Here is a 57,671-nt window from a genome sequence, read left to right on the forward strand (position 1 = left end):
CCCGCGCAACCAGCTTGAGCGCCTGTTCGCCCATGTCGATATGGACAATGCCGGTGCCATCATTGATGAAGTCGCCCCGACCATTCATGCGCCCAGCTATTACCGGCCCAAATTCAGCGATGCCGAAATCACGACAATCCATGAATTAACCGGCATCGCAGCAGCCCGCTTTGGCTATGAAAACCTGGCGGATGACCAGCAACCTGCCGAAACATCGGGCCTTAACAGTTCGCTGTAATAAAATAACCTCTGCCCTGGTTCCAAACGGGGCACAAATCACAAATGCCTGCGCCCGGGTTCCCCGCGCAGGCATTTTTCTGCCTCATATTCACCAATGTTCCCAAGTTCAAAAGCGGACAGAACCACCACGCCCAAGCATGTCGTCTATCGGCCCGTTAAAATGTAATATCCTGTGTCTTCACAACACGAACACAGGCATTTCCGGCGCGAAAATGGTTAAGGGTTTCATTGTGATGACGCACAATATCTTCAAATTTCAGGCTCTGGCTATCGGTCGTTGTATGCCCGTCACCAATCAGGGTGACATCATATCCCAGCGATATCGCACGGCGAATGGTGGTATCAACGCAATATTGGGTCATGCAACCACCCGTCACCAAACGGGTAATTCCGCGGGCCGCTAAAACATCGCCAAGCGTGGTATTAAAAAACGAATCAGCGTTTTTCTTTTCAACAACGATATCGCCGTCTTGTGGTGCCAGTTCCGCACGAATTTCCCATCCGCGCGTGCCCCGTTCCAAAAGATCCCCCGCACCACCATCATGTTGCACGATTATCACGGCAACACCTTTGGCACGGGCCTTTTCCTGCAAGACACGCAATCGGTCAACGGTTTGATCAAACACCGCATTAATCTGTTCGCGGCGCGCGTCTGACATAACAAGCGCATCATCGATCAGTACCGCATTTTGAACATCAATAATCAAAAGTGCCGTGCTCATTGAATAAACCTTTAACAAGGAAAACAGCTACCCGCCATCGGGCGCATGATCATAGACAGATCACCTTTTTGCGCAAACACCAAAATGTATCAAATAATACATTTTATAAAATATTAAGTAAAAATGACCACCTGTTACACATGAAAAAAGGCGGCCCCAGCCGGGACCGCCTTGCATATCTGCCATTTAGCAGGTGCCATATCCCCTAAAGGCTGGTCCAGCTTGCCCCGCGTTCGGATGATGAAACAACCGCTTCAATAAAGCGCATTCCGTTTAATCCTTCGGCAATGCCCGGAACCAGTCCGGCTTCAACATTGGGGATATGCCCTTCAATACGGGCAGAAAGCTGATCGGCGAAATCGGTGTAAAGGGTGGCAAACCCTTCAAGATACCCCTCTGCATGACCAGAAGGCACACGCACGCGGCCCCCCGCCGCACTATTACCCGGCCCACCGCGCGTCATTAAACGCGGCTGAGCATTAAGCGGGCGAAAATGCATATGATTGGGATGTTCCTGCGCCCATTCGATAGACCCTTTATCGCCATAAACCCGCAATTTAAGGCCGTTTTCGTGGCCAACGGCAACCTGGCTTGCCCATAACATGCCTCGCGCACCGTTTTTATAACGCAGCAAAATTTGCACGTTATCGTCCAGCAACCGTCCTTCAACCATGCTCGACAAATCCGCGCATAATTCGGAAATTTCCAGCCCGGTGACGAAATCGGCCAGGTTATGGGCATGGGTCCCAATATCGCCCAGCGCGCCGCCCGGCCCGGCCTTTGCCGGGTCTGCCCGCCAGTTGGCCTGTTTGTTTTCAACCGGTGTTGCCAGCCAGCCCTGCGGGTATTCCACCTGCACCAACCGGATATTGCCCAACTTGCCACCCCGCACCATGTCGCGGGCTTCGCGCACCATCGGGTATGCGGTGTAATTGTGCGTCAGCGCAAATAACAGGCCGGTTTCCTTTATTTTTGCGGCCAGTTCTTCCCCCTCGGCCACACTCATACACAGGGGTTTGTCACAAATAACGTGAATACCGGCATCCAGCATCGCCATTGCAGCGGGAAAATGCAGGTTATTAGGGGTGACAATGGCGCAGGCTTCAATGCCGTCTTCGCGTTCGGCTTCGCGCATCGCCATTTCCCGAAAATCAACATAGGCGCGATCCGGCGCAATATAGCATTCCGCCGCCGATGCCCGGGCGATATCAGGTTTCGACGACAAAGCCCCGGCAACCAGATCATAACGGTTATCCATCCGCGCGGCCAACCGATGCACCGCACCGATAAAGGCCCCTTGCCCGCCGCCAACCATTCCCAGCCGGATCCGACGTGGCGGGGCAGGATAATCGCTCGTGGTTCCAGCCATGTTTCTCTCCTTGTTATTGTTTGCGGTGCTGCTGCCTGCAACATCCTGCATCAATTATTATAATCTACCACCGTTACGACAGGCCCAGCAGACGCCGGTTTGTCGCATCATCTGCACCGCTACCGGCAAAGTCATCAAACGCATGTTCAGTCACACGAATGATATGATCGCGAATAAATTCAGCCCCTTCACGTGCCCCGTCTTCGGGATGTTTTAACGCGCATTCCCATTCCAGCACGGCCCAGCCGTCAAAATCAAGGGCTGTCAGTTTGGAAAAAATGGCACCAAAATCGATCTGCCCGTCACCGAGCGAGCGAAACCGCCCGGCCCGGCCAACCCAGCCCTGATAACCCGAATAAACGCCCTGGCGCCCCGTCGGGTTAAATTCGGCATCCTTGACATGAAACATTTTAATGCGGTCGGCGTAAATGTCGATAAAATCAAGGTAATCAAGTTGCTGAAGCTGAAAATGGCTGGGATCATACAGAATGTTACAGCGTTGATGGCCGTTCAGCCGGTCTAAAAACATCTCGAACGTCGCGCCATCAAACACGTCTTCACCGGGGTGAATTTCATAACAAATATTCACCCCCGCCGCATCGGCCTTATCAAGCAATGGCCGCCAGCGTTTGGCAAGCTCGTCAAATGCAGCCTCGATCAACCCCGCCGGGCGTTGTGGAAACGGATAAAGATAGGGCCACGCCAGTGATCCGGTAAAGGATCCCATTTGGGTCAAGCCAAGATTGGCCGACGCCTGGATCGCCAGTTCAATCTGGCGGACTGCCCATTCCTGCCGTGCCTTGGGATTATTATGTACCGATGGATCGGCAAAGCCGTCAAACAGGGCATCATAAGCCGGGTGGACCGCCACCAGTTGCCCATGCAAATGGGTGGCAATTTCCGTTAAAGATACCCCCGCTTGTGCCAGAACGCCTTTAATCTCGTCGCAATAATCCTTGCTGGTGGCAGCACGTTCCAGGTCAATCAAACGACTGTCCCAGCTTGGTATCTGCACACCTTCATAGCCCAGATCCCCCGCCCATCTGGCAATATTTTCAAGGGTGTTAAAAGGGGCTTCATCGCCCGCAAACTGGGCAAGAAACAGGGCTGGTCCTTTCATTGTCCGCGACATGGGACCTCCTTTATTATTCATATGTATTTCAAGGAAAGAACGCTGTTTTAACCGACATCAAGCAACAGTGCGCGTGCCGCATCCGGCCCCAAAGCTGCCGGTCGGTTACATGTTGTTTCCAAAGTTATAAAACTGCTTGTCTCACCCGAGCGTAAAATCGATGTCATGACATCGATAACGTGCAAGGCAACATCCAGCCCGCAACGATTTTCGCGGTCTTCGACAATGCCAATTGCCATATCCGCCAAACCCGCGGTGCGATAATCGGCCACTTTGCGGCCATCTGGCAAATCGCGGTTTGCAATGCCAAAGGGATGATCCCAATCCACCGGTCCGGCAACAAAATCGCCATTTTTTTCGCTATGCGAAACATTGCCGGCAAAAAAGTTGGGATCAGGCACCAGCAAAGTTCCCTTGTCGCCGTAAAGTTCCATTGGGGCATGGCCGTTTTTCCAAACGTCCCAACTTGCCCCCAGTGTCACAACGGCCCCGCTGGCAAATTCCAATACCGCATGAATGGTGGTGGGGGTTTCTACCGTAATTTTTTCCCCGGACCGGGGTTCGCTGGTAATGATACGTTCCGCTGTCGGCGTGGATGAAATTGCAGCAACCCGCTTTACCGGCCCAATCAGTTGCACCAGATTGGTAATGTAATAAGGCCCCAGGTCCAAAATCGGGCCGCCGCCCGGCTTGAAAAAGAAATCCGGGTTGGGGTGCCAGTGTTCCATCCCGTGGCTCATGACATGGCACGTTCCGCCCACGATATTGCCGACAATTCCCTGATCTACCAGATGACGTGCAAATTGATGTGACCCGCCCAAAAAGGTATCCGGTGCCGAACCAACCCGAAGGCCCCGCGCCTTTGCCATGCGCGCAAGTTCCTGCCCTTGCGCCACATCAAGCACAAAGGGCTTTTCCGAATACACATGCTTTCCTGCGTCAAGCGACTGGCGCGATACTTCGAAATGGGCGGCGGGGATGGTTAAATTTAAAATGATATCGATGTCACTGCTGCCAAGCAGCCCATCAACTGTTTCAGCCCGCACGCCAAATTCTTCGGCGCGCTGGCGGGCTGCATCCTGGTTCAAATCGGCACAGGCGCGTATCTCTATCCCGCGAAAACGGGGCGCCTGGGTTAAATAGGACTGCGAAATATTGCCACAGCCGATTATTCCGACACCTAGGGTCCGGGTCATATTACGCACTCCTTAAAGCTTTTTGAAATTCTGAAAAGACCGGCTGGCAAAACGGTGCGCGTCCGATGGTTTGTCATGCTCCATCACAAACAACGCTGTCTGACCGCGGGATTTTAAACCTGCCAGCAGTTCGTCCCATTTCATTACACCTTCGCCCAGGTCGGCCCAGCCGTCTTCGTCCTTGCAATCACCCTCCGGGGCAATATCCTTAACGTGGGCAATCCAGATACGCGGCCCGAAACGTTCGATCCAGGCAAACGGGTCAGCCCCCCCGCGCACAACCCACGCCACATCCATTTCCCAGCCAATATTCGGGGCATTTTCCAGAATAATTTCCTGTGGCACCTGCCCGTCGGGCAGGGCCTTGAACTCGAAATCATGGTTATGCCAGGCAAAGCGAAAACCGGCGTCCTTGCATTTATCGCCAACGGCAGCAAGGCGATGGGCGAAATCCACCCAGCCGGCACTATCGCCGGGGCGGTCATCCGGCATTAAAAAGGGGCAAATAATGGTTTCAACGCCCAGGTCTTTGGCAATCGAAACGGCTGTGGAAAAATTATTTTCCAGCATATCCATGGCAAAATGGCCAGATGGCATCGCCAGCCCGTTCTGATCCATCAAGGCCCGAAAAGCCTTTGGGTCCTCATAGACCCCGCCAAAACCTTCAACGTTTTTATAACCCACACCGGAAATCATTTTCAGCACATCGGCCCACGGCTGAAAATTTCGGGCACTATAAAGCTGGAAGGATACAGTCATTACTACGTCTCCTCGGTAACGGGATGATTTTGGGAAAACTTAAAGACGGTTGCCGCTGGCATCAAAAACAGATGCCCGCGCCGGGTCGAAGCCAATACGCACCTGATCGCCAACCCGATAGGTATGTTCGGAATCAATCCGAAAGGTAAATTCCTGCCCCTCGAACCGGGACCAGACCAGGGTATCGGCCCCCATCGGTTCAATCACTTCGATTGGCACATCGGTAACAAAAGGCAGTTTTTCGGCCTGCTCGCCTGCGGCAACATGTTCGGGCCGCACCCCGAATGTAACCGGCCCGGCAACAAGCCCCAGTCCATCAAAGGAATAACCCGCAGCGGGAATGCGCGAGGCGCCAACTTTGAAAGCAGGGTCAGCACCGGCTTCGAGTTCGGCATTTAAAAAGTTCATGCCGGGCGAGCCGATAAAACCGGCCACAAACCGATTGGCCGGGCGGCTATAGATTGTTTGGGGAGTATCAAGTTGCTGTAACACCCCGCCTTTCATGATCGCGATACGGTCCGCGAGCGTCATGGCTTCGATCTGGTCATGGGTGACGTAAATCATGGTGTTGGAAAGTTTTTGATGCAGGCGTTTTATTTCCACCCGCAATTCAGCGCGCAATTTTGCATCCAGGTTTGATAAAGGTTCGTCAAACAAAAACACATCGACATCGCGGACAAGGGCACGGCCAATTGCCACGCGCTGGCGCTGCCCACCAGAAAGGGCACCAGGGCGCCGTTTTAACAGGGGTTCAATTTGCAACACCTCGGCCGCACGGGCCACACGTTTGGCAATTTCGGGTTTTGCCATGCCCGAAACCTGAAGACCGAACGACAGGTTTTTCTCCACCGTCATTTGTGGGTAAAGGGCATAGGATTGAAAAACCATGCCAATGCCCCGGTCCTTGGGTTCCTCCCAGGTTACATTACGCCCGGAAATCCACACCTCGCCGTCGGTTGCCTCCAAAAGCCCGGCAATTACGTTGAGCAAGGTTGATTTGCCACAGCCCGACGGCCCCAAAAGAACCAGAAATTCGCCCTCCTGGATGTCGATATTCAGGGTATCAATCACCGACAGGCTGCCAAAGCTCAGCGAAAGATCGCGTATCGAAACACCATTCGTCATTGCCATTATCCCTTTACTGCGCCTGCGGCGATGCCCTGAACAAAGAACCTGCCGGACAGAAAATAAATCACCAGCGGCACAGCGGCCGTCAGGATGGTTGCAGCCATATTGACGTTGTATTCACGCACCCCGTACGAGGTCGTCACGATGTTATTAAGCTGCACCGTCATTGGCTGGTTGTCGCGCCCGCCAAAAACCAGGCCCAGCAAATAATCGTTCCAGATGCCCGTCGTTTGCAAAATCACAGCAACGGCCGTGATCGGCACAGCCATGGGCATCATGATGCGCAAAAAGATCTGCCAGAAACCGGCCCCGTCAATGCGCGCGGCCTTAAACAGTTCTTCGGGAAGCGAGGAAAAATAATTACGGAAAATCAGCGTGATAATTGGCATCCCGAAAATGCAATGCACCATCACGATCCCGGCGAGCGAGCCGAAAATGCCAATTTCGCGCTGAAACACAATCAGCGGGTAAATCACCGCCTGAAACGGAACGAAAGCCCCCATGACCAAAATACCAAACAGCACATTCGCCCCGCGATAGCGCCAGAATGACAGGGCATAACCGTTAACCGCGCCCAGCAAGACCGAAATCAGAACACTGACGACGGTGATTTGCACGGAATTGACAAAACCGGGGCTGATCCCCGCACAGGTCACACCGGTGCAGGCCGTGCTCCAGGCTTTAATCCAGGCATCAAAGGTTATATCCGCTGGCAGTGAAAACAGCCGCCCCAACCGCACTTCCTCCAGCGGTTTCAAGGATGTAACGATCATGACATATAGTGGCGTGAGGAAAAAAGTCGCTGAAATCACCAGCAATCCGTAAAGGCCATAACGCGCCGGTGACATTTTTTTGGGTTTTCTGCCGCGCGCCACAGCAGGGTTTGTCTGTGTCATAATTCCCTCTCCTAGGCACGCACGCGGCGCACATATTCGTTGTAAACCCATGGGCCAACCAACAGCAAAACCGGCAACAGCATCATGGTTGCCGCCGCCATCGCGATGGCGACATTGCCGCGCTCGGTAAAGTGATCGATCACGAATTTGGCAGGAACTTCTGTTGCAATGCCCGGTCCGCCACCTGTTTGCGCAACAACCAGGTCATAAACCCGCACCACACTGATCGACAGCAACACAACCGATGTCACAATGACCGGACGGATCATGGGAATAATGATAAAAATATAGGTCCGCCACAGCGGGATACCGTCGACACGGGCGGCTTTCCAAATTTCGCGGTCAACACCGCGCAAACCCGCCAGCATCAGACACATAATCAGGCCGGTTCCCTGCCAGACAGCGGCGATGACGACCCCGTAAATGGCATATGTTGTGCTGGTAAGCGGGGCAAAGCTGAAACTTTCCCAGCCCATGTTGCGCACCACATTTTGAATGCCCAGCGCCGGGTCCATCATCCATTGCCAGATCAAACCGGTCACAACAAAGGACAGCGCATAAGGATAAAGAAAAATGGTGCGAAAAACGCCTTCCATACGAATGTTGCGGTCCAGCATCACGGCCAGCAAAAAGCCCAGCAACAAACAAAACCCGACAAACAGAAGCCCAAAAATCAAAAGATTGGAAACCGATACCGTCCAGCGATCTGTCGTCCACAGGCGGACATACTGGTCAAAGCCGATAAAATCGAATTTCGGAAAATAGCGCGAGCGCGTAAAAGACAGCGCAATCGAATACACAACGCAAAGAACAAAAACACCAATCGCTGTTACCAGCATCGGTACACTGGCGATCTTTGCAGACAAGTTCGACCACATCCGGGTTTTGCGTTTCATGGCAAATCCTGATCTCCAAAACCATAATGTCAGATGAAAAGTGTGGCCTGGCGGCTCAGTACCGTTCAAACCACACTTTGATGCGCTTAGCTGCCGTCCTGTAAGATAGCGGCAAACTGGTCCTGCACATCTGCAACCGTCATGGAAGGTGTATTCCAGAACTGACTAACCAGATCCTGGATGCGTCCATCGGTGTCCGATGACAGAATGGCATTTTTGGGAAGGGCGATGTTTTCATCGTCGTTCAACAATGCCAGCCCTTTTTGCATGCAGGGATCGGCCGATGCCATATTCACATCGCCGCGCACCGGGGAAGATCCCTTGGCTGTATTGAATTTCACCTGCACATCCGGGCTTAGTAACATCGATGCCAGACGAAGCTGGGCGGCCTCAACCTCCGGGTCATCCTGTTTGGGGAAAATAAAAATATCCCCGCCAGTCGTCAGTACCGGATGCCGGGAGGGACCAGGTACGCACCCATAATCAACCTCGGCTTTTTTGCCTGCCAGCACAAATTCGCCGCGCGCCCAATCGCCCATTGCCTGAACCGCAGCCTTGCCGTTGATCACAAGGCTTGTCGTATCATTCCAGTTCCGCCCGGCCGATCCTTCATCTGTCAGATCCCGCAATTTGCCATAGGTCTCAAAAACCTTGGCAACTTCGGGGCTTTTGGCGGCATCTTCATCGCGATCAACGTAAACCTTGTTCCAAAGTTCCTTGCCGCCAACCCCCATGAAAACATCGTCAAAGGTCAGGTCTTCCTGCCATCCCTGCCCGCCGACGGCCAGCGGGATATAACCGGCATCACGTATTTTCCCGGCCTGATCGATAACATCCTGCCAGCTTTGGGGTTCTTCCAGCCCAACTTCCTTGTAAATGGCCTTGTTGGTCCACAACCATTGGTCCGAATGAATATTGACCGGTACACAATAAATTTTCCCGTCAATTTCACAGGGATCCAAAATGCTTTTCGGGCGCACGACATCACGCCATTTTTCTTTTTTGGCAAGGTCCGATAAATCCAGCAACAAATCGGCCTCGGCCAATTCCTCGAACTGGCGGGAATTATTAAATTGTGCCGCTTGCGGAGCATCGCCCCCTAAAATGCGTTGCATGACAACCGCGCGGGCCTGTTCCCCGCCGGCAATGGCCGAATCCCGCCAGCTATCCTGGCCGTTGGCGTCAAATTCCTTTGCCAGCAACGAAACAGCCGCCTGTTCGCCACCCGATGTCCACCAGTGAATCACTTCCAGTTCGGCAGCCTGGGCCGAAAATGCCGTCGAACACATCAGCGCAGACGCAAAAAGTGCAATTCTTGACGTTTTCATTTTTTCCTCCCGATGACGGAATTGCCAGCCTGTAGGATGCGGAACAATTCCATTTATTTTTGTAATCGATTACATTATTGATATTAGCTCATCCGGCGTTTATGTAATCGATTACACAATCGTTGACGCGATTGCATTGGACTGTCAAGATTTTTTCAACTTAAAGACGATGAATTTCGGGGGGAACACAGGGCAAGATGAAAGCCAAGAAGGGAAATCTTCCCCGAATTCAAGATGTTGCCAAAATGGCAAATGTCTCGACGGCAACCGTTAGCAGAGCGCTGTCCTTTCCTGACAGGGTATCGGAAAAAACACGCGATGCCGTTCTGCAAGCCATTGAAAAATCGGGATACACCATCAACCAAAGCGCACGAAACCTGCGCCGGGGCGGCACTGGCACCATTCTTGTGTTGCTTCCGAATCTGGCAAACAGCTTTTTTTCGCGGGTGTTAAAGGGGATTGAAACCATCGCCTCGAAAGAAGGTTTCAGCATTCTGATTGCTGATTCCCAGTTTCCCCCGATTGATGAAGCAGCGTTTGGCAACCTGTTCAACATCAGCCGCATCGACGGCGCCATCGTTCTGGATGGCAATATTCCGCAATCGTTCTTTGATCGCCAAAACGGCCGAAAACCGGCCATGGTCTTTGCCTGCGAATGGATACCCGGCAGCAAAACAGCTGCTTTTCACATCGACAACATCGCCGGGGCAATGATGGCAACAGATCACCTGGTGGCACTGGGGCACCGCAAAATCGGCCATGTGGCAGGGCCGCCAAATAATGTGCTGTCCCGTGACCGCGTAACCGGCTTTTTGCAATCCTTGCAAAAGCATGGTCTGGGCTGCCCCGATGACTGGAAAATACAAGGGGATTTCACCATTGAAAGCGGCGTGCAAGCAGCACAGCACTGGCTTTCGCTTAACCAGAAGGAACGCCCGACGGCCCTGTTCTGCGCCAGTGATGAAATGGCCTTTGGACTGATTTCTGAATTAAACCAAAACGGTATAAAGGTGCCACAAGACCTGTCGATTGTCGGGTTTGATGACGTGGAGTTTGCCGCCCACAGTATCCCTGCACTTAGCACAATTCACCAGCCACGCCGCCGCATTGGCGAGGCCGCGGCCCGTGCCCTGATCCACAAAATTCGCGATGCCGATGCCCCGCCCTTGCCCGAAATGGCGTTTGAACTGGAACTTATATCTCGTGGCAGTACCGCCCCCTTCAGCAACCGCTAGGGGATGACACCCCCGTCAAACACGGATACTGCGCCATTCATCATAAACGGCACGGGCATCAATTTCGCTATCACTGCGGGGATGCCGGGTTTCAGCGGCAAAAATTTCAAAACGAATCCCGTTGGGATCGCGAAAATACAACCGGCGCGACGTACCGTCGTCTTCGTTATGGTAAACCACTTTTTGCGCGAATAAATGGTTCTGCCAGGCAATAACATCGCGCGGCACATCACACCGCAACCCGATATGAAAAACATCATCGGGCATGTCAGGATCATCGGCATAGGGGCCCAAATCAGCGGGCCAGTCAAAAAATGAAATTTGCGTGCCATCTGGCAAGGCAAAGGTTATTCGCAAATAGTCGCTTTTCCATGCCGGACTATAGCCACTTTCGGCATGAACCAGCTTCGCTTTTAATACCCGCGAATAAAAGTCATCCGTCGCGGCAAGATCGCGGGTGGGAAAAGCCATGTGATCGACGCTAAACACTGCGGGTGGCATATGTGCCTCCTTGCCTTGGTTACACCATCAGATCAAAACCGGGATTATCCCGTTTATGTACTTATGCCCTGCTATTAGGGCATAATTTTGAACCTGTTATTTCATATCGGTTTAAATTTATGGCCTCACAAGCCCCCGAATAAAACGAATAAGGCCACCGGCGCAAAAGGGGGATACGCCCATGCTGGCAGTATCCCCCTTTTTTCTAAACATCGTGCATTATACCCGGGGCATTATGGCTTGCCCGCCCCGCCAAGCGGGATGATGTTGAAATAGATGTGGCTTAAATTATCCTCGCCAAAGCTGGCATCGGGTGCCGGTTTGCTGCCGCCATTGTGGCACAGAAAACAACTGCCATTACCAGCCCCCTGAAAATAGGTTTCCATCGTGCTGTTGCTCAAACGGACAGACCCAACTTCTTCTGGGTTCGTAATCGTCACAGTACCATTCGGGTCAAGTTCGGACATTTGCGGAATAACCCCGCCTTTCGTCCAGACGGCCCCGGCCTGAACATAATTGGCCCGAATATCACCCGCGGCCAATGCCGAAATGACATTGTTATTGGTGGAAATGATGTTGGTATTTTCTTCGGCCGATGCGGCATCATCCCCGGCATTGCCCCACGGGTTTGTTCGCACCACTGCGGTTGGCCCGATCGGCAGGCCATTGGTCGATACGATATTTCCACTGCCATTAACGTGCGCATTTTCCTGGTTATAGGATGCGGCCGTCGCAGTTGAATTGTAAAAGGAGTATCCGGTTGAGGCTGGATCAAAGGGAACTTTCACCGCCCCGTTCCGGTCGTAATAATACGTCCCGTTGGGTGAATTGTTCTGGTGTTCAAACGTCGCCCATATCATTTCCGGGTGCCCCTGAACCGAACCGACAACATGCATCCCTACCAGGGCAAGGGTCTTTAGCTCGTTTCCGGCCAATGTCCATTGTGAAGGGCTGGTACGGTCATATTTCGGTACTGCGGCCTGTACCTGAATATAGTTTTCAGGATCAGTTAACGTTGCGGCATCAATCCAGGATGTTTTTAATTCAATCGTCAGGGCGTCGCCGTCGGCCAGTTTTTTCGTGGCGTAATCGTCAATTTCCTCAAGGTCTGCTGCCGTCGTGGGAAACTGGTCCTGGGCAATTTTCCCGGCTTTTTGACCGGTTAAAAACTCGGCATACACATTATTGGCATGGATACCGTAATAAACCAGCGATCCGGCCTGCGAAATCAGCACACCACCCCCGCCGGCCTGCCCCGTTTCACCAATTCGGGTTGGCAGGCTGTCATCGGTTTTGTTGATTCGAATGGCGAAATTATCCAGCGCCGATGTGTTGGGCAAAAATATGCGCTGGCCTGCGGCATTAGCCGGTGACACATCGTAAAAACCGGCCCCGTCAAAGACAAACGTACTGGCAAGAGTATTATTTTCGGTGGCCAGTTGTACGGGCGACGTCAGCCACAAAAACATTTGCGCCGACCAGGCATAAAAGTCGCAATTGGTGTTATTGGTGGGAAAAGCCGTGCTATCAGCCGGCGACACCACACCATTGGCCGTAATTGCGCCACTGGCAAACCAGCCCGCAATGGTGGTTTTACTAATCGGGCAGGCATTTGCTGCATCTGGCGGCAACATGTTGCTGGCATGGGCAGCCCCGGACACGCCCATCATCATTGCAGTGGCGGCCATCAATCGGCGCGCGCGCACTATTGTGATTGTTTTCATCATTTATCCCCATAAAAACTCTCTCACGTGCCGCCGGTTTTTATGGCGACTTATCAGATCAACCCCACATATTTCCCATCTGTAAAATACATCAAAAGAACAAAATTAAGAACACATAATCAATTAAAAGTAGAATAGGGGAATGTGAAAACACCGTTGTTACAGGGGCTGGCGCAGATGCCCCGTAATGCCGCACCAAAGAAACCGTCATTGCAACGGCTCGCCACAACTCAATGCAACGATGCTGTTTAGGGCAGTAATGTCAGCCGGGTTTCAATGCGGGTCATTGCCCGGTCAAAAACCTGAATATCATCAAGGGCACGGGCAAGCACCAGCGCCCCCTGAATGGATAAAATGGCGTCTTCGGCCATATCGGATGCCAATTTGGCATTCTGCCCGGAACGCGCCAGTGCCGCCGCCAGCGACTGGTGCCAAATGGCAAAATAATCGCGAATGGGGGCGGCAAACCGGTCGCGCACATGGTCAAGCGCGAACGCCCCAATCAGGCAGACCCGCCGCCCGGAATGAAAATAATCCCGCACAGAAACGCACATATCGCGCATCGCCTGTGCGGGGTCGTTATTTTCGCGCAGCGGGCGATACACCCGCTCTTCAAACCAGCCGTCAATTTCGCCCAGCACTTCGGTGGCCATCTGTTCTTTCCCACCGGGAAAAAAATGATAAAGGCTGCCTTTACCCAAACCGGTTTGTTTCCCGATCAGGGACAAGCTGGCCCCTTCAAACCCGTACTCGCGAAAAATCTCGGCGAGAACAGGCAGGACATCGGAGCGCTCTGCGACAATTTTCGGCATCGTATTACAGTATCCTATAATCCCAGTTCAGACAGGCTGGCATGATCGGCGGGGCGTGGCCCGGATCGATCCCAGAAGAATTTACGGTCTTTTTCCTTTATCGGCATATCATTAATACAGGCATAGCGCCGCTGCATCTGGCCATTTTCGGCAAATTCCCAGTTTTCATTACCATAGGCACGATACCAGTTCCCGGCATCATCGCGGTACTCATAGGCAAAGCGTACAGCAATACGGTTGGCGTCATGGGCCCACAATTCCTTGATCAGGCGATATTCCAGCTCCCGGTTCCACTTGCGGGTCAGAAACGCAATGATTTCGTCGCGCCCCCTGGCAAATTCGGCCCGGTTTCGCCATTCGCTATCAACGGTATACGCAAGCGATACCCGCTTTGGGTCGCGGCTGTTCCAGCCATCTTCGGCAAGGCGTACTTTTTGAATGGCGGTTTCGCGGGTAAAGGGCGGCAAAGGCTGGCGTAATTCGGACATGGTGTATTCCTTTTTCAATTTTAATGTACCGATCAGTAAAGTATTATCCGATCGGTACATTAAAATTTGAACACCGTCAATCGGGCCGCATTTTTCCGTGCATCACAGTCCCGTGATCCCTTTCGCGATAGGGGCGTTTGTCTTTTTACCGGGAACAAACCTGTCTTTTCCCGCGGGGCACCGAAGTTTCATCAAACCGAAACCTGTTATTTTTCACCCCTGATACCTACATGGAATCAATCGATTAACGGGATGTCGCGCAGGCTGTCACGATCCGGGCATGTTTAACCGGCATTGTCATATGCGTTCACAACGTGGTCATAGTGTTGACCACCACGCGCCCCGCTGCTATTGGGTCGCGGCGCCTACGCCCCTGGCAAAAAGTGCCCGCGTATTAACGGTGTTATATCCGTTGGCGCAAACCGGGACAGAACACCAAAGCTGAGTGGGAACGTTTGCCGGTCGACGGACGTTTTCCATAGTGTATTTTCGGTCCCTGAAAACAGGGCCTTCGGTCAAGGAACGAGAAGACGATGCTGCACACGCCCTATTATCTGATCGATAAATCAAAACTGCTGCGCAACATGGAAAAGATCGCCTATGTGCGCGAACATTCCGGCGCAAAGGCGTTGTTGGCGCTTAAATGTTTTGCCACCTGGTCGGTATTTGATTTCATGGCCGATTATATGGATGGCACGACGTCTTCGTCCCTGTTCGAGGTTAAACTGGGTCGGGAAAAATTCGGCAAGGAAACCCACGCCTATAGCGTTGCCTATGGCGATGATGAAATTGCCGAAGTCATCGACAATGCGGATAAGATCATTTTCAATTCCATCAGCCAGTTAAACCGCTTTGCCGATCAGGCATCGGGCATTGTGCGCGGCTTGCGCCTGAACCCGATGGTCAGTTCATCCAGCTTTGATCTGGCCGACCCGGCACGCCCGTTTTCGCGTTTGGGCGAATGGGATGTCACCAGGGTTGAAGCGGTGATGGATAAAATATCGGGCTTCATGATCCACAATAACTGCGAAAATGGCGATTTCGATTTGTTCGACCAGATGCTGGCCGACATCGAAACCAAATTTGGCAGTTTGCTGTCACGTGTTGAATGGGTCAGCCTGGGCGGCGGCATTCATTTTACCGGCGAAAACTACCCGCTGGATAAATTTTGCGCCCGTCTCAAGGAATTTTCCGAAAAATTTGGCGTGCAGGTTTATCTCGAACCGGGCGAAGCCTCGATCACGCAAAGTACAACGCTGGAAGTCAGCGTGCTGGATACGCTTTATAATGGCAAAAACCTTGCCATCGTCGACAGCTCGATCGAGGCCCACATGCTCGATTTGCTGATTTACCGCGAAAATGCGAAAGTAACCCCTAACACCGGCGATCATGAAGTTATGATTTGTGGCAAGTCCTGCCTGGCGGGCGATGTGTTTGGCGAGTTTCGCTTTGAAAACGAAATCAAGGTCGGCGACCGCATTTCCATTCAGGATGCTGCTGGCTATACGATGGTCAAGAAGAACTGGTTTAACGGGGTTGGCATGCCCTCTATCGCCATTCGCGAACTTGACGGAACCGAACGCCTTGTTCGGGAATTTGGCTTTGAAGACTATGTTTCCAGCCTGTCATAGGCTGATTATTTGGGTTTCACCTATTCAAAAAAGGGAGTTTTTGGCCTGAAATGAAGAAAAACGTTCTCATCATCGGTGCTGGTGGCGTGGCCCAGGTCGTGGCACACAAATGCGCACAACACAACGACGTGCTTGGCGATATCCATATTGCTTCGCGCACCGCTGCGAAATGCCAGGCGATCATTGATACGATCCACGCCAAGAAAAACCTGAAAAATGTGGACGGCGTTCTTGCGGGCCATGCGCTTGACGCAACCGATATTGATGCCACCGCGGCATTGATCCGGGAAACCGGTTGCGAAATCGTTCTCAATGTCGGTTCGCCCTTTATTAACATGCCGGTTATGTCGGCCTGCATCGCCACCGGTGCCGCCTATCTTGATACTGCCATCCATGAAGAGCAGGACAAGATTTGCGAAACGCCGCCCTGGTACGCCAATTATGAATGGAAACGCCGCGAAGAATGCGAAAAAGCCGGTGTCACCGCCATTCTGGGTGCCGGCTTTGACCCGGGTGTCGTTAATGCCTATGCCAAACTGGCGGTTGAAGACTATTTCGATGAAATTGAATCCATCGACATCATCGACATTAATGCTGGTAGCCACGGCAAATATTTTGCCACCAATTTTGACCCGGAAATCAATTTCCGTGAATTTACCGGCACGGTTTATTCGTGGCAGGATTCCAAATGGCAATCGAACAAGATGTTCGAGATCAAGAAAATCTGGGACATGCCGGTGGTTGGCGAAAGCCAAACCTTCATGACCGGCCATGACGAGGTTCATTCCCTGTCACAGAACCTGAATGTACCCAATGTCCGTTTCTGGATGGGTTTTGGCGACCATTACGTCAACGTCTTTACGGTTCTTAACAATATCGGCCTGCTGTCTGAACAGCCGGTGGTAACAGCCGAAGGGCAGGAAGTAATCCCGCTTAAGGTTGTAAAGGCCTGCCTGCCGGACCCCAGTTCGCTGGCACCCGATTATACCGGCAAAACCTGCATTGGGGATCTGGTGAAGGGTAAAAAGGACGGCAAGGAAACCGAAGTCCTGATTTACAACGTTGCCGACCACAAGGACGCCTATGAAGAAGTCGGCAGCCAGGGCATTTCCTATACCGCTGGCGTTCCGCCGGTTGCGGCTGCCATGCTGATTGCATCGGGCGACTGGGATGTCAAAAAAATGGCCAATATCGAAGACCTTCCGGCCAAACCGTTTTTGCATCTGCTAAACCAGATGGGTCTTCCGACCCGCATCAAGGATGCCGATGGCGACCGCGATCTGGATTTTTCCAGCTAATCGTCCAGGCGGTTCATATTTAAATTTTCCCAAAACGGCGGACATGTTCCGCCGTTTTTTATGTGCGGTTCTGCTGAACCTGACACCCACCTGAAGCATCACGACCCGATGTTTCAGCCTGCTGTCAGTTTGGAACGTCAGATTGCCCTTGTCACAACAAACCATTGTTTTCAAGGAACCTCGCAATGCTGAAAATCCTCGCCGCTGTACTTGCCCTGTCAACCTACGGCTTTTTGCCCTCCGTTGCGTCTGCTGACGAAATCAGCTGCAACACCCCCATGGACCAGTGGCAAAAACCCGATGCCTTGCAAACCAAACTGGAAAACCAGGGCTGGAAGGTCAAACAGATCAAAACCGAAGATGGCTGCTACGAAGTTTATGCGCTTGATGAAAATGGCAAGCGTGTTGAAACGTTCTTTGATCCCTCGACGCTGACCGCCATCGACAAAAAAGACGAGGGTTGATCATGGCAGCCACCGTTAAAGTCTGGGACCCGCTGGTTCGTATTTTTCACTGGAGCCTGGTCACATGTTTTGCGGTGGCCTGGCTTTCCGCCGACGTGATTAAAAACCTGCATGAATGGGCCGGTTACACAGCTGCCGCCCTGATTGGCTTTCGCCTTTTCTGGGGGCTGGTCGGGCCGCATTACGCCCGTTTCAGCCAGTTTGTGCGCGGCCCCAAAACAACGCTGGATTATTTACGCGCCATCCCCGGGGGCAAGGCTGAACGCTATCTGGGGCATAACCCGGCCGGTGCAGCCATGATTATTGCCCTGCTGGCCTGTATGGCGCTGGTCGCCACCACCGGCTGGATGCAAACCACTGATGCCTATTGGGGTGTTCGCTGGGTCCAGAATGTCCATGAATTTCTGGCAAATTGCCTGCTAACACTGGTCATTGGCCATTTGGCCGGGGTTATCATTGCCAGTTATCACCACCGCGAAAATCTGGTGCGCGCAATGGTTACAGGCCGCAAACGCATCGGTCACCAAAACGACATTCGCTAATCACCCGCAACCAAATTCCCTCAGACAAACCCGGCAGGTAATCGTTCAGCCTGCCGGGTTTGTCTGACTCTATGCCCCTGCTGATCCGTCTCGAAGTTCGCTTTGGCAAACAGCGTGTTACTTGATAGCCCCCAACACGGCGAGACTTTCATAGCGCTTGATATAGGGTTTGACCAAAACCCGATCAACAAAGGCACTATAGTCTTCCATATCGGCGACTTTCACACGCAAAACAATATCATGCGCGCCCGTCACATGGTCGCATTGCACAATTTCCGGCGCTTTTTCCAACTCGGCACGCAACAAATTATACCGATCGGGCCGGTCATTATTCAGGGTAATTAAAACCACCACGGTCATGCGTTTGCCAAACACACGCGGATTGACGACGGCGATGTCGCGCTCAATAACGCCGCTTTCACGCAAACGTTGCACCCGGCGCAAACATGCCGCCGACGATAACCCGACCTGCCGGCCCAGTTCACTCCCTGTTAACCGGGCATTTTCCTGCAACAATTCCAGCAATCGGCGATCAAATTTATCCAGCTCCGCCACGATGGCATACCCCCGGCACCAGTGTTTCCTGCTCGGGCAAACAATGGCCGAAGACAGGCGCGAAAAGAAATCGTTTTTTCCTGAAATTTGCGAATTTTCCGCGCAAAAAGCAGAGGTTTGCGCCCTCTTCGCACCGGCGAAATCCTAATATGATGCTGGTTCGGACATGGTTCCGATCCTTCATTAGCAAACTGGGAGCCAGCATCATGTCTGGATACATGCCAACCACACCCCATCACTTTGATACTCACCGTACCATGCCATCCGGTATCGATGCGCGCGGCACCGTATCCCTTCAGGGCTGGCTTCTTTTTTTGCTTGGCCAATGGGTGAAACGGCGCAAGGTCGCACGCGACATCGCATGGTTACAGCGCGCCCCGGCCCATATCCTGCACGATATTGGCCTGTCACGTGATGAAATCGAACGTGTTTGCAAAACCGGGCACAACCATATGCCATACTAGAACCAGCGCGTTATGGTGCCACAATGACACAACATCCGCGCCACCGGTGTAAGAAACCCCGTCACGGCCACGGCATCACTAACGAACACCTCAACACAAAAAAAGGAGCAAGCGTCCCCCGACACTTGCTCCCTTGCCGCGTTTGCGGGCTCCCCAAACCGGGTATTTTTTTCGGGTGATGCCCTAGATCGCCAAATACTGATCACGCAAATCAGGGTCATCCAGCACCTCTTGCGAAGTGCCATCAAACACCACCTGCCCGGCATCCATAATAATGGCCCGGTCCGCCAGTTTCAGGGCGGCAATGGCATTTTGTTCAACAATGATGGTGGTAATCCCCAGTTCCTTCACACTTTGCAGGGTTTTTTCAATTTCCTGCACAATCACCGGGGCCAGGCCTTCGTATGGTTCATCAAGCAGTAAAATCTTGATGTCCCGCGCAAGTGCGCGACCAATCGCCAGCATCTGCTGCTCGCCCCCTGAAAGCGTAATTGCTTCCTGCAAACGCCGTTCGCCCAGGCGGGGAAACAGTTCGTAAATACGTTGGATGCTCCAGCCATGTGGCGGGGCGATCTGGGCAAGTTCCAGATTTTGCTCCACCGTCAGGCCAGGAATGATGCTGCGGTCTTCGGGCACCAGTTGCAGGCCGATGCGCGCCGCCTGCCACGATTTCATTTCATGAAGCGGTTGATGGTCCAGCCAGATTTCCCCGTGTTTCAGTTCGGGGTTGGACATACGCGCAAGGGTACGCAGGGTGGATGTTTTACCCGCCCCGTTGCGCCCTAAAAGGGCAACAATTTCGCCTTCGCGGATATCAAAACTGACACCCTGCACGATATAGCTTTCGCCGTAATAGGCGTGAACATCCCATACCGAGAAAAATGCCGGAGACGACCCGCGTGCAGGAACCGGCTTGGTTTTTGGCACCTGTGCATTCATAGGGTTTCTCCTCCGAGATAGGCTTCTTTAACCTTGGGATCATTACGCACTTCTTCGGGCGTGCCTTCGGCAATAATCGCCCCCTGGGCCAGAACGCTGATGCGGTCGGCCAGGCTGAACACCACATGCATGTCGTGTTCAATAATGATCTTGGTCATGCCGCGTTCCTTGATCCGTTGCAGCAATTCGATTGTGCTGTTGGTATCATGGCGCGACATGCCCGCTGTTGGTTCATCAAGCAAAAACAGCTTCGGATCCTGGATCAGGCACATGGCAAGTTCCAGGCGGCGTTTATCCCCGCGCGACATCGAGCCGGCAATTTTATTACGATCCGCAATCAGACCAACATCTTCAAGGATATGTTCGGCCTCCTCGCGAATGCCGCGTTCGGCAAACAGGCTTTTGAAAATGCCAAAACTGAACTGGCCGTCGCGCTTGGCAAAGGCCGGGATCATGATGTTTTGCAAAAGCGTCAGATCCGGGAAAATTTCGGGTGTTTGAAACACCCGCGCCACCCCCAGCTGATTAATTTCGTGAGGTTGCTTGCCGGTCAAAACCTGATCGCCGAGCAACACCCGCCCGCGACTGGGCGCAAGCCGGCCGACAATCACGTTTAAAAAGGTCGATTTCCCGGCCCCGTTCGGGCCGATAATGGCATGAACCGTGCCTTCCTCGATCCGTAAATTAATGTTGCTAAGCGCTTGCAAACCACCAAAAGACTTGCTGACGTCGGTGACATCAAGAATGACATTACCCATTGATCAGACCTCCCCGGTGGAATGTTGTTTGTCAGATGATCCATCATCGACGTTTTTTTGACCCCGTTCGCGGATCATACGGCTGACTTTGCCATATCCTTCCATCAGTCCACCGGGCAGGAAAATCACAATCAGCATAAAGACAATACCCAGCAATAACTGCCAGCCTTCCCCGACAAACGGGCTGATAATGGCGGTAAGAATGTTGTTCAGCCAGTCGGGCAAGAACGAAAACATGTTGTGCAAAACGGTATCGTTGAAAGCCGAAAAGATGTTTTCAAGATACTTGATGATCCCGGTGCCCAGAAGCGGACCAATCAACGTACCGGCCCCGCCGAAAATGGTCATTAACACCACTTCACCCGATGCCGTCCACTGCATCCGTTCGGCCCCGGCCAACGGGTCGGTCATCGCCAGAAGCGAGCCTGCCAACCCGGCATACATGCCCGAAATGATAAAGGCCGTCAGCAAATAGGGCCGTGTGTTGTAACCGGTATAGGACATGCGGGTCTGGTTGGATTTAATTGCGCGTAACTTCATACCAAACGGCGAATGAAAGATTCGCAGGGAAACAAAAAACGCCAGGATCAGAATAACCGCGCAAATGTAAAACCCGCTATACCCCGTGCCCTGCAAGCCAAACAAATTGGTATTTGGCAGGCCCGATGTGGCTTCGATTCCGGCCATGCGGTCAATCACGCGGGGGTCGGCCTGGTTTAATTGCAGGCCGGTTTCGCCATTGGTAATGGGTGTCAGCACCGAATAGGCCAGGTTATAGGACATCTGGGCAAAGGCCAGCGTCAGGATCGAAAAATAAATGCCCGAACGACGCAGCGAGACAAAGCCGATCAGCCAGGCAAACAGCCCTGCCAGCAATGTCGCAAAGATAATCGCCGGAACCACATTCATCGATAAAAGCTTGAACGACCAGACCGCCGTATAAGACCCGACGCCCAGAAAGGCCGCGTGACCAAAGGACAAATAGCCGGTCAGACCAAACAGAATGTTATAGCCAATGGCAAAGATGCCAAAGATCATGAATTTTTGCATCAGGTCGGGGTAAGCCGCCCCGAAGGGCTGCAACCACAACGGCATGGTCAGCACCACCGCCGACAGCACAACCATATAAAGCAGTTCCTGCCGCGGGGTAGCGATTTGCGTGTTTGACATATCAGTTCTCCATCACGCCCCGGCGGCCCATCAGTCCACGCGGACGGGTCAGCAGGATAATCACGGCGACAAGGTAAATAATAATCTGGTCAATGCCCGGAATGATCGATTTGACCTCGGTCATCGAGGAAAAGGACTGCAAAATCCCCAGCAGGAACCCGGCGGCAACCGCCCCGCGCAACGACCCCATACCGCCAACGACCACAACCACAAACGACAGCACAAGGAAATCCATGCCCTGATGGTAATCGGGCGGTAAAACCGGCGTATACATGACACCGGCCAGGCCAGCGACAACCGCGGCCAAACCAAACACAATGGTAAAGCGGCGTTCAATATCGATGCCCAGCAATTCAACCGTTTCGCGGTCTGCCATGCCGGCACGCACCACCATGCCGTAAGTGGTAAAGTTAAGAAACGAGAACACCGCCGAAATAATAACCACAGAAAACAGCAAATAGATCAGCCGCCACCACGGATAAACCACCGCATCGCCAAGGCCGATCCAGCTGCCAATCGCGGCGGACCCGGCCACGATATCGGGCGCACTGACCGGAATGGGGTTTGCCCCGAAAAAGGTTTTCACCAGTTCCTGCAACACAATCGCCAGGCCAAATGTCACCAGAATCTGTTCTGCGTGGGAGCGCTTGTAAAAATAACGGATCAGGCTGCGTTCCATAAGAATACCCAGTCCCAGCATTACCGGGATGGAAACGACAATGGAAATCGGCACCACCCAGTCGATAATCGCCGACCCGGTATTGCCAAACCAAAGTTCCAGATAAGGGGTTTCCTTATAGGCATCGAAAAACGTAACTGACGGGTCCTTGACCTTGACCGAAAGGGTCAGGATTTTTTCCATCGTCACAGCACAAAATGCGCCGACCATAAAGATCGCGCCGTGGGCAAAGTTGACAACACCCAATGTGCCGAAAACCAGCGTCAGACCCAGGGCAATCAGGGCATAGGCCCCGCCCTTGTCCAATCCGTTCAGGATTTGCAGAAAAATCGCGTCCATGAGCTATCCGCCGCCGAAACTATACAGGATATTTTCGGGGCCGCAGGGAAACCGGCCCCTCAAGGAAGGCAATGGTGCCGGGAACGCCCCGGCACCAAAGGAATGCAGCGAAAATCAGACCTTGTACGGGCCAAGTTCCCCGCCGAACATATCGGCCGGATATTCCACCTGGGCACGCGGCACATGCTTGACCACTTCAAGAAGGTCAAAGTTGCTTTGCGGTTTTTCTTTACCACGCACAACCAGCACATCCTTGAAGCACTGATGGTCTTCGGCACGATACAGCGTCGGGCCATTGCCCATGCCGTCAAATTCGTAGCCTTCAAGCTGCTTGATCACTTCCCACGGCGCAAAAGTACCGGCCATTTCACAGGCATTTGCATACAGCAATGTCTGGACATAGCAGGTGTGGGCCGCCTGTGACGGCGGGAAGCCGTATTCCTGACCGAAGGATTTGACAAAGGCCTGCGACCCTTCATCGGTCAGTGACCAATGCCAGTTGGTGGTTCCCAAAATGCCTTTGGCGGCATCACCGGCACCCTGCGCCATCAAACGCGAATAAAGCGGCACGACAATTTCAAACTTCTTGCCGTTAACCATTTTGTCCTTCAGGCCAAACTGAACCGCCTGGGTCAGCGAGTTCACCATGTCCTTACCGTAATGGTTCAGGATCAGGACATCGGCACCGGAGTTAAGAACCGGGGTAATATATTGCGAGAAGTCACCCGCACCCACGGGCGTACGCACAGTATTGACGGTTTCCCAGCCAATATTTTCAGTGGCCGCCTTGATCGATTCTTCCTGCGTCCAGCCCCAGGTGTAATCGGCCGTCAGATGATAGGCCTTGCGATCGCTGCCATATTCATCCTTCAAAACCGGCGCCAGCGCCTGACCGGACATATAAGCGTTAAAGAAATGGCGGAAGCCATAACGCTTTTTGTCCTTACCAGTGGTGTCGTTGGAATGGGTCAGGCCGGCCATGAAAATAACGCCCATTTCCTGACACAGGCCCTGCACGGCAACGGCAACCCCTGAGGACGACCCACCGGTTACCATCGCGACATTATCTTTTTCGATCATGCGCTTGGCCGATGCACGGGCAGCGTCGGACTTGGTCTGGGTGTCGCCCGTTACAAACTCGACCTTTTTGCCCAAAATACCGTTACCCTTCAGGTTGTTGGGCTTCATGGTATTGAGCATACCGCCGTCGCCTTCACCATTGAGGTGTTTGACCGCCAGTTTATAGGCACGCAATTCATCAGCGCCTTCATCGGCATAGGGGCCGGTCTGGGGCACGTTAAAACCAAGAACGATGCTTTTGTTGCTGCCGGGATCGCCACGAAATGAATCAGCGGCATAGGCATTACGAATGAAGTGCATCGGTGCGGTTGCACCAATAATTGCAGCACCCGTTGTTAAAGCCGACCCTTTTAAGACGGTACGGCGCGATACATTACGGATGATCTTATTCTCGGACATAGGGTTCCTCCCCAATTGCTGGGATGCGTTTCAGTGAAATGCAAAAGGCCGGGATTGTGTTGGGTGTTTTGTTATGCGACCTGACAAGACAATGGGGACGACTAGAAAATAAATCAACAACAGCTTGATAAAGAACATTTTTTTTGTAAAAATATAGATAAGCGTTGTGAAAATTTGTAAATTTTGTCAAAAATAAGGACGTTGCATGGCCCGGCAAGCCCCGATTGGTCACCGTATTCGCGGACGCCGCAAAGACATATCCATGACGCAAACCGCCCTTGCCAGCGCCGCAGGTATTTCGGCGTCCTATTTAAATCTGATCGAACATAACCGGCGCGCGATTGGTGGCGCCTTGCTGCTACGTTTGGCAGAAGCCCTGCAAATTCATCCGTCTACCCTTTCAGGGTCGGAAGAAAATCGCGTTCTGGCCGACCTGAGCGAGCTTGCCGCCGACCCGGTTTTTGGCGATACACCGCTCGATCGCAGCGAATTTTCAAATGTCGTTTCCGCGGGGCCAGGCATGGTCAATGCACTTTTGGCCCTGTACCGCGCCTATCGCAGTGCACTGGACGATGTTGACATGATGTCGGAACGGTTAAGCCATGATCCGTATTTGACAGAAGCCAGCCATTCGATCCTGACACGCATTACCTCAATCCGTACCGTTGCCGAAATTTTCGACCATTACGACGACCTGCCACCGGCCCAGCGCACCCGGTTCAATGCGACACTGGTGCGTGAATCCGAACGGCTGGCCGAATCTGCCACCGAAATTTTCAGTTTTCTTGAACGCGGTGCCGCAGGCAGGCCCGCCGCCAACCCGTCCGAGGAAGTGGACGATCTTTTATACGACAACGCCAACCATTTCCCGGCACTTGAAGATTGCGCCGAAACATTGCGTGCGGGAATTGACCGGTCTGGCGGCTTGTTCCTGACCGACCTGATCAATCATTTGCAATCGCGCCACAAGGTCACGGTCGAACGTTTACGCCCCGAAGAATTACCCGCAAACGGCCATGTATGGGATGAAGCGCACAAACGATTACAGTTTTCGCGTGCGTTGCCCATCACGTCGGCCCGGTTTTTGGCGGCACGGGCGGTTTGCCACCTTGAAGGCAGCGACGCCGTGGAAAGCATTTTAAGCACATCGCGCCTGACGAGCGATGCGGCGCGAAACCGGGCCAAACAGGCCCTGATTTCCTATCTGGCAGCGGCAATTTTGTTTCCCTATGACAATTTCCGTACCGAAGCCCGTGAACTGCGCCATGATATCGAAATGCTGCAACAACGCTTTGCCGGCAGTTGGGAGCAAATCTGCCATCGCCTTACAACCTTGCGCCGCCCCGGCGAGGAAGGCATACCGTTTCACTTCCTGCGTACCGATATCGCTGGTAATATATCGAAACGGTTTTCCGCCTCGGGGTTACAATTACCACGGTATGGCGGTGCCTGCCCCAGATGGGCCGTTCACGAGGCCTATTTAACGCCGGAACGGGTGGTGCCGCAACTGGTGCAATTGCCCGATGCCAGCCAGTATTTGTTTGTCGCCCGGGCCGTGCGCACGGGCAATGGCGGTTACCGGGTACCGCAATCGGTGCATTCGGTCATGATCGGCTGCGATACGGCCTTTGCCCGCGATATTGTCTATGCTGACGGGGTACCAATGGACGATGCCCATGCCGCCGTGCCCGTTGGCATCAGTTGTCGGCAATGCCCGCGGGTGGATTGTTTGCAACGCGCCCATGCCCCGGCCGCCCCGGTGGCATAAGCCGCACACAAAATTAAACTGGATTTCGTGGCAACAGTGTCACACCCTAAAGTCGAATAAAATAAAAGGCCGGAACACGTTAAGGTCCATTTTATAAAAAACCAAAATCGGGGAGAACGTCGTGACCGACAAACCAACGGTCCTGATCGCGGAGGACGAGGAAACAATTGTCGAATCCCTGGCCTTTCTGATGGAAAAGGAAGGCTTCACCGTTAGCATCGCCACCAACGGCCAAAGTGCCATCGACATCATCAGCCGGGATATCCCCGACATGATTTTGCTAGATGTGATGATGCCAGGACGGGACGGGTTCGACGTTGCCAGATCCGTTCGCGAAAATGCCACCACAAAACATATTCCCATCATGATGCTAACCGCACGCACCCGCGAAATAGACCGGCGCAAGGGGCTGGAACTGGGTGTGGATGATTTTGTGACCAAACCGTTTTCCACCCGCGACGTGGTTGCCCGCGTCAAGGCATTGCTGGGCCGTGCCCCCAACCCGCACAGCTAAGCGGTAAACAAAGGCAGCACCCGCCATGACCCCACCGGCAAAACTGACCGAACGTGCCCTTGTGCTGGCCCTGACTGCCTTTTTGGCATGGGTGCCGCCGCTGGTGGGCATTTTTTCGCTGGATGGCACCCTTTTTGGCCTGCCGGTGCTGTTTGTTTATTTCTTTGCCGGCTGGGCTTTTTTCATTGCCCTGTGCGCCTGGATCACACGCAAACTGCGCCAAAGCGCACAACCGGCGGAGGACATATAAACAATGCTGTCTTCCGAAGTCGTGATTGCCGTCTCGCTTATTTATGTCGGCCTGCTTTATACGATTGCATGGTGGGGCGACAAACGGGCGCGCGCCGGGCGGTCGTGGGTGCGCAACCCCACGGTCTATACCCTGTCGATTGCCGTTTATTGCACCAGTTGGACCTTTTATGGCGCGGTCGGCTCCGCCGCCCGTAATGGGCTGGAATATCTGACCATTTATCTGGGGCCGACCGTAATATTTCTGGGCTGGTGGTTTTTACTGCGTAAAATGCTGCGCATTTCCAAGGCACACCGCATTACCTCTATCGCCGATTTCATTTCATCGCGTTATGGCAAAAGTACGCAGCTTTCGGTTCTGGTGACATTGATCGCCGTTATTGGCACCACCCCCTATATTGCCCTGCAATTAAAAGCCGTTGCGACCAGCTACACCGTGCTGACCGTGTGGGGAAGTTCGGTATCGCAGCCATTTGTTTCCACATCGCATATTTTTGCCGATAGCGGGTTTTGGGCCGCTACCGGCCTGGCCCTGTTTGGCATTTTGTTTGGCACCCGCTTTATTGATGCCGACGAACACCACGAAGGCATGGTTGCTGCCATTGCCTTTGAAAGCCTGGTCAAACTGTTTGCCTTGCTGTCCGTGGGCATATTTGTGTGTTTTTTCATGTTTTCCGGGCTGGGCGATTTGTTTCATCAGGCAGCCCTGGCCCCACGCACGGCAGGCCTTTTAAAACTGCAGCCCGAAAGCGGCACACGCTGGTTTACCTTAATGGCCCTGTCAATGGCGGCAGTGTTAACCCTGCCACGGCAATTTCAGGTGATCGTGGTTGAAAACGTTGATGAACGCCACCTTGCCACCGCATCCTGGGCTTTTCCGGCCTATTTGCTGCTGATGAACCTGTTTGTTTTGCCCATTGCACTGGCCGGTATGGGTGTGCTTCCCGACTGGGCCGACCCGGACTTTTTTGTGTTATCCGTCCCCCTGTCACAGGGGCAATCATTTTTGGCCCTGATTGCCTATGTCGGCGGGTTATCGGCCAGTACCAGCATGGTTATTGTGGCCGCCATCGCCCTTTCAACCATGGTGTGTAACGATCTGGTCATTCCTGCCTTGTTGCGTTTGCGCTGGTTGCGCCTTACCGAACGGGGCGATTTAACCGGACTATTATTGTTCATCCGCCGGGCATCGATCGTGCTGGTGGTCTTTATGGGCTATATCTATTACCGATCTGCCGGGGCGGGTGATGCCTTGGCCGAAATCGGCCTGATATCCTTTGCCGCCACCGCCCAATTCGTTCCCATTATGGTGGGCGGGCTGTTTTGGAAAGGGGGCACCAAAACCGGCGCGCTTACCGGGCTGGTCGCCGGGTTTGCCATTTGGGCCTATACGCTTTTGCTGCCATCCTATGCCGATTCCGGCTGGATCGACCCCAAACTGATTACCGAAGGGGCCTTTGGTCACCCGTGGCTAAGGCCCGAAGCCCTGTTTGGCCTGGATCATTTTGCCCCGCTGACCCACGCTTTGATCTGGTCAATCGCGCTCAATGCCGGGTGTTTTATTGTGGTTAGCCTGTTTACCAGTCAAGGCGGGCTGGAACGCATACAGGCGACCCTGTTTGTCGATGCCTTTTCGCGCAAGGGCGGCGAAACCGTGATCTGGCGGTCTTCGGCAACCATTGACGACCTTTACGAACTGGTCGAACGGTTTTTGGGCCGCGAACGCGCCTTTCATGCCTTTCGCGATTATGGCACATCGCGCCATACCGCCTGGCGGGGCAAAGGCGAGGCCAACGCCGATATGATCGCCTTTAGCGAACGGTTGCTGGCAGGCTCCATCGGGGCGGCATCGGCACGGGTAATGGTATCGTCTGTTGCCAAGGGCGAAATGGTCAGCCTGGATGAAGTGCTGGAAATTCTCGAAGAAACCTCGCACGTGATCGAGCATTCCCAGCGGCTTGAACAAAAATCGCGCGAACTGGAACGCGCCGCTGCCGAATTGCGCGCTGCCAATGATCGCCTTCAGGAACTCGACCGCCTGAAAGACGAATTTTTAACCATGGTCAGCCACGAATTTCGCACCCCGCTTACCTCGATCCGGTCTTTTTCTGAAATTCTGGTCGATACCCCCGAACTGGAAGCCGAACGTACCGAACGGTTTTTAAACGTTATTGTACGCGAAAGTGAACGTTTAACCCGCCTGATTGACGACCACCTGGACCTGGCCCGCCTTGAAGCCGGCCATTCAGACTGGCAACCCCGCGATGTCGACCCAAAAGCCGTTTTGCGCGAAACGATAGACGCCCTTGAAGGTTTGTTTAACAGCCGCAACGCCAAATTACGGGTCGATATTGGCGGGGATACTGTCCATCTGTTTGTTGATCGTGACCGGTTAACACAGGTTTTTATCAACCTGTTGTCCAACGCGGCGAAGTTTGCCAACCCGGAAAAACCCGAAGTCTTTGTGCGCGGGGCCACACATAAAGACGGATACCTTGTTTCCATTTCCGATAACGGTGCCGGTATTGCCAGTGACGAAGCCCAGCTGATTTTTAACAAATTTGCCCGGGGCGGCAAATATCCCGGCGACAAACCACGCCCGTCGGGCTCCGGTTTAGGCCTTGCCATTTCAAAACACGTGATCGAGCATTGCCATGGTCGAATTTGGGTGGAAAGCAAACCGGGACAGGGTGCTACCTTCCACATCTTTATCCCCGTAGCACAGCCCGGTGCCAATGCAGCGCAGTAACAGCCTGTTCGCCCAAAACATGCAACCCGACATAAAATAACGAATTGCAGCTTCTAGGATAAATCCTTTTTCCCCGTTTGGGCGGCCTGTAATTCCCTGTGCAAATAATCGATAAAAATACGAACCTTGGCGGATACATTGTGCTTTTCCGGGTAAACGGCATAAATATCGGCATCAACCTGCGCATATTGCGGCAAGACCAGCCGCAAACGGCTGGCATCCACATGGCGGGCAATATCCCATTCGGATCGCAACATAATGCCATGCCCATCAAGCACCCATTTCAGGGCAATTTCACCATCGTTACTGCTAAGCGTACCATGCACACGCACGGTTTCGGAATATTGGCCGCGCTGCAGGCGCCACAGATCATAACTGGCATTATCCTGGCGCAGGATAATGCAGTTATGTTCGTTTAAATCGGCCAGGGTGCGCGGCGTTCCATGCCGTGCCAGATAGGATGGTGCAGCACATAAAAAACGCCGGTTATCCTGCAATTTGCGGGCGCGCAGCCGTGAATTGGGCAAGCCACCAAACCAGATGCCAATATCAAACCCCTCCTCGACCAGATTGATCGGTGCGTCACTTAACACCAGTTGCACCTCGACTTCGGGATAAAGATGCGAAAATTCCGAAACGACCGGGGCAAGATACTCACGCCCGAAACCAAAGGTCGCATTCACGCGCAACAGGCCCTTGGGGTTTTCGCGTGCGGTTGCCACGCGCTGCTCCAACTCCTCGATGTCGCGCATGATTTTAATCGCGCTTTGAAAATAAGCCTCGCCTTCGCTGGTCAGGCTGATACGGCGCGTCGTGCGGTTCATTAACCGCACCCCCAACCGGTCTTCCAGTTTTGCCAGCCGTTTGCTCACGGCGGGTGGCGACAGGTTCAGCTCAAGTGCTGCGGCCGACAAATTGCCCTTGCGCGCCAGCAACACGAAAAAACCCAAATCACTATCCGACGACATTATTAACCCTGACGACATAATGAAATGCAAATTCAGAAATTATACTAAACGAATAATAAATCTACACTTCGATTGTCCGCTTTGCAGTTTAAAAGCCCCCACCGGCGTCCTACCGACCGGATTGTGCGGTATGTGAAACGGGCTGACGACAAATCCGACAACCGGGTATCGCCAATAATAACAATGCCTTGCCCGGTTTCGGCACCGATGCTGTCAATAATGACAGGTCGTGTGGATGTTAACATACGGGAGGAATACCAATGCGTAAGCTTGCGTTAGCAGCAGCCTTTGCCGCGACCCTGATTTCAGGCCCGGCCTTTGCCGAATACCCGGAAAAAACGGTTAACCTGATTTTACCGTTCAATGCTGGCGGTGAATCCGATGTGTCGGCACGTTTTCAACAACCCTATTTTGAAAAAATTACCGGCCAGCAAATGGTGATCCAATATATGGCCGGTGCCGGCGGCGCCCAGGCCTGGTCACAACTTAATTCCATGGAGGGTGATGGCTACACCCTGATGGGGATCAACCTGCCGCATACGGTGTTGCAGCCGATGGAAAAAGATGTCGGCTATGAAACCGACGATCTGGTGGCTGTGAACTATTTTCACTACACACCGAACGCCCTGTTCGTGCCCAAAGACAGCGAATTTCAAAACCTGCAACAGCTGATCGACTATGCCAAGGCCAACCCCGGTGTTGTCACCTTCAGTGGTTCGGGTTCCAATTCGGCCAACCAGATCGGCCAAACCCAGTTTGACGAACTTGCCGGCATTACCACCACCTACATTCCGTTTAGCGGCACCGGCCCGGCAGTTACCGCCATTTTGGGCAGCCAGGTTACCGCTGGTTTTAACTATGTCACATCCGGTGTGAATAACGGCGATGGCATGCGGATGCTGGCTGTTGCGTCCGAAGAACGGGTGAAGGCATTCCCCGATGTTCCGACCTTCAAGGAACTGGGGTTTGACCTGGTTGGCGGTGCGTATCGTGGTGTTGCGGTGCCCAAATCCACCCCGGAAGATATCCGTAAAAAACTTTCCGATATTATCAGCGAAATTAACAAAAACCCGGAATTCATCAAAAAGATGGAAGATGCCGGTTTTGTTCTGACCGACGTTCCCTATAGCAAAATGGCTGATTTTGTTGCGCAAAAGAAAAAAGAATACCGCGCAATTGGCGAAAAGCTCGGCATCGCTAACCGCTAAAAACAAGAAACGGGATCAGGGAGGTTTACCACCATGGAATTGCTTGGCTATTTGTTAAGCGCGCTAACGCCGCTCAATATTCTTATGGCGCTAGGGGGCGTTATTCTGGGCACTGTCATTGGCGCATTGCCGGGTTTATCTGCCACCATGGCGGTGGCCGTTCTGGTCCCGTTTACCTTTACCATGGATCCTGCCACCGGCCTGATTGCCCTGGGGGCAATCTATACCGGTGCCATTTATGGCGGTGCCTTTGCCGCCATTCTGGTCAATACACCAGGCACCCCGTCGGCGATTGCCACAACCTTTGACGGGTTCCCGATGGCCAAACGTGGCGATGGCAGCCTCGCAGTAACACTGGCAACGCTATCTTCTGTCTTTGGCGGTCTTGTCGGGGGTGTGTTTCTGCTGCTGTTATCGCCACCGCTGGCCAAAATCGCGCTGGCCTTTGGCCCGCCCGAATATTTCTGGCTGGCCATGTTCGGCCTTACGCTTATTTCCGCCCTGTCGGTTGGCAATACCCTAAAGGGCCTTATGGGCGGCTGCCTGGGCCTGATGCTGGCCATGGTCGGGGTTGCCGTTGTTGGCGGCGATCTGCGCTTTACCATGAACAGTCAGATCCTGCTGGGCGGCTTTGATATTGTTTCCGCCTTGATCGGCCTTTACTGCATCCCGGTTCTGATTGATCTGGTTGCCACCCGTGACCCGCATTTAAAGGTTGAAGCCGGTAATCGTGGCATCCGCCTGGCCGAAGCCTTTGGCATTGCCTGGCACAGCAAATTTAATGTTATCCGCAGCGCAGTTTTAGGTACCGTCATTGGCGTTCTGCCCGGTGCGGGCGGGTCGGTGGCCGGGCTGGTTTCCTATTCCGAGGCGCGCCGTTCTTCCAAACATCCCGAACGGTTTGGCAAAGGCGCACCCGACGGCGTTATCGCCACTGAAACAGCCAATAACGCCACCGTTGGCGGCGGCTTTATTCCGACTTTGGTTTTGGGTATTCCCGGTACGCCACCCGATGCCATTATCCTTGGCGCCCTTCTGGTTCAGGGCATCAAAATCGGGCCAACGCTTTTCACCCAGCAGGGCGAAATTGTTTACACCTTCATTTTCGGGCTTCTGATTGCAACGATTTTGATGTTGCCTGCCGGTTTGCTGATTGGGCGCTATGCTTATAAATCCATCGCATCCATTCCCAAAACCATGCTGGTGCCGACCATTGCCTTCCTGACCATCATTGGCAGCTTTGCCATTCACAGCAACATCCATGATGTGCAAATGATGTTTGGGCTGGGCATTGCCGGGTGGATTTTAAACCGCTGCGGTTTTGCCCCGTCCCCCATCGTTCTGGGGCTTGTTCTGGGTCAGATCGCCGAACAGGGCTTTGTACAATCCTATCTGATCGGCAATGCACGCGGCGACATTCCGGGCATGTTTTTTGCCCGCCCGATCAGCGTTGGTATCATCGCCCTTGCCGCCTTTACCCTGCTGTTTCCAGTTTACGCACATCACAAGAAAAACCGGGACCTTGCAAACCAGGCCGCTGAAAACCCCGAGATGAATATCATGGGCGATGCAAAAGCATCGGCCACCATTCCGAAAACCGGCTTGCTTAGCCAGCCGCGCGATATGCCCGGTACCGTTATTGCCCTAATACTGATCGTAATCTGTGCTTGGGCGCTCGGCCAAACACCGGCCATGACACCAATGGGGTCGGTTTTTCCCACCACCATTGCCTCGGTATTGCTTGTTTTTGCCATCCTTTTTGTCGGCATTAATATTTTGCGCAAAAGCGGCCCTAAAACGTCTGATCCTGCCAGCAATACCGAATCCACACCACGTCGCATTGGCCTTGTCGTTGCCATGGGTATCTGGATTGCGGCCATTCCGTTGATCGGGTTTCTCGCTGCCGGCATCCTTGCGTTTTTCGCGCTGATCGCGATCTCCAACTATGACGGCCTGCCGGCCAGATCCATCATCCTTCACCTGCTATCAGGAGGCATCATTGTCAGTGCAATGTATTTCCTGATGGCTGAAATCCTGCTGATCCGTATGCCACAGGGAATTTTGTTCTAGGCACCAGCAGACCGTAAAAACCGAAACACAGCAAACACAAGAGACTGAATATGAAGAATTATCGTATCGCTGCCATTCCCGGCGACGGGATCGGCAAAGAGGTAATTGCGGCCGGGATCGAGGTTTTAACCACTCTGGCCAAGCGCGATGGCAAGTTTGGCGTATCGTTCGACCATTTCGATTGGGGGTCGGATTACTACAAACAACACGGCATCATGATGCCCGCCAATGGCCGCGACCAGATTGCGGGTCACGATGCGATTTATTTTGGGGCTGTCGGCGCGCCCGATGTGCCCGACCATGTCACATTATGGGGCTTGCGCCTGGCGATTTGCCAGCCGTTTGACCAGTATGCCAATGTTCGCCCGACCCGGATTTTGCCAGGCATTCAAAGCCCGCTTCGCAATGTCAAACAGGGCGATCTGGACTGGGTGATCGTGCGTGAAAATTCCGAAGGCGAATATGCCGGTCAGGGTGGGCGCTCACACGTTGGCCTGCCCGAGGAAGTCGCGACCGAAGTGTCGATTTTTACCCGCGCCGGTGTCACCCGCATCATGAAATTTGCCTTCGATCTGGCGCAATCGCGCCCGCGCAAGAAACTGACCGTGGTGACCAAATCCAATGCCCAGCGCAACGGCATGGTGATGTGGGACGAAATCGCCGCCGAAGTGGCCCGCGATTACCCCGATGTCGAATGCGATAAAATGCTGGTCGATGCCATGACCATGCGCATGACCTTAAAACCCGACACGCTTGACACCATCGTGGCCACCAACCTCCATGCCGATATTTTATCTGATCTGGCTGCGGCATTGGCCGGGTCGCTTGGCATTGCCCCCACCGCCAACCTGAACCCGGAACGCAAGTTTCCGTCCATGTTTGAACCCATTCACGGATCGGCATTTGATATTACCGGCAAGGGCATTGCCAACCCCGTCGCCACATTCTGGAGCGCGGTGATGATGCTGGAACATCTGGGCGAACAGGCCGCCGCCGACCGGCTGATGCGTGCAGTTGAACGCGTTACCGCCAACCCCGATTTGCACAGCCCCGACCTGGGCGGCAAGGCCACCACGCGCGAGGTGACCGACGCGGTTATTGCCGCCATCATGGGCGATAACAGTTAACGGTATCCAAGCTGGCTCCGCACCTGAAATCCGCCAAAACCGCAGGCAGAATATCGATGACACGGCCTTTTGACTTTTCTGAAAAAACAACAGGTTATGACCTCTCATCCCCCGATGAGATTCGTCACTTTCTGGACGTTTTGTTTCGAACAGCCATCAAGGCAGCCGACCCGGTATTTTGCCTGCCCCCGCACCTGCCAGCACCCCCCGTAAATGGCAAAACCATTGTCATTGGGGCAGGCAAGGCCGCTGCGGCAATGGCAAGCGCGCTTGAACAACATTGGGGCGACCAAACCGATTTGTCCGGCGTGGTTGTAACGCGCTATGGCCACGAAGTTCCGACCCGTAAAATTCGCGTTATGTCGGCATCGCATCCGGTGCCCGATGATGCCGGACTTACCGCCACCCGCGAAATTTGCACTGCGGTGCAAAACCTGTCTGCCGATGACCTTGTTATTTGCCTGATATCGGGCGGCGGATCAGCCTTGCTGGTAAACCCGATTGCACCGATTACCCTGGATGACAAGCAGGCCTTGAACCGCGATTTATTAAAATCGGGTGCCAGTATTTCCGAAATGAATTGTGTAAGGCGGCATATATCGCAGGTCAAAGGTGGCAAGCTGGCCGCCCTTTGCCATCCGGCAACGGTCATGATGTATGCCATATCCGATGTGCCCGGCGATAATTTTCTCGATATCGCATCCGGCCCGGCCACCGCCGACCCCACCACCTGCAATGACGCACTGGCAATTTTGCAGCACTATAATATTAATGCTGCCCCGTCGGTTTTAAGCGTATTGCGCAGTGGCGATGGTGAATCCATCAAACCCGGTGATGCCCGTTTGCACAATGTCACCTGCCATATGGTCGCCACCCCGCAAATGGCGCTGGAAGCAGCGGCAAAAATATGTGCCGATCAGGGCATTACGGCCCATATTCTGGGTGACAGCATCGAAGGTGAAGCCCGCGATGTGGCCCGTGTAATGGCAGGGATGGCGCGGCAAATACAAAAATACGGCCAGCCTTTTCAAGCCCCGTGCGTCCTGTTATCCGGGGGTGAAACAACCGTCACCATCCGGGGGAAAGGGCGCGGCGGGCGCAATGTGGAATTTTTAATGGCACTGGCAAACACCCTTAACGGGCAACCCGGCATTTATGCCATTGCGGGCGACACCGACGGCATTGACGGCATCGAAGAAATTGCCGGTGCCATGATCACGCCCGACACCATCGCCCGTGCCCGACAGAAAAACATCAATATCAAGGACCAGCTGGCCGACAATAATGGCCACGGCTTTTTTGAAACCCTGGGCGACCAAATTATTACCGGCCCGACACTTACCAATGTGAATGACTTTCGCGCCATTCTGGTTACAGACCCAACAACGATATAATCACCCTATACCCCGTCAACCCGATAAAACGATGCAGGAAAAACCACCATGCCGAGCAAAACCCATAAAATCGCAGTCATCCCCGGCGACGGGATTGGCAAGGAAGTCGCCCCGGAAGGCGTGCGCGTATTAAAGGCCACGGCAAAGGCCTTTAATATCGGCCTTCATTTTGATGATTTCGATTTTTCCAGCTGCGACTATTACGCCAAACACGGCCAGATGATGCCCGACGACTGGAAAGACCAGGTTGGCAACCATGATGCCATTTTTTACGGTGCCGTTGGGTGGCCAGCCACCGTGCCGGACCACATTTCATTGTGGGGATCACTCATTAAGTTTCGCCGCGACTTTGACCAATATGTCAGCCTGCGCCCGGCGCGGTTGATGCCCGGTGTGCCTTCTCCGCTGGCAGGCCGTAAACCCGGCGATATTGATTTTTATGTGGTGCGCGAAAATACCGAGGGCGAATATTCATCCGTCGGCGGCAAAATGTTCCCCGACACCGAGCGCGAAGTGGTGATGCAGGAAACGGTCATGACCCGTACCGGTGTTGACCGTATTTTGAAATACGCGTTCGATCTGGCGCAAAAACGCCCGCGCAAACGCCTGACATCGGCAACCAAATCCAACGGCATTGCCATTACCATGCCCTACTGGGATGAACGCGTTGTCGAAATGGCGAAAAACTATCCCGATATCACCTGGGATAAATACCATATCGACATTCTAACCGCCCATTTTGTGCTGAACCCGGATCGGTTCGACGTGGTTGTTGCCTCTAACCTGTTTGGCGATATCCTGTCCGACCTTGGCCCGGCCTGTACCGGCACCATTGGCATTGCGCCCTCGGGCAATATCAACCCCGAAGGTAAATTCCCCTCCCTGTTCGAGCCGGTCCATGGATCGGCGCCTGATATTGCCGGGCAAGGCATTGCCAACCCGATTGGTCAGATTTGGGCCGGGGCGATGATGCTGGACCATCTGGGGTATTCCGACGCCCACGACGCCATTTTGCGGGCGATTGAAAGTGTGCTGGTCGATGAAAATCTGCGCACCCGCGATCTTGGCGGCAAGGCCGACACCATCACATGTGGCAAAGCCATTGCCGATGCAGTTTCGGCATAATCCCGGCCAAACCAACAAGACATAGAACATCCCGGCCCGGTCACATCGCAGATGGTATTCTGCTGTGCGCCGGGCCGGGCATGGTCAAACTGCAAGCGCCAATACCTGCAGCATTTCAGGAACTGCCCTGTTTTGTCACCAACTGCCAAAAAGCCTCGATCATCGGGCTTTGGCGGCTGGCCGGGCGAAACAGCCGGATTTCAATGGGAATAATCAAATCCTCCGCGCCAAAGGGCACCAGTTGCCCCGCGCCAACATCGCTTTGTGCAACCGTTTCGGGCAGCCACGCCACCCCGGCCCCGGACCGCGCCATGGATTGCAAAGTAGCCGCCAAATGGGATGTAAAACTTTCCCGCAAGGTAAAGGACGGTGCCGTTTCGGCCCAGCTGGCCCGCATAATGCGCCCCAGGCCCGATTCCCGACGATAGGCCAGCCACGGGACATCCCCCTTTGAAATTGCCGATTTCTGGTCAAATTCCCTTGCGCAAAAGGGTATTAAGCGATCCGTACCTATCACTATGCTTTTAAACTGCCCGGCGGGCAGATTGCTTTGCATCTGACTGTGAAAATGAGCCAGCAAAAATTGCGCGTCGCCGCGCTGCATCACCTGTTCACAGGCCTGCATACTGTCCGATATCAGGTTAAGCGTCCCCAATGGCATTAGCCGCCCCATTTCCTGCATCCAGCCTGGAAAAAAAGTAAAGGACAGGGCGTGGGTGGCGGCGAAACCGATAATGGCCTGTTTTTGCTCGGCCACCTCGCAGGTTTCCCGGCGCAATTGCAAAATTGACCGGGTTAAGGATTCTGCCTGCTGGCGAAAATGCTGCCCGGCCGGGGTTAACGCAACATCGTGGGTGGTGCGCACAAACAACGGCGTACCAACCCAGTTTTCAAGCGCACGTATCCGGCGGCTAAAGGCGGGCTGGGTAATATTGCGCGCCTGTGCAGCCCGGGAAAAGTTCAGGCTTTCGGCCAGCGCGATATAATCTTCAAACCAGCGCAGTTCCATTTGGTAATGCCATTTTTGTATAACCAAACACCAGATTGGCATTAGCCGGGCCACAGGTGCAAGGCCTAAGATTGCCCCATCAAACAGGATTAACCGCCAAAACAGGTCTATTTGTTATGCGTATTCTTGATGTCGTTGAAATCACCAAACCGATTGCGTCGCCCATCCGTAATGCCTATATCGATTTTTCCAAAATGACGGCCAGTCTGGTTGCTGTTGTGACCGATGTGGAACGCAATGGTCGCCGCGTTGTCGGCTATGGTTTTAATTCCAATGGCCGTTATGGGCAGGGCGGATTGATCCGCGAACGGTTTCGTGATCGCATTTTGCAGGCAGATACCAATAGCCTGATCACTGATGCCGGTGACAACCTTGATCCGCACAAAATCTGGGCGGTGATGATGCAAAACGAAAAGCCGGGCGGGCATGGCGAACGTTCCGTTGCGGTGGGCACCATCGACATGGCGGTGTGGGATGCGGTCGCCAAAATTGCCGACAAACCCCTGTTTCGCCTGCTGGCAGAACAAAACGGCGTAAAAGCCGATCCGCGCGTGTTTGTTTATGCCGCGGGTGGTTATTATTATCCTGGCAAGGATCTGGGGGCCCTTCGCACTGAAATGCGCGGCTATCTTAATCGCGGCTACAATGTTGTTAAAATGAAAATCGGTGGCGCCGATATTGATGAGGACAAACGCCGGATCGAAGCCGTTTTGGAAGAAATCGGGCCTGAAGCCCAATTGGCGGTCGATGCCAATGGTCGATTTAACCTCGAAACCGGTATCGCCTATGCCAAAATGCTGCGGCAATATCCACTATTCTGGTACGAGGAAATTGGCGATCCGCTCGATTATCAGCTTCAGGCGGCAATGGCCGAATTTTACCCCGGTGCCATGGCAACCGGTGAAAACCTGTTTTCCCATCAGGATGCGCGCAATTTGCTCCGTCACGGGGGTATGCGCCCGGACCGCGACTGGTTGCAGTTTGACTGCGCCCTTTCCTATGGGCTGGTGGAATATCTGCGCACCCTGGACGTGATCAAACAGGCCGGCTGGTCGCCCAAACGCTGCATTCCACATGGCGGGCATCAAATGTCGCTTAACATCGCTGCCGGCCTTGGCCTTGGTGGTAATGAAAGCTACCCCGACCTGTTTCAGCCCTATGGCGGTTTTCCCGATAGCGTAAAAGTCGAAAACGGGCACATCACGATGCCTGAGCTACCCGGCATCGGGTTTGAAGGAAAATCCGACCTGATTTCAGTCATGCGCGATCTGGCCGAATAGACCCACAGTGAAACGCACGAAAATAACAAAGGAAGGTTCGCCAAAACGGACCTTCCTTTTGTTAACACCCCACTCCTGATCGCTGGAGCGGATCAAAACCGGAATAGGAATAGCGATGGATCAGAAATTTTAACGTGCCAGAACTTCTGCCGCCGAACGTGTTTTCATTACGGATTGCGACACGTTTTCTACCGTCTGGCGAATATCGTCAATATTACGTGAAAAACTTTCGACAGCAAAATTCATGTTACGCATATGTTCCGAAACGCCCGACGTAATACTGGTCTGATGACCAAGCGCATCTGACGTTACGCCAACCGCATCGCGAACTGTTTCAACCGATGTCCGAATGGTTCGCAATGCCCCGACAACCTCGGCTGTAATTTCCTGAATACCCTGAATTTCATCCGAAATCTGCCCGGTGGCGCGTGCAGCCTGATTGGCCAGGTTTTTGACCTCGTTGGCCACAACGGCAAACCCTTTACCTGCTTCGCCAGCCCGGGCAGATTCAATGGTTGCATTCAACGCCAACAAATTAATTTGCCCGGCAATGTTTTGAATAACCTCGACAATACCGGTCATGGCCTCGACAACTTGTGCCATACGCTGGGTTGATTCATCGGCAGATACCGCTTCACGAACCATACGTTCTGTCGTGCTTTGCGATTCCAGCATGTTGCGCGAGATTTCAGAAATGGAAACACTCATTTCTTCTGTCCCGGCGGTTACTGTCTGGACGTTGGAAACAGTATTCCCCGATGTTTCAACGGCTTGCTGGGCCGTTTTTTGCAGCTCTAAAATCGCGGCTTCAATACTGGAAAAATTATTATCGATCATGGATTTAAGTTCAACCAGCAGATTAACCTGCTGGGTAATATCGGTGGCAAATTTAACAACCTTGTAAACATTGCCCGAAGCATTAAAAACCGGGTTATAAGAGGCCTCGATCCAAACCGATCTGCCCCCCTTTGCCACCCGATGGAACTGTGCAGCAGCAAATTCCCCTTCATTCAGCGACCGCCAGAATGCCCGATAGGCTTCGCTGTTTTTTTCGTCCGCCGTTACAAACATGCTGTGATGGCGACCAATAATTTCATCGGCACGATACCCCATCACTGCCAAAAAATTATCGTTTGCAGAAATAACTGTTCCATCAAGGTTAAATTCTATCACCGCCTGTGATTTCTGAATGGCATTCAAAATACTTTGCTGCTCGGCACGCTGTTCGCGCTTTGCCGTAACATCATAAGCAAATTTGATCACCTTGACCGGGTTGCCGTTGTTATCGAAAACCGGGTTATAGGACGCTTCGATCCAGACATTTTTGCCACCTTTGGCAACACGCTGAAATTCAGCCGTCTGAAATTCCCCCTGGGCCAGATTTCGCCAGAACGTTTTGTATTCAGCGCTTTCACGATAGCGTTCAGAGACAAACATACTGTGATGGCGGCCAATAATTTCATCGGCCTGATATCCCATCACCTTCAAAAAGTTTTCGTTCGCCTGCAAGATACGCCCATCAACAGAAAATTCGATAACGGCAGCCGATTTATCAAGCGCATGAATAATCTGCTGATATTCGCGCGCTTTGCGTGCAGTAATTTTCCCAAACCCGAACATTCTTAAAGCTCCGTAAGACGTTCCTGACGAAAAGGTCGAGTATCCGGTGCCATCACAAAATCCCTATATCTTGCGGACTGCCGCAACGGTTCCGAACGCAATTCATATCCGGGAAAAATAAAGTCAGACATCCCCATTCAGGGACACTGACAAAAGAGATGTTGTATCCGACCCGGTTATAACTGGCCCGACGCTCAACAATTTTCAGAAACGGCTAAAAAAAAGCCGGTCAATTTTGCTTTGGGCCCAAGCACCGGGCTTCAAAGCAAAATTGCGGCCAAATATCTACGACTAAAGTATCTGTTTTGGTCGAAAAATCAACGCCAAACACCCACTTTGAATAGGTTCGTCACATTGCAAAATTAAAGTTTTTGTTTCAGTGACTTGCCTAAAAACGACATGGAATGGGTACGCAGAAAGTCGTAATCCGGATTACTGATTTGCGCAAAAAAGTAAATTTAGCCAAGACTTGAAGAAAATATGTGCAAACAGGATTCGCAACCAAAAGAAAAACCATTTTAAAAACACAATCCATGGTCGTGCTTCAAACCATTTTTTGTCACCAGTTGAAAAACGCCGCTCGGACTACTCCTTATTGGCTACATCAAAACCTGGTTCAAGGAAACTTATGCTAACAGTGAAAAGGTTTGTACGCTCCGGTCAGGGGCATCGTCCAACTTGAAGAAAGCGAAAATAACTCTCCCGGGGCTGTTTCAAATTAAACCAACAAAACAAACATATACACTTGTATAATGTAACCACCTGGCGACTAGAACATTCTCCCCTAAACCACAACAAGAGTATAATCACCATTCTGTAATCAAGCTACTTCCTTGGAAATTCGAACAATTTTCCCCGCAATATATTCACTAATTTAAATACGTCAGTCGCAACGGATCTGTTTTCCCACACCGTTCTTCCTAGGAAACCCTGATTTTCCCGGTAACATCGTTTTTTCCGCTGCTCTGTCGAGCCCCTCTTTCAAGGTGACAAAGCCTGTGGAATTTAAAATTGCTTTGCCCACAATCCCTGCAATTAAAGATAAAATAACAATTTATCCATTACCCTGTTTTGCGTATTATGAACCGGCACGCTGTTAAAAATTCTTGCCCTTCGAAAGAATAGGCACTATGTACACCCAAGAAATTATTTGTTTCAGGAGAAAATAATGACCAAAATTGATATTTCGAAATTAAGTTATAAAGAGCTGCGCGATCTGATGGAGCAGACCGAAGAAGAAGTTGAAAGCCGCAAGGAACAGGCGATCAGCGATCTTAAGGCCGAGTTCAATCAGAAACTTAATGATGCAGGGTTCTCTATTCGCGAACTGTATCCTGAAGTTTTTAAAATGTCTGCTGCCAGCGCAGCGACACCGACTAAAAACAAACAGTCAACCCCGCCGAAATACCGTAACCCTGAAAACCCGGAAGAAACCTGGACCGGTCGTGGCCGTGTCATTGGCTGGGTTCTGAAACTTGCCGAGGCAAAAGGGACAACGGTTGACGCCATCAAAAATGATCCGGCCTACCTTAATCCGGATCATCCCAATTATAAAATTCACGCTGCCGACCTCGAAAAATAAGATCAAGGCCCCACACCGGGGCCTTTTTTCTTATCTTGTCGTGGTTGGAAATACACGGCTGGCCTGATGCGACGGCAATAACAAGGCCCAAACAGGGTGCGGGAAAATCAATAAAACAACAAAAACGATTTAAATCGCCCCGCTGGCCCTAGCTCTGGCCCCCATACAACCATCCGCAGGATCGGTTGGAACGCCGTATCGCCTTTTGCGGGCCAGCCCGAAACGCATATATCAAGAACCAAAGTTAAATGATCAGTCCCGCCAAAGCACCCGCACCGACATTGTTGCTGCTGCTGTTCGGTTTTCGACCGCCAGCTTAACAAATATCTGTTCAAGATGTTTGTTCACCGTTCTGGGCGACATATCCAGAATTTCGGCAATTTCCTTGTTCGACTTGCCATGTGTCACCCACAACAAAACCTCGGCCTCCCGGAAAGTCAGGTTAAAGGCGGTTGCCAGTTGCTCCTCGTCCGATCCTTTTTGCCCGTCGATCAAACGGATCAGCTTTTCAGTACCCTCGCCTTCATCAAGAAGCCGAAATTCGATCTCGGCACCATTGCGTGCAAACCGAAAGATGCCGGGCGCAGGATCCGGGCTATCGACACCCCCACTGCCAAAAAGATGGTCGACAATTTCCCACGGCAACCGGGCGGTTTCATCGCACCTTAACCCGGCATAGCGCATCAGTTCACCAGCCTGCGGCGTTGCCCATAAAATTGCCCCTGACAGGTCGCATGCGACAATGCGCCGCCCTGTGGAATCAAGCGCCTTGCGCGCGGAACGCGCCCGGCGGGCATTGGCCAGATGCACCCGAATACGGGCAAATAACTGGTCAAGGATCACGGGTTTGGCAACAAAATCCACCCCGCCAGATGCCAATGCCTTTACAACATGCTCACTTTCGCGAAAGCCGGTCATGAAGATGACAGGAACATCCTCACACCCCTTCTCCGATTTTAATATCCGGCAGGTTTCAAAACCATCTATGCCCGGCATCATCGCATCCATCAAAACAAGGTCCGGAATACAGGCTTCAACCAACCCGAAAGCCTGCCGGCCACTGGTGGCAACCTCCACCTCCATTCCTTCCATGCACAACGCATCCGTCAGCATTGTTAAAGTTTCCGGTGAATCATCGACCACCAAAATACGGGTAGCTACATTCAGGTCAGGCATTTTCCCGTCCGACCTCCTCAATCGCGGCAATGAAATCCTTCAGGCGGAAGGATTTGGTGAGTTTCAGCATATGTTGGCAAAACCTTGCCGTATCGGGCTGTGAAAATTCGATGTCTTTCAAGGTTACTTCAATCGACCGAATAAAACCGATTTGCCCCAACGTCATCAACTGGCGCAACTTTTCGGGAGGGGGTATTTCATGGCTTTCAAAACAAACAGCCGGGATATCGGCCCCGCCGTCCTCATTATCTTCGTACATCCAGGAAAGAGACATCAGACTGGCAAGGTGATCAAACAAATCATCCAGCACGAACGGCTTAACCAGATAGCTGTCATAAAGCTGCTTGTATTCCTGTTTGGTTCGCTCGCCGCCGGCATCGGCCGATAACATCAAAATCGGCACCTTGAAATCCATGCCCTGCCGAACCCGTCTGGCAACCTCCCACCCCGAAAGGCCCGGCATGGCGATATCAAGAATAATCAAATCGGGCCGGTTCAATGCGATTGCCGACAAGCAGGCATGCCCGTCAGTTGTCAGCACAACGTTAAATCCCAACGGAAGAAGGGTATCTTCCAGCAGCGCCCGCTGATCGGCGTCATCGTCGGCAACCAGTATGGTTCGGGGCGGTCCGGCGTATCCGGCAATGGCCTGATACGGACGCACTTTTTTATCGGGCTCCCCCGTCGAGGATAACATCAACCGAATGGTAAAACGCGTTCCCTTGCCCGCCTCGCTTTTTACGGCAAGGTCACCGCCCATAATTTCAACCAGTAACTTGGTAATCGTCAGCCCAAGCCCGGTTCCCGGGGTTTGTTGCATACCAACAGGCTGTTCCGCGCGTTCAAACGGTAGGAAAATGCGTTCGATATCTTCCTGGGCAATGCCAATGCCCGTATCACGAATTTCAAATGTAGCAATTTGATTACTATAACTGACAGAAAAACCAACTGTGCCCCGATGGGTAAATTTAATCGCATTCGACAGCAAATTAATCAAAACCTGGCGCAAGCGTTTTTCATCGGTATAAACATAAGACGGTATCGCCGATATCGGCTGAAAATCAAAAGCGATGCCTTTGCTTTGCGCCATCAGGGTAAACATATCGACGATCTGGTCTAAAAACGGGCGTAACGCCGTTTTATAACGATAAATATCCAGGCGCCCGGCCTCGATTTTGGAAATATCGAGCAAACCCTCAATCATGTCGGCCAGATGTTCACCGCTGCGTTTAATTGTTTGCGCCGCATTATGGATATAGGGGGGCTGCCCGCCCGATTTACGTTCCAGTAACTGGGCATATCCCAAAATGGCACTTAATGGTGTGCGCAATTCATGGCTAAGCCCCACCATGTAACGGCTTTTTGCCAGATTTGCAGACTCGGCAGCTTCCTTGGCCTGCTTTAACTGGCGGTCGGTTTCGTTATGGGCGGCAATTTCATCCATTAAAAGGCCGGTATGGCGGCGGGCTTCTTCTTCGGCAAAGCGACGGTTTTCCTGCGCCAGAACAAACAGCCAGACCACAATGCCGGAAATAACAAAAATAATGACAAACAGTTTGGTCAGGGTCAGTTCGATCAAATCTGTCGAATTTCGCGCATCCAGTCGCGTTTCAAAATAAATCAGCCAAAAAACAAGGCCCAGAACCCCGGTAACGGTTAGCAACATTCCCAGATAATGGGCAATCCGTGTATTAACCCATTTGCCAACACCGGCCGAAAAATGGGTTGTGGCAAAGGTTCGCAATTGCCCGGAAAACCGGCCATGGGGTTTGCACATGTCATGGCAGCGCGAATCAAGCGAACAACATAACGAACAGATTGCGCCCGAATAGGCCGGGCAATAGGCCATGTCTTCGCGATCAAACTGATGTTCACAAATACAGCAGGCTTCGGTTTCACCAATGGCCCAGTCGCTTGCTGTGCTGCGCGCAAGATAATACCGGCTTTTGGTCAGCACCGCGATTACAGGCCCCAGCGCAAACGCCGATATCAGTGCCACATAGGAATACAGCTTTGATACCGTTTCGCCAAACAGCCCCGAATAGGCCAGCAGGGCCAGTAAAATGGCGATGCTCATGGCACCACACCCCACCGGGTTTACATCGTAAAGATGGGCGCGTTTAAATTCGATATGGCGGGGGGCAAGGCCAAGTGGCTTGTTGATCACAAGGTTGGAAACGATGCACGCCATCCAGGCAACCGCCGCAATCGAATACAAACCCAAAATATGTTCGAATGCCCGATAGACGCCAAACTCCATTAACAACAGGCCGATCAGCACATTAAAAACCAGCCAGACAACACGTCCCGGATGACTATGCGTCAAACGGGAAAAGAAATTCGACCAGGCAATAGACCCGGCATAACTGTTGGTGACATTGATTTTAAGCTGGCAAATCACCACAAAAATGCCGGTCAGGCCAAGGGCAAGTTCCGGCGATGCCAGCATCTTTTGAAAAACATTCAGATACATGCGCGTAGGGTCGGCGGCATCCGCAAAGGTGACGCCGCCCTGAAAGGCAAAAAATGCCAGAAACGACCCTGCCAGTATTTTAAGCGCGCCGATTACGATCCAGCCCGGCCCGGCGCTAAGCATTGCGGTCCACCATGCCAGGCGGTTTTGATGGTCCTTGCGCGGCAGGAACCGCAAAAAATCTACCTGTTCGCCAATCTGTGCGACCAGCGAAAACAAAACCGCCGATGCCGCCCCGAACGGCGCAATCGCAAACGACCCGTCAATCGGCCCGAACAAGCCGGTATAGCCCGTCCATTGGCGCACACTTTCGTGGCTGTTAAGGGCGACAAAAACAAAAGGGGCAATTTGTAGAACCACCCAAAAAGGCTGCGTCCATGCCTGAAATTTGCTGATAAATGTTACGCCATGCGTCACCAGCGGGATAATCACCAGCGCACTAAGAATATAGCCCAGCGACACCGGAATACCGGCACACAGTTGCAGGGCCGTTGCGACAATCGCGGCTTCAATGGCGAAAAAGATAAAGGTGAAACTGGCATAAATCAGTGATGTGATAGTCGATCCGATATAGCCAAACCCGGCCCCGCGGCTAAGCAGGTCAATATCCACCCCGAATTTCGCCGCGTTATAGGAAATCGGAACGCCCATCAGGAAAATAATAATTGCGGCAACAACAATCGCGCTGATTGCATTTTGAAACCCGTAATTTAACGTAATCGAACCGCCAATCGCCTCAAGGGCTAAAAAAGACACAGCGCCGATCGCCGTATTGGCAATACGCCAGCTTGAAAACCGCCTTACCTTGTAGGCGGTAAAACGTAACGCATAATCTTCAAGGGTCTGGTTCGCCACCCAGCGGTTATAGGTCCGCCTGATACGTGGAATCCTGATTGTTGTTCCCAATGCCTTTTACCCGCCCTGCTTTTTGCAAATGCGAAATTTAAGCGTTCGCGTTGTGACACATCCGCAAAAATCCCCGCACACATCCCTGATCAATCGACTTGTGAATGATTTTTTATCATTATTTTCATTCAAACAATCATGACCGAAAAACAGGAAAATCAACAGCTTTACCGCCATAGCTGATCTCTCATTTTTCAATACAAGACCATGGTAGGGGTAAAATGCCCCATGGCATATACGTCAAATGCCCGATTGTTGCGTTGCAAAAATTCTGACGAACTAAGCCGCAGTTGGCACGCAGATAAGCCAGCACTGCTTAAAAAAAATCATATGTCAGAATGAGGCTTCGCAATGAGACAGAAAACGATCTCTCCATTTTCCATTACACGCAGGGCGTTACTGGCCGGTATCGCGGTTCTTCCCGCCCTTAGCTTTGCATCGGCACCGCTTCGGGCACAGGAAGTTGCAACCGCTGATGCCAACACCACCGGCCTGGCCGTTACCGATGATACGGTGAAAGTGGGTATCCTGCATTCGATTACCGGCACCATGGCAATTAGCGAAACCGGATCGGTCGAAGCAGAAAAACTTGCCATCGACCAGATCAACGCGGCAGGCGGCGTTCTGGGCCGCAAGATCGAATATATCCAGGAAGACGGTGCGTCAGACTGGCCGACCTTTGCAGAAAAAGCCAAAAAACTGCTGGTAGAAGATAAAACCGCCGCCGTTTTCGGCTGCTGGACATCGGCATCGCGCAAGGCTGTTTTGCCTGTGTTCGAACAATATAACGGCATGCTGTATTACCCGACCTTCTATGAAGGCCTGGAAGAATCGCCAAACGTGATTTACACCGGCCAGGAAGCCACCCAGCAAATTATCGCCGGGATCGACTGGGTGGTGCGTGAAAAGGGTGCAAAATCGTTTTATCTGCTGGGGTCGGATTACATCTGGCCGCGTACGGCCAATAAAATCGCCCGCAAGCACATCGAAAAACTGGGCCTGAAAGTTTCCGGCGAGGAATATTACCCGCTGGGTCATACCCAGTTCAATTCCGTGATCAACAAGATCAAGCTTAAAAAGCCTGATGTTATTTACGCCATCGTCGTTGGTGGCTCCAACGTTGCCTTTTACAAACAGCTAAAAGCAGCCGGTATCGACATGGCGAAAGAAAAACCGCTGCTGCTGACCATTTCCGTTACCGAGGATGAAGTTCTTGGCATTGGCGGCGAAAACATCGCGGGTGCTTATGCCTCGATGAAATATTTCGAAAGCCTGCCCAATGATAACAACAAGGCTTTCGTTGCCGCATTCAAGGAAAAATGGGGCGCTGACAGCGTAATTGGCGACGTAACCCAGGCCGCCTATCTTGGCCCGTGGCTGTGGAAAGCTGCTGTTGAAAAAGCAGGCAGCTTTGACATCGACAAGGTCCGCGCCGCATCGCCAGGCATCGAACTTACCACTGCCCCAGAAGGGTACGTTCGTATCCATGAAAACCATCACCTGTGGTCGCGCACCCGCATTGGTCACGCCCGTGATGATGGCCAGTTTGACGTCGTTTTTGAAACCAAAGACCTGATCGAGCCCAATCCGTTCCCGGAAGGCTACCAGTAAGTTCCTGGTTTGCACCACGCCATCCCGGTTTCTTTGCCGGGGTGGCATCCCCTTTCGGATGATTGTTCATCCCAACAGGTAATCATGGTGAGGCGACAATGATCGGCGATTACACTTACACCGAATTTACATCCATTCTGGCCATGCAGGGCTTTGCCGGGCTGACGCTGTTTTCCGTTTTCGTTTTGATGGCGCTGGGTCTGGCAATCATTTTCGGCCAGATGGGCGTTATCAATATGGCCCACGGCGAATTTATGATCCTTGGCGCCTATGTGACCTATCTTTGCTCACAATTTTTCAGCGAATATCTGCCATCGCTGTTTTCGATCTATTTTTTCTTCGCGATGATCCTGGCCTTTGCCGCGTCGTTCCTGTTGGGAATGCTGGTGGAATGGGGATTGATCCGCTTTTTATATCGCCGCCCGCTCGACACCCTTTTGGCAACCTGGGGCTTGTCGCTGATCCTGCAACAGGCCTATCGATCAATCTTTGGGGCGCGCGAAGTGGGCGTCACCCTGCCCGACTGGTTAATGGGTTCCATCGCCCTGACCGACATCATCGAAATTCCGATCAATGGCCTGTTTGTTATGGGCCTAACCATCCTGATCACCCTTGGTGTGTATTTTGCCATGTTCCGATCGACCTGGGGCAAAAGCATGCGGGCCGTTGTACAAAACCGCACCATGGCCGGGGCCGTTGGCATTAACACCAAAATGGTGGACCGCATGACCTTTGGCCTTGGTTGCGGTATCGCCGGTATTGCCGGGTCGGCCTTTACCATGATCGGCTCCACCGGCCCCACCGCCGGACAGCTTTATATCGTCGATACCTTCCTGATCGTTGTTTTCGGCGGGGCAGGCAGCCTGATTGGCACAATTGCATCGGCATTTTCAATCTCGCAGGCGCAATCCACCATCGAATTTTTCCTCAGCGGATCAATGGCCAAGGTTCTGACCCTTCTGACCGTTGTCGGCATTCTGATGCTGCGCCCGCAGGGCCTGTTCACCCTTAAGATCCGTCGTTGAGGAGGATATAAAAATGTCTCCTGCATTGTTCCTGTTTCGCAAGCGTGAATGGATATCCTTTGCCATTCTGGCCTTCATTCTTGTCGTTGTTTTCCCAACATTATTCGACAATTTCCGCCTTAATCTGATTGGCAAATACCTGACCTACAGCTTTGTTGCGCTGGGGCTGGTGTTGTGCTGGGGATATGGCGGTATCCTTAGCCTGGGTCAGGGCATTTTCTTTGGTCTGGGCGGATATTGCATGGCGATGTTCCTGAAGCTGGAAGCCTCAACGCCCGAAGCAACCGCCATTCAGTCCACACCGGGCATTCCCGATTTTATGGACTGGAACCAGTTAACATCGCTGCCTTTCTGGTGGCAGCCCTTCCATTCCTTTACCTTTACCCTGTTTGCCACCATTGCTGTCCCTGTCGCGCTGGCCTTTATCATCAGTGTTGCCATGTTCAAACGCCGGGTTGGCGGGGTTTATTTTGCCATCATCACCCAGGCCATCGCCGCCATTTTGACCATTCTGATCATTGGGCAGCAAGGTTATACCGGCGGGGTTAACGGTATTACCGATTTACGAACCTTGCTGGGCTGGGATATCCGCAGCGACCATGCCAGGTACGTTTTCTATTTTATCTGTGTTGCCCTGTTGCTGGCATCCTTGCTTCTGGCCCAGTTTGTGCGGGTTTCAAAGTTCGGCCGCCTGTTAATCGCCATGCGCGACAAGGAAGACCGGGTTCGGTTTTCGGGCTATGACGTTGCCAATTTCAAGATTTTCATTTTCTGTCTCTCTGCGGCCCTTTCGGCCATTGGCGGGGCGATGTTTACCCTTCAGGTCGGCTTCATGTCGCCGTCCTTTGTCGGCATCGTGCCCTCGATTGAAATGGTGATTTTCTGTGCGGTCGGCGGGCGCCTGTCAATTTTCGGCGCAGTCTATGGGGCGTTACTGGTTAATGCCGCGAAAACATCGCTGTCAGAAACCTTTCCTGAACTGTGGCTGTTTGCCATGGGTGGCTTGTTTATCGCCGTTGTCATGGTGTTCCCCGAAGGGGTCGCCGGGCTATTTCGCCAGCATGTCGAACCCCTGATCACGCGTGGTATTTCACTTGTGCGGATTGGCAAGGTTCGCAAACCCCGCCCGGCTGCGGAATAAAGGAAGATCATCATGGATGTTGTACAACCCAAGGATTTTCTGCTCAGCATCGAGGGATTATCGGTTTCCTTTGATGGTTTTAAAGCCGTCAATGACCTGTCGCTTTATGTCGAGGAAAATGAAATTCGCGTCATTATCGGCCCGAACGGTGCCGGTAAAACCACCGTACTTGACCTGATTTGCGGCAGAACACGGGCGAGCGAAGGGTCGATCCGGTTCCGTGGCACGGAATTAACCAAACTGCGCGAGCATGAAATTGTCCATGCCGGTGTGGGCCGCAAATTTCAAAATCCGTCCATTTACGAAGACCTGACGGTATTTGAAAACCTGGAACTGTCCTTTCCGCGCGGGCGCAGTGTACTCGGTGCCCTGGCCTTTCGCCGCGACGCCGAAGTTATCAACCGGGTCGAGGAAATTGCCGAGATGATTTTCCTTAAAGATCATCTTGAAACCGATGCCGCCATTCTCAGCCACGGCCAGAAACAATGGCTTGAGATTGGCATGCTCCTCATCCAAAGCCCGGAACTTTTGATGCTTGATGAACCTGTTGCCGGCATGAGCGTGTCTGAGCGGATTAAAACAGCTGAGCTTCTAAACACCATCATCCAGAAACATTCCGTCATCGTCATCGAACACGACATGAAATTCGTCGAGGACATCGCCCATCGCGTGACGGTGCTGCATCAGGGCCAGGTTCTTTCCGAAGGGTCGATGGAGCGGGTCAAAAATGATCCCAAAGTCGTTGAAGTCTATCTTGGTCACTAGGGAGACTGTCATGTTATCGATCGATAAACTTCACGTTGCCTACGGCCAGAGCGAAGTGATCAGCAACCTGTCACTTGATGTCACATCGGGTGAAATTGTTGCCATCATGGGCCGCAACGGCATGGGTAAAACCACCTTGATGAAATCGCTGATCGGCATCATCCCGTCACGCGGCGGCGCCATTAAAATTGGCGCAACCGCAATCGAAGGGCTTGAAAGCTATCAGCGGGTCGCAAGCGGCCTTGCCTATGTGCCACAGGGCCGCATGATTTTTCCAACCTTAACAGTTCGCGAAAACATCGAAACGGGACTGACGGTGACCGGCCAGAAAACGGTGCCGCCGCTGATCTACGAACTGTTTCCGGTTCTTTTGGAAATGAAAGACCGACGCGGCGGCAACCTCTCAGGCGGGCAGCAACAACAGCTTGCCATTGCCCGTGCGCTCGCCTCCAACCCCAAAGTCCTGCTGCTTGATGAACCCACCGAGGGCATTCAGCCCTCCATCATCAAGGAAATTGCCCGCACCCTTTGCCGTATCCGCGACGAAATGGGTCTGTCGATTGTCGTATCCGAACAGGTCCTCAGCTTCGCGCTCGACATGGCAGACCGGGTGCTGGTGATCGAAAAGGGCGAATTTGTTCACGAAAGTCCGCGTGCGGGCATCGATGAAAAGAAAGTCTCGGCATTTCTGTCAGTCTGACCGGGGCACATGCAAAACCACATTCCATATCAGGGAGTTTTATTATGGTTGATACGCTTATCAAGGTAGATCTTTCCGAATCCCCTTATACCAACGAAAAAATCCATAACCGCTGGCACCCCGACATTCCGATGGCGTGCTGGGTTGAACCGGGCGACGATTTCCGTGTTGAAACCTATGACTGGACCGGCGGACAGATCAAAAACAACGATGATGCCGCCGATGTGCGCGACGTCGATCTGTCACAGGTTCATTTCCTATCTGGCCCGATCGGGGTTAAAGGCGCGCAACCGGGCGACCTGCTGGAAGTCGAAATTCTTGATATCGGCACGTTCGATAACAGCCTGTGGGGCTTTAACGGTTTTTTCTCCAAGCAAAACGGCGGCGGCTTTCTGACCGAACATTTCCCCGAAGCGCAAAAGTCGATCTGGGATTTTCACGGCATGTTCACAAGTTCGCGCCACGTTCCCGGTGTTAAATATGCCGGGTTGATCCACCCGGGTCTGATCGGCTGTTTGCCGGATCGCAAAATGCTGGATACCTGGAACACCCGCGAAAAAGCCCTGGTCGATACCGACCCGCACCGTATTCCCGAACTTGCCACCCTGCCCAATGGCGGCCCAACCGCCCATATGGGCAGCCTGAAAGGCGACGAACGCGACAAAGCCGCCGCCGAAGGCGCGCGCACCGTGCCGCCGCGCGAACATGGCGGCAACTGCGACATCAAAGACCTGTCACGCGGGGCCAAGGTTTATTTCCCGGTTTACATTGATGGTGCCGGTCTTTCGATGGGCGACCTTCACTTCAGCCAGGGCGACGGTGAAATCACCTTCTGCGGGGCCATTGAAATGGCAGGGTGGCTGCATATCAAGGTATCGCTGCTCAAAGACGGGATGAAAAAATACGGCGTTAAAAACCCGATCTTCAAACCATCCCCCATCGTTCCGAAATATGACGACTACCTGATTTTTGAAGGCATTTCCGTCGATGAACAGGGCAAACAGCACTATCTTGATGTGCATATTGCCTATCGTCAGGCCTGCCTGAATGCCATCGAATACCTTAAAAAGTTCGGTTATACCGGCGCGCAGGCCTACGCCATTCTGGGGACAGCCCCGGTACAGGGGCATATTTCCGGTGTGGTCGATATTCCAAATGCCTGTGCAACCCTGTGGTTGCCGACCGACATTTTTGAATTTGATATCATGCCAGGTGCCGATGGCCCGACCAAATACCTGGATGGCAAAATCGATGTTCCCCTGGCACCTGACCTTTAGGCCCACAGGTAACATCCATTATTGAACCCCGTTGAGGGAAAAATGCCATGCCATATTATGATTACGAATGCACATCCTGCGGGCCATTTACAGAAGTACGGCCCATGGCCCAGTCTGCAGCCCCCTGCACCTGCCCCGATTGCGGGCAAATGGCGCCGCGCGCCATTCTGACTGTGCCAAACTATGCCATGATGGATGCAGGCAAACGCCATGCTTCGTTCACCAACGAACGGGCATCACACGAACCCAAAAGCAGCAAACAACACACAAGCGGGCACGGCCCGGGTTGTTCGTGTTGTGGCGGGGGCAAAAAGAAATCAAAGGCGATCTATCGCCCCGATGGCAGCAAAACATTTCCATCGGCCCGCCCCTGGATGATCAGCCACTGATCACCGGTAAATAAGCAACAACGTTTTAAAGGGGTGTGTCAAAGCACCCCTTTTTGTTTGTGCCCCATGGCATAAAAAACCGCGGGTACCGGAATGACGAAACTGCCGCTGGAATGCTGTTTGCTATCCGTTGGTAAACCGGGAAAGTTAACATATGCCAGATACGACAAAACCCAACCTGATAAGGCTGGGTTTTAAAGTGATGGTGCCCCCGGGGAGAATCGAACTCCCACTCACAAAGTGAAACAGATTTTGAGTCTGCCGCGTCTACCAATTCCGCCACAGGGGCAGCAAGGCGCTATATGCGCCGTCCATCGTGGTGGCGGATAATAGCGAGAAATTTGCGCGGGTCAATGGGGCTTTTTTTAAAAAATCATGTAAATCACGTTTGTGTTAGAAAGCATTGCGGCATGGACGCAAATGGAGTTACATCGCATCACGTTTTCATAATTTACTGGCCGGTTTGCGGCCTTGAAATCAAAGGTCGCAACAGGTGCTTCGCAAACTTTATGACTGGACCCTTAGCCTGGCATCGCATCGCCATGCCGCAATAGCGTTATTTGTCATTGCCTTTGTCGAAAGCTCGTTTTTTCCGATCCCGCCCGACATCCTGCTGATCCCCATGATTTTGGCAGCGCGCAGCAAGGCATGGCGCTTTGCGGCAATTTGTATGGCCGGGTCGGTACTCGGCGGTATGGCGGGTTATGCCATTGGCCACTTCCTGTTTGACAGCATCGGGCAACCGGTTCTGAATTTTTATGGATATGGTGCCAGGTTCGACCAATTCCGCGACTATTATAACGAATGGGGTGCCTGGGCCGTTTTCATCGCCGGCGTTACTCCCTTCCCCTATAAAGTCATTACCATTCTGTCCGGTGTGACCGGTCTGGACCCTGTTATTTTCACGGTGGCGTCGATATTGGCACGCGGCATCCGTTTTTTCCTGATCGCAGGACTGATCTGGAAATTCGGCCCGCCCATTCGCGATTTTATTGAAAAACGCCTGGGCCTTGTCTTTACCATTTTCATTGCTGGTTTGATCGGGGGTTTTGTCGCCATCAAATATCTGATCTGAAACCAGCATTCCCACCCCGCGTCATGGATGGAGCCTCATGGGATCTTCATATTCTCGCCGTCGCAAACCATCGGCACTGCCTGCCCTGTTCATCTTTCTGGTTTCCGCAGGCAGCCTCGGCTTTGCGTTCTACGCGCAGTATATTCAAAAATTTCTGCCCTGTTTGTTATGCCTGTATCAGCGCGTTCCCTATTATAGCGTCCTGGGCCTTGCCCTGGTTTCGTTATTGTTTTTGCGTCAGCCCGGTATTTCGCGCACCCTGATTTATCTATGCGGCCTGGCCTTTGCCATTGGTGCAGGCATTGCATTTTATCATGTCGGGGTTCAGGAATTGTGGTGGGATGGCCCGGAAATGTGTGGTGGCCTGCAAAGCGGTGCCAACAACATTGCCGACCTGAAAGCACAATTGCTGGCGCAGCCCATCGTGCGGTGCGACAAAATTGAATGGAAGCTGTTTGGCATCACCATGCCCACGGTCAATCTGTTCTTCTCTATCGCCATGGCTGTTTTCTGCCTGATGGCGCCGAGCAGCAAGATGATGCGGACCCATAACTGACAAACAGCTGTCTTTACGCACCAAGCACCCAAAAACCGCCTGCAAAGAACACCCTGTACACCGCGCATAGCTTCGCATCAGGGGTGGAACCAACAAACAAAGCCGACGCTTTTAAAATGCGTCGGCTTTGTTGTTTATGTGCGCAAAACCCGACCCTGAGATGCCAGAACATGCTGCATAGTGACCAGGACGGCATTAAAGAACGCGGGTTTAAAAGTCGTAATCCAGTTCGGTATCCCAGTATAAAAAATCCCGCCAACTTTCATGAAGATAGTTTGGCGGGAAAGATCGTCCGATAACCTGCAATTGCTGCATCGAGGGTTGATCGGGCCGCCTGCGCAAATGCAATCCGGCTTCCTTTACCGATCGGCTGCCCTTATGCAAATTGCAATTGCCACAGGCCGCAACAATATTGGTCCAGTTGGTGCGCCCCCCTTTTGAACGGGGCACAACATGATCGAAGGTTAAATCATTAACTGGCAAACGATCGCCGCAATACTGACAACTGAAACGGTCGCGTAAGAAAACATTAAAACGCGTGAAGGCAGGTGTGCTTTTAATCGGCACATATTCCTTTAATGAAATCACGCTGGGCAATTTCATTTTAAAAGAAGGCGAGCGCACCTCGCGGTCATATTCAGACAGAACATTAACCCGATCAAGGAACACAGCCTTTAGCGTATCCTGCCATGGCCACAAAGATAGCGGAAAGTAGCTTAACGGGCGAAAATCCGCGTTAAGAACAAGGGCCGGACACGTATTGGGCGATAGAAACATTTCATCCGCTCCGCCGTGTTTACAGAGTCGTACCGCCTGTCTAGCATCTTCGTCACGCGGGGCTGATGAACATCGTGTGACGTTTTACATCCGGGTGGTAACGCACGCATAAATCACTGATTGAGAAAAGTATAAACGTTTTTCCCAAAAGCGCAAATCGACAAATGGACCGAGTCGCGGCACCGCAGCGAAACCCGCATTTCCCCCCTGCTGACGAGCACCATGCCCCATCACTGATTTTCGATAATTGCCTTAATCGCACCGCTGGCTGACAGCAAAAGGAGGCAAGAAAACCAAACTACAGTAATCAAACATGCCCCTTACCCTTACCCTTACCCTTACCCTGCCCATCGCCAAACAGCACGCACAAACCAGGCCGCGTATGCACACACG

At 52.7% G+C, this 57,671-nt stretch carries 52 protein-coding genes and 1 tRNA gene (1 of these 53 cut by a window edge); 27 read left to right on the plus strand and 26 right to left on the minus strand.

Annotation, left to right across the window (positions count from 1 at the left end):
• Nucleotides 1-238 carry the end of a sulfotransferase family protein gene (locus tag J4E05_RS07835; RefSeq protein ID WP_349594042.1) on the plus strand. It extends 956 nt beyond the left edge of the window, so only the last 238 of its 1,194 coding nucleotides appear in the window; its start codon lies beyond the left edge, outside the window; the stop codon is at nucleotides 236-238.
• A gap of 157 nt (nucleotides 239-395) precedes the next feature.
• Here the strand turns inward: J4E05_RS07835 and J4E05_RS07840 are convergent, their stop codons facing one another.
• From J4E05_RS07840 to J4E05_RS07880, 9 genes are all read right to left on the minus strand, one after another.
• Entirely contained in the window at nucleotides 396-962 is a 567-nt protein-coding gene (locus J4E05_RS07840) for a cysteine hydrolase family protein (RefSeq protein WP_349594045.1), read from the minus strand.
• 205 nt (nucleotides 963-1,167) lie between these two features.
• Nucleotides 1,168-2,331 carry a Gfo/Idh/MocA family protein gene (locus tag J4E05_RS07845; protein ID WP_349594048.1) on the minus strand — a complete coding sequence of 388 codons (1,164 nt, stop codon included), beginning with the start codon at nucleotides 2,329-2,331 and terminating at the stop codon, nucleotides 1,168-1,170.
• Between the two features lie 73 nt (nucleotides 2,332-2,404).
• The gene (locus tag J4E05_RS07850) at nucleotides 2,405-3,463 is read right to left on the minus strand and encodes a sugar phosphate isomerase/epimerase family protein (protein ID WP_349594051.1); all 1,059 of its coding nucleotides are present in this window, start codon (nucleotides 3,461-3,463) and stop codon (nucleotides 2,405-2,407) included.
• 47 nt (nucleotides 3,464-3,510) lie between these two features.
• Nucleotides 3,511-4,659 (minus strand): Gfo/Idh/MocA family protein, encoded by a 1,149-nt coding sequence (locus J4E05_RS07855; RefSeq protein ID WP_349594053.1) that lies wholly within the window; start codon nucleotides 4,657-4,659, stop codon nucleotides 3,511-3,513.
• 12 nt (nucleotides 4,660-4,671) lie between these two features.
• Nucleotides 4,672-5,418 carry a sugar phosphate isomerase/epimerase family protein gene (locus J4E05_RS07860; RefSeq protein WP_349594056.1) on the minus strand — a complete coding sequence of 249 codons (747 nt, stop codon included), beginning with the start codon at nucleotides 5,416-5,418 and terminating at the stop codon, nucleotides 4,672-4,674.
• Between the two features lie 39 nt (nucleotides 5,419-5,457).
• Nucleotides 5,458-6,543, minus strand: coding sequence for an ABC transporter ATP-binding protein (locus tag J4E05_RS07865; protein ID WP_349594058.1), 1,086 nt, complete (start codon nucleotides 6,541-6,543; stop codon nucleotides 5,458-5,460).
• Nucleotides 6,544-6,548: 5 nt separating this feature from the next.
• Nucleotides 6,549-7,442 (minus strand): carbohydrate ABC transporter permease, encoded by an 894-nt coding sequence (locus J4E05_RS07870; RefSeq protein ID WP_139835680.1) that lies wholly within the window; start codon nucleotides 7,440-7,442, stop codon nucleotides 6,549-6,551.
• Nucleotides 7,443-7,453: 11 nt separating this feature from the next.
• The gene (locus J4E05_RS07875) at nucleotides 7,454-8,338 is read right to left on the minus strand and encodes a carbohydrate ABC transporter permease (protein WP_349594061.1); all 885 of its coding nucleotides are present in this window, start codon (nucleotides 8,336-8,338) and stop codon (nucleotides 7,454-7,456) included.
• Between the two features lie 86 nt (nucleotides 8,339-8,424).
• Nucleotides 8,425-9,666, minus strand: a complete 1,242-nt coding sequence (locus J4E05_RS07880) for an ABC transporter substrate-binding protein (protein WP_085593853.1) — start codon at nucleotides 9,664-9,666, stop codon at nucleotides 8,425-8,427.
• 197 nt (nucleotides 9,667-9,863) lie between these two features.
• Here J4E05_RS07880 and J4E05_RS07885 point away from each other — a divergent pair, with 197 nt between their 5' ends.
• Complete coding sequence (locus tag J4E05_RS07885; protein WP_349594065.1) at nucleotides 9,864-10,901, plus strand: LacI family DNA-binding transcriptional regulator; 1,038 nt, start codon at nucleotides 9,864-9,866, stop codon at nucleotides 10,899-10,901.
• Between the two features lie 15 nt (nucleotides 10,902-10,916).
• Here J4E05_RS07885 and J4E05_RS07890 read toward each other — a convergent pair whose 3' ends face one another.
• From J4E05_RS07890 to J4E05_RS07905, 4 genes are all read right to left on the minus strand, one after another.
• On the minus strand, nucleotides 10,917-11,402 hold the full coding sequence (locus J4E05_RS07890) for a VOC family protein (RefSeq protein WP_085593855.1): 486 nt from the start codon (nucleotides 11,400-11,402) through the stop codon (nucleotides 10,917-10,919).
• Nucleotides 11,403-11,635: 233 nt separating this feature from the next.
• Nucleotides 11,636-13,129, minus strand: a complete 1,494-nt coding sequence (locus J4E05_RS07895; RefSeq protein WP_139835681.1) for a hypothetical protein — start codon at nucleotides 13,127-13,129, stop codon at nucleotides 11,636-11,638.
• A 245-nt stretch (nucleotides 13,130-13,374) separates the two neighbouring features.
• Nucleotides 13,375-13,938 (minus strand): TetR/AcrR family transcriptional regulator, encoded by a 564-nt coding sequence (locus J4E05_RS07900; protein WP_349594069.1) that lies wholly within the window; start codon nucleotides 13,936-13,938, stop codon nucleotides 13,375-13,377.
• Between the two features lie 14 nt (nucleotides 13,939-13,952).
• Nucleotides 13,953-14,426 carry a nuclear transport factor 2 family protein gene (locus J4E05_RS07905; protein WP_349594071.1) on the minus strand — a complete coding sequence of 158 codons (474 nt, stop codon included), beginning with the start codon at nucleotides 14,424-14,426 and terminating at the stop codon, nucleotides 13,953-13,955.
• A gap of 533 nt (nucleotides 14,427-14,959) precedes the next feature.
• Between J4E05_RS07905 and nspC the strand changes: the two genes are divergently transcribed.
• The 4 genes from nspC (at nucleotide 14,960) to J4E05_RS07925 (ending at nucleotide 18,361) form a co-directional block, all read left to right on the plus strand.
• Entirely contained in the window at nucleotides 14,960-16,057 is a 1,098-nt protein-coding gene (nspC, locus tag J4E05_RS07910; RefSeq protein ID WP_349594074.1) for a carboxynorspermidine decarboxylase, read from the plus strand.
• A 50-nt stretch (nucleotides 16,058-16,107) separates the two neighbouring features.
• Entirely contained in the window at nucleotides 16,108-17,355 is a 1,248-nt protein-coding gene (locus tag J4E05_RS07915; protein WP_349594077.1) for a saccharopine dehydrogenase family protein, read from the plus strand.
• Nucleotides 17,356-17,540: 185 nt separating this feature from the next.
• Nucleotides 17,541-17,819 carry a PepSY domain-containing protein gene (locus tag J4E05_RS07920; RefSeq protein ID WP_085588742.1) on the plus strand — a complete coding sequence of 93 codons (279 nt, stop codon included), beginning with the start codon at nucleotides 17,541-17,543 and terminating at the stop codon, nucleotides 17,817-17,819.
• A 2-nt stretch (nucleotides 17,820-17,821) separates the two neighbouring features.
• Complete coding sequence (locus tag J4E05_RS07925) at nucleotides 17,822-18,361, plus strand: cytochrome b/b6 domain-containing protein (protein WP_349594081.1); 540 nt, start codon at nucleotides 17,822-17,824, stop codon at nucleotides 18,359-18,361.
• A gap of 117 nt (nucleotides 18,362-18,478) precedes the next feature.
• Here the strand turns inward: J4E05_RS07925 and J4E05_RS07930 are convergent, their stop codons facing one another.
• On the minus strand, nucleotides 18,479-18,916 hold the full coding sequence (locus J4E05_RS07930) for an Lrp/AsnC family transcriptional regulator (RefSeq protein ID WP_085588738.1): 438 nt from the start codon (nucleotides 18,914-18,916) through the stop codon (nucleotides 18,479-18,481).
• A 206-nt stretch (nucleotides 18,917-19,122) separates the two neighbouring features.
• Between J4E05_RS07930 and J4E05_RS07935 the strand changes: the two genes are divergently transcribed.
• Nucleotides 19,123-19,380: a DUF1127 domain-containing protein gene (locus tag J4E05_RS07935; RefSeq protein ID WP_349594084.1), complete on the plus strand. Its 258-nt coding sequence runs from the start codon at nucleotides 19,123-19,125 to the stop codon at nucleotides 19,378-19,380.
• A gap of 183 nt (nucleotides 19,381-19,563) precedes the next feature.
• Here the strand turns inward: J4E05_RS07935 and J4E05_RS07940 are convergent, their stop codons facing one another.
• From J4E05_RS07940 to J4E05_RS07960, 5 genes are all read right to left on the minus strand, one after another.
• Nucleotides 19,564-20,319 (minus strand): ABC transporter ATP-binding protein, encoded by a 756-nt coding sequence (locus J4E05_RS07940; RefSeq protein ID WP_349594087.1) that lies wholly within the window; start codon nucleotides 20,317-20,319, stop codon nucleotides 19,564-19,566.
• Nucleotides 20,316-21,077 (minus strand): ABC transporter ATP-binding protein, encoded by a 762-nt coding sequence (locus tag J4E05_RS07945; RefSeq protein WP_085588733.1) that lies wholly within the window; start codon nucleotides 21,075-21,077, stop codon nucleotides 20,316-20,318. Before J4E05_RS07945 ends, J4E05_RS07940 begins: the two co-directional genes overlap by 4 nt.
• A 3-nt stretch (nucleotides 21,078-21,080) precedes the next feature.
• On the minus strand, nucleotides 21,081-22,247 hold the full coding sequence (locus J4E05_RS07950) for a branched-chain amino acid ABC transporter permease (RefSeq protein WP_085588731.1): 1,167 nt from the start codon (nucleotides 22,245-22,247) through the stop codon (nucleotides 21,081-21,083).
• Between the two features lies 1 nt (nucleotide 22,248).
• Nucleotides 22,249-23,265 (minus strand): branched-chain amino acid ABC transporter permease, encoded by a 1,017-nt coding sequence (locus tag J4E05_RS07955; RefSeq protein ID WP_085588729.1) that lies wholly within the window; start codon nucleotides 23,263-23,265, stop codon nucleotides 22,249-22,251.
• Between the two features lie 114 nt (nucleotides 23,266-23,379).
• Nucleotides 23,380-24,744, minus strand: coding sequence for an ABC transporter substrate-binding protein (locus tag J4E05_RS07960; protein ID WP_349594092.1), 1,365 nt, complete (start codon nucleotides 24,742-24,744; stop codon nucleotides 23,380-23,382).
• Between the two features lie 205 nt (nucleotides 24,745-24,949).
• Here J4E05_RS07960 and J4E05_RS07965 point away from each other — a divergent pair, with 205 nt between their 5' ends.
• The 4 genes from J4E05_RS07965 (at nucleotide 24,950) to J4E05_RS07980 (ending at nucleotide 30,024) form a co-directional block, all read left to right on the plus strand.
• Nucleotides 24,950-26,512, plus strand: coding sequence for an XRE family transcriptional regulator (locus J4E05_RS07965; RefSeq protein ID WP_085588727.1), 1,563 nt, complete (start codon nucleotides 24,950-24,952; stop codon nucleotides 26,510-26,512).
• 121 nt (nucleotides 26,513-26,633) lie between these two features.
• On the plus strand, nucleotides 26,634-27,026 hold the full coding sequence (locus J4E05_RS07970) for a response regulator transcription factor (RefSeq protein ID WP_349594095.1): 393 nt from the start codon (nucleotides 26,634-26,636) through the stop codon (nucleotides 27,024-27,026).
• A gap of 25 nt (nucleotides 27,027-27,051) precedes the next feature.
• Nucleotides 27,052-27,276, plus strand: coding sequence for a hypothetical protein (locus tag J4E05_RS07975; RefSeq protein WP_085588725.1), 225 nt, complete (start codon nucleotides 27,052-27,054; stop codon nucleotides 27,274-27,276).
• Nucleotides 27,277-27,279: 3 nt separating this feature from the next.
• Nucleotides 27,280-30,024, plus strand: coding sequence for an ATP-binding protein (locus tag J4E05_RS07980; protein WP_349594098.1), 2,745 nt, complete (start codon nucleotides 27,280-27,282; stop codon nucleotides 30,022-30,024).
• A gap of 53 nt (nucleotides 30,025-30,077) precedes the next feature.
• On the opposite strand, the gene J4E05_RS07985 is transcribed toward J4E05_RS07980, so the two are convergent.
• Nucleotides 30,078-30,992 (minus strand): LysR family transcriptional regulator, encoded by a 915-nt coding sequence (locus J4E05_RS07985; RefSeq protein WP_085588721.1) that lies wholly within the window; start codon nucleotides 30,990-30,992, stop codon nucleotides 30,078-30,080.
• 260 nt (nucleotides 30,993-31,252) lie between these two features.
• Between J4E05_RS07985 and J4E05_RS07990 the strand changes: the two genes are divergently transcribed.
• From J4E05_RS07990 to J4E05_RS08010, 5 genes are read left to right on the plus strand one after another with little or no spacing between them, the layout of a single operon-like run.
• Entirely contained in the window at nucleotides 31,253-32,200 is a 948-nt protein-coding gene (locus tag J4E05_RS07990) for a tripartite tricarboxylate transporter substrate binding protein (protein WP_349594101.1), read from the plus strand.
• A gap of 33 nt (nucleotides 32,201-32,233) precedes the next feature.
• The gene (locus tag J4E05_RS07995) at nucleotides 32,234-34,270 is read left to right on the plus strand and encodes a tripartite tricarboxylate transporter permease (protein WP_349594104.1); all 2,037 of its coding nucleotides are present in this window, start codon (nucleotides 32,234-32,236) and stop codon (nucleotides 34,268-34,270) included.
• Between the two features lie 50 nt (nucleotides 34,271-34,320).
• Nucleotides 34,321-35,397 (plus strand): tartrate dehydrogenase, encoded by a 1,077-nt coding sequence (locus tag J4E05_RS08000; protein ID WP_085588713.1) that lies wholly within the window; start codon nucleotides 34,321-34,323, stop codon nucleotides 35,395-35,397.
• Between the two features lie 56 nt (nucleotides 35,398-35,453).
• Complete coding sequence (locus tag J4E05_RS08005) at nucleotides 35,454-36,791, plus strand: glycerate kinase type-2 family protein (protein ID WP_349594107.1); 1,338 nt, start codon at nucleotides 35,454-35,456, stop codon at nucleotides 36,789-36,791.
• Between the two features lie 48 nt (nucleotides 36,792-36,839).
• Nucleotides 36,840-37,916, plus strand: coding sequence for a tartrate dehydrogenase (locus J4E05_RS08010; RefSeq protein WP_349594110.1), 1,077 nt, complete (start codon nucleotides 36,840-36,842; stop codon nucleotides 37,914-37,916).
• Nucleotides 37,917-38,031: 115 nt separating this feature from the next.
• On the opposite strand, the gene J4E05_RS08015 is transcribed toward J4E05_RS08010, so the two are convergent.
• Nucleotides 38,032-38,925, minus strand: a complete 894-nt coding sequence (locus J4E05_RS08015; protein ID WP_349594113.1) for a LysR substrate-binding domain-containing protein — start codon at nucleotides 38,923-38,925, stop codon at nucleotides 38,032-38,034.
• A gap of 116 nt (nucleotides 38,926-39,041) precedes the next feature.
• Between J4E05_RS08015 and J4E05_RS08020 the strand changes: the two genes are divergently transcribed.
• Nucleotides 39,042-40,205 carry a mandelate racemase/muconate lactonizing enzyme family protein gene (locus tag J4E05_RS08020; protein WP_085588705.1) on the plus strand — a complete coding sequence of 388 codons (1,164 nt, stop codon included), beginning with the start codon at nucleotides 39,042-39,044 and terminating at the stop codon, nucleotides 40,203-40,205.
• A 129-nt stretch (nucleotides 40,206-40,334) separates the two neighbouring features.
• Here the strand turns inward: J4E05_RS08020 and J4E05_RS08025 are convergent, their stop codons facing one another.
• Nucleotides 40,335-41,825 carry a methyl-accepting chemotaxis protein gene (locus J4E05_RS08025; protein ID WP_349594116.1) on the minus strand — a complete coding sequence of 497 codons (1,491 nt, stop codon included), beginning with the start codon at nucleotides 41,823-41,825 and terminating at the stop codon, nucleotides 40,335-40,337.
• A 1,168-nt stretch (nucleotides 41,826-42,993) separates the two neighbouring features.
• On the opposite strand from J4E05_RS08025, the gene J4E05_RS08030 reads away from it, so the two are divergent.
• A complete protein-coding gene (locus J4E05_RS08030; protein ID WP_085588701.1) occupies nucleotides 42,994-43,407 on the plus strand; it encodes an H-NS histone family protein in 414 nt (137 codons plus the stop codon).
• A gap of 252 nt (nucleotides 43,408-43,659) precedes the next feature.
• Here the strand turns inward: J4E05_RS08030 and J4E05_RS08035 are convergent, their stop codons facing one another.
• Together J4E05_RS08035 and J4E05_RS08040 are read right to left on the minus strand one after the other, a co-directional pair.
• Nucleotides 43,660-44,583: a response regulator gene (locus tag J4E05_RS08035; protein ID WP_349594119.1), complete on the minus strand. Its 924-nt coding sequence runs from the start codon at nucleotides 44,581-44,583 to the stop codon at nucleotides 43,660-43,662.
• Nucleotides 44,576-47,911, minus strand: a complete 3,336-nt coding sequence (locus tag J4E05_RS08040) for a hybrid sensor histidine kinase/response regulator (protein ID WP_349594122.1) — start codon at nucleotides 47,909-47,911, stop codon at nucleotides 44,576-44,578. The genes J4E05_RS08035 and J4E05_RS08040 overlap by 8 nt, the downstream gene beginning before the upstream one ends.
• Nucleotides 47,912-48,313: 402 nt before the next feature.
• Between J4E05_RS08040 and urtA the strand changes: the two genes are divergently transcribed.
• The 7 genes from urtA to J4E05_RS08075 all read left to right on the plus strand — a co-directional run bounded on the left by urtA (nucleotide 48,314) and on the right by J4E05_RS08075 (nucleotide 54,870).
• On the plus strand, nucleotides 48,314-49,573 hold the full coding sequence (gene urtA, locus J4E05_RS08045) for an urea ABC transporter substrate-binding protein (protein ID WP_085588695.1): 1,260 nt from the start codon (nucleotides 48,314-48,316) through the stop codon (nucleotides 49,571-49,573).
• Between the two features lie 98 nt (nucleotides 49,574-49,671).
• Nucleotides 49,672-50,598, plus strand: a complete 927-nt coding sequence (gene urtB, locus J4E05_RS08050; RefSeq protein ID WP_349594126.1) for an urea ABC transporter permease subunit UrtB — start codon at nucleotides 49,672-49,674, stop codon at nucleotides 50,596-50,598.
• 13 nt (nucleotides 50,599-50,611) lie between these two features.
• On the plus strand, nucleotides 50,612-51,739 hold the full coding sequence (urtC, locus tag J4E05_RS08055; RefSeq protein ID WP_349594129.1) for an urea ABC transporter permease subunit UrtC: 1,128 nt from the start codon (nucleotides 50,612-50,614) through the stop codon (nucleotides 51,737-51,739).
• A 12-nt stretch (nucleotides 51,740-51,751) separates the two neighbouring features.
• On the plus strand, nucleotides 51,752-52,504 hold the full coding sequence (urtD, locus tag J4E05_RS08060; protein ID WP_349594132.1) for an urea ABC transporter ATP-binding protein UrtD: 753 nt from the start codon (nucleotides 51,752-51,754) through the stop codon (nucleotides 52,502-52,504).
• Between the two features lie 10 nt (nucleotides 52,505-52,514).
• On the plus strand, nucleotides 52,515-53,204 hold the full coding sequence (urtE, locus tag J4E05_RS08065) for an urea ABC transporter ATP-binding subunit UrtE (protein ID WP_085588687.1): 690 nt from the start codon (nucleotides 52,515-52,517) through the stop codon (nucleotides 53,202-53,204).
• Nucleotides 53,205-53,248: 44 nt separating this feature from the next.
• On the plus strand, nucleotides 53,249-54,481 hold the full coding sequence (gene fmdA / locus J4E05_RS08070; RefSeq protein WP_085588685.1) for a formamidase: 1,233 nt from the start codon (nucleotides 53,249-53,251) through the stop codon (nucleotides 54,479-54,481).
• Between the two features lie 47 nt (nucleotides 54,482-54,528).
• Nucleotides 54,529-54,870, plus strand: coding sequence for an FmdB family zinc ribbon protein (locus tag J4E05_RS08075; protein ID WP_085588684.1), 342 nt, complete (start codon nucleotides 54,529-54,531; stop codon nucleotides 54,868-54,870).
• 203 nt (nucleotides 54,871-55,073) lie between these two features.
• On the opposite strand, the gene J4E05_RS08080 is transcribed toward J4E05_RS08075, so the two are convergent.
• Nucleotides 55,074-55,159: transfer RNA gene (locus J4E05_RS08080), tRNA-Leu, on the minus strand.
• 204 nt (nucleotides 55,160-55,363) lie between these two features.
• Here J4E05_RS08080 and J4E05_RS08085 point away from each other — a divergent pair.
• Nucleotides 55,364-55,945 carry a YqaA family protein gene (locus J4E05_RS08085; RefSeq protein ID WP_085588682.1) on the plus strand — a complete coding sequence of 194 codons (582 nt, stop codon included), beginning with the start codon at nucleotides 55,364-55,366 and terminating at the stop codon, nucleotides 55,943-55,945.
• Between the two features lie 37 nt (nucleotides 55,946-55,982).
• Nucleotides 55,983-56,501, plus strand: a complete 519-nt coding sequence (locus J4E05_RS08090) for a disulfide bond formation protein B (protein ID WP_349594137.1) — start codon at nucleotides 55,983-55,985, stop codon at nucleotides 56,499-56,501.
• Between the two features lie 210 nt (nucleotides 56,502-56,711).
• Here the strand turns inward: J4E05_RS08090 and J4E05_RS08095 are convergent, their stop codons facing one another.
• Nucleotides 56,712-57,278, minus strand: coding sequence for an HNH endonuclease (locus J4E05_RS08095; RefSeq protein ID WP_085588678.1), 567 nt, complete (start codon nucleotides 57,276-57,278; stop codon nucleotides 56,712-56,714).
• Nucleotides 57,279-57,671 lie beyond the last annotated feature (393 nt).

Source organism: Thalassospira sp. NFXS8 (genome assembly GCF_040148805.1).
Classification (GTDB): domain Bacteria; phylum Pseudomonadota; class Alphaproteobacteria; order Rhodospirillales; family Thalassospiraceae; genus Thalassospira.

Excerpts from the sequence above, each read along its gene's own strand:
- J4E05_RS07840 (WP_349594045.1), bottom strand. The coding sequence starts at position 962 with ATGAGCACGGCACTTTTGATTATTGATGTTCAAAATGCGGTACTGATC.
- J4E05_RS07845 (WP_349594048.1), bottom strand. The coding sequence starts at position 2,331 with ATGGCTGGAACCACGAGCGATTATCCTGCCCCGCCACGTCGGATCCGG.
- J4E05_RS07850 (WP_349594051.1), bottom strand. The coding sequence starts at position 3,463 with ATGTCGCGGACAATGAAAGGACCAGCCCTGTTTCTTGCCCAGTTTGCG.
- J4E05_RS07855 (WP_349594053.1), bottom strand. The coding sequence starts at position 4,659 with ATGACCCGGACCCTAGGTGTCGGAATAATCGGCTGTGGCAATATTTCG.
- J4E05_RS07860 (WP_349594056.1), bottom strand. The coding sequence starts at position 5,418 with ATGACTGTATCCTTCCAGCTTTATAGTGCCCGAAATTTTCAGCCGTGG.
- J4E05_RS07865 (WP_349594058.1), bottom strand. The coding sequence starts at position 6,543 with ATGACGAATGGTGTTTCGATACGCGATCTTTCGCTGAGCTTTGGCAGC.
- J4E05_RS07870 (WP_139835680.1), bottom strand. The coding sequence starts at position 7,442 with ATGACACAGACAAACCCTGCTGTGGCGCGCGGCAGAAAACCCAAAAAA.
- J4E05_RS07875 (WP_349594061.1), bottom strand. The coding sequence starts at position 8,338 with ATGAAACGCAAAACCCGGATGTGGTCGAACTTGTCTGCAAAGATCGCC.
- J4E05_RS07880 (WP_085593853.1), bottom strand. The coding sequence starts at position 9,666 with ATGAAAACGTCAAGAATTGCACTTTTTGCGTCTGCGCTGATGTGTTCG.
- J4E05_RS07885 (WP_349594065.1), top strand. The coding sequence starts at position 9,864 with ATGAAAGCCAAGAAGGGAAATCTTCCCCGAATTCAAGATGTTGCCAAA.
- J4E05_RS07890 (WP_085593855.1), bottom strand. The coding sequence starts at position 11,402 with ATGCCACCCGCAGTGTTTAGCGTCGATCACATGGCTTTTCCCACCCGC.
- J4E05_RS07895 (WP_139835681.1), bottom strand. The coding sequence starts at position 13,129 with ATGATGAAAACAATCACAATAGTGCGCGCGCGCCGATTGATGGCCGCC.
- J4E05_RS07900 (WP_349594069.1), bottom strand. The coding sequence starts at position 13,938 with ATGCCGAAAATTGTCGCAGAGCGCTCCGATGTCCTGCCTGTTCTCGCC.
- J4E05_RS07905 (WP_349594071.1), bottom strand. The coding sequence starts at position 14,426 with ATGTCCGAATTACGCCAGCCTTTGCCGCCCTTTACCCGCGAAACCGCC.
- nspC (WP_349594074.1), top strand. The coding sequence starts at position 14,960 with ATGCTGCACACGCCCTATTATCTGATCGATAAATCAAAACTGCTGCGC.
- J4E05_RS07915 (WP_349594077.1), top strand. The coding sequence starts at position 16,108 with ATGAAGAAAAACGTTCTCATCATCGGTGCTGGTGGCGTGGCCCAGGTC.
- J4E05_RS07920 (WP_085588742.1), top strand. The coding sequence starts at position 17,541 with ATGCTGAAAATCCTCGCCGCTGTACTTGCCCTGTCAACCTACGGCTTT.
- J4E05_RS07925 (WP_349594081.1), top strand. The coding sequence starts at position 17,822 with ATGGCAGCCACCGTTAAAGTCTGGGACCCGCTGGTTCGTATTTTTCAC.
- J4E05_RS07935 (WP_349594084.1), top strand. The coding sequence starts at position 19,123 with ATGTCTGGATACATGCCAACCACACCCCATCACTTTGATACTCACCGT.
- J4E05_RS07940 (WP_349594087.1), bottom strand. The coding sequence starts at position 20,319 with ATGAATGCACAGGTGCCAAAAACCAAGCCGGTTCCTGCACGCGGGTCG.
- J4E05_RS07945 (WP_085588733.1), bottom strand. The coding sequence starts at position 21,077 with ATGGGTAATGTCATTCTTGATGTCACCGACGTCAGCAAGTCTTTTGGT.
- J4E05_RS07950 (WP_085588731.1), bottom strand. The coding sequence starts at position 22,247 with ATGTCAAACACGCAAATCGCTACCCCGCGGCAGGAACTGCTTTATATG.
- J4E05_RS07955 (WP_085588729.1), bottom strand. The coding sequence starts at position 23,265 with ATGGACGCGATTTTTCTGCAAATCCTGAACGGATTGGACAAGGGCGGG.
- J4E05_RS07960 (WP_349594092.1), bottom strand. The coding sequence starts at position 24,744 with ATGTCCGAGAATAAGATCATCCGTAATGTATCGCGCCGTACCGTCTTA.
- J4E05_RS07965 (WP_085588727.1), top strand. The coding sequence starts at position 24,950 with ATGGCCCGGCAAGCCCCGATTGGTCACCGTATTCGCGGACGCCGCAAA.
- J4E05_RS07975 (WP_085588725.1), top strand. The coding sequence starts at position 27,052 with ATGACCCCACCGGCAAAACTGACCGAACGTGCCCTTGTGCTGGCCCTG.
- J4E05_RS07980 (WP_349594098.1), top strand. The coding sequence starts at position 27,280 with ATGCTGTCTTCCGAAGTCGTGATTGCCGTCTCGCTTATTTATGTCGGC.
- J4E05_RS07985 (WP_085588721.1), bottom strand. The coding sequence starts at position 30,992 with ATGTCGTCGGATAGTGATTTGGGTTTTTTCGTGTTGCTGGCGCGCAAG.
- J4E05_RS07990 (WP_349594101.1), top strand. The coding sequence starts at position 31,253 with ATGCGTAAGCTTGCGTTAGCAGCAGCCTTTGCCGCGACCCTGATTTCA.
- J4E05_RS07995 (WP_349594104.1), top strand. The coding sequence starts at position 32,234 with ATGGAATTGCTTGGCTATTTGTTAAGCGCGCTAACGCCGCTCAATATT.
- J4E05_RS08000 (WP_085588713.1), top strand. The coding sequence starts at position 34,321 with ATGAAGAATTATCGTATCGCTGCCATTCCCGGCGACGGGATCGGCAAA.
- J4E05_RS08005 (WP_349594107.1), top strand. The coding sequence starts at position 35,454 with ATGACACGGCCTTTTGACTTTTCTGAAAAAACAACAGGTTATGACCTC.
- J4E05_RS08010 (WP_349594110.1), top strand. The coding sequence starts at position 36,840 with ATGCCGAGCAAAACCCATAAAATCGCAGTCATCCCCGGCGACGGGATT.
- J4E05_RS08015 (WP_349594113.1), bottom strand. The coding sequence starts at position 38,925 with ATGGAACTGCGCTGGTTTGAAGATTATATCGCGCTGGCCGAAAGCCTG.
- J4E05_RS08020 (WP_085588705.1), top strand. The coding sequence starts at position 39,042 with ATGCGTATTCTTGATGTCGTTGAAATCACCAAACCGATTGCGTCGCCC.
- J4E05_RS08025 (WP_349594116.1), bottom strand. The coding sequence starts at position 41,825 with ATGTTCGGGTTTGGGAAAATTACTGCACGCAAAGCGCGCGAATATCAG.
- J4E05_RS08030 (WP_085588701.1), top strand. The coding sequence starts at position 42,994 with ATGACCAAAATTGATATTTCGAAATTAAGTTATAAAGAGCTGCGCGAT.
- J4E05_RS08035 (WP_349594119.1), bottom strand. The coding sequence starts at position 44,583 with ATGCCTGACCTGAATGTAGCTACCCGTATTTTGGTGGTCGATGATTCA.
- urtA (WP_085588695.1), top strand. The coding sequence starts at position 48,314 with ATGAGACAGAAAACGATCTCTCCATTTTCCATTACACGCAGGGCGTTA.
- urtB (WP_349594126.1), top strand. The coding sequence starts at position 49,672 with ATGATCGGCGATTACACTTACACCGAATTTACATCCATTCTGGCCATG.
- urtC (WP_349594129.1), top strand. The coding sequence starts at position 50,612 with ATGTCTCCTGCATTGTTCCTGTTTCGCAAGCGTGAATGGATATCCTTT.
- urtD (WP_349594132.1), top strand. The coding sequence starts at position 51,752 with ATGGATGTTGTACAACCCAAGGATTTTCTGCTCAGCATCGAGGGATTA.
- urtE (WP_085588687.1), top strand. The coding sequence starts at position 52,515 with ATGTTATCGATCGATAAACTTCACGTTGCCTACGGCCAGAGCGAAGTG.
- fmdA (WP_085588685.1), top strand. The coding sequence starts at position 53,249 with ATGGTTGATACGCTTATCAAGGTAGATCTTTCCGAATCCCCTTATACC.
- J4E05_RS08075 (WP_085588684.1), top strand. The coding sequence starts at position 54,529 with ATGCCATATTATGATTACGAATGCACATCCTGCGGGCCATTTACAGAA.
- J4E05_RS08090 (WP_349594137.1), top strand. The coding sequence starts at position 55,983 with ATGGGATCTTCATATTCTCGCCGTCGCAAACCATCGGCACTGCCTGCC.
- J4E05_RS08095 (WP_085588678.1), bottom strand. The coding sequence starts at position 57,278 with ATGTTTCTATCGCCCAATACGTGTCCGGCCCTTGTTCTTAACGCGGAT.